Annotated in this window: 42 protein-coding genes and 1 pseudogene; 30 read left to right on the top strand and 13 right to left on the bottom strand. The window is 39.5% G+C overall.

What is annotated here, in order from left to right; genetic code table 11:
• From F6K18_RS27120 to F6K18_RS27110, 3 genes and pseudogenes are all read right to left on the bottom strand, one after another.
• Positions 1-246: pseudogene (locus tag F6K18_RS27120) on the bottom strand (bromoperoxidase); the annotation flags it as partial.
• A gap of 303 nt (positions 247-549) precedes the next feature.
• Complete coding sequence (locus tag F6K18_RS27115) at positions 550-1,617, bottom strand: RNA-guided endonuclease TnpB family protein (protein WP_287525418.1); 1,068 nt, start codon at positions 1,615-1,617, stop codon at positions 550-552.
• Positions 1,618-2,437: 820 nt separating this feature from the next.
• Positions 2,438-3,346 carry an AAA-like domain-containing protein gene (locus F6K18_RS27110; RefSeq protein ID WP_287525416.1) on the bottom strand — a complete coding sequence of 303 codons (909 nt, stop codon included), beginning with the start codon at positions 3,344-3,346 and terminating at the stop codon, positions 2,438-2,440.
• A gap of 485 nt (positions 3,347-3,831) precedes the next feature.
• Here F6K18_RS27110 and F6K18_RS27105 point away from each other — a divergent pair, with 485 nt between their 5' ends.
• From F6K18_RS27105 to F6K18_RS27085, 5 genes are all read left to right on the top strand, one after another.
• Complete coding sequence (locus F6K18_RS27105; RefSeq protein ID WP_287525414.1) at positions 3,832-4,254, top strand: hypothetical protein; 423 nt, start codon at positions 3,832-3,834, stop codon at positions 4,252-4,254.
• A gap of 66 nt (positions 4,255-4,320) precedes the next feature.
• Complete coding sequence (locus F6K18_RS27100; RefSeq protein ID WP_287525413.1) at positions 4,321-4,557, top strand: hypothetical protein; 237 nt, start codon at positions 4,321-4,323, stop codon at positions 4,555-4,557.
• 574 nt (positions 4,558-5,131) lie between these two features.
• Positions 5,132-5,356 (top strand): hypothetical protein, encoded by a 225-nt coding sequence (locus F6K18_RS27095; RefSeq protein ID WP_287525412.1) that lies wholly within the window; start codon positions 5,132-5,134, stop codon positions 5,354-5,356.
• A gap of 121 nt (positions 5,357-5,477) precedes the next feature.
• Positions 5,478-5,861: a PH domain-containing protein gene (locus tag F6K18_RS27090; protein WP_124145285.1), complete on the top strand. Its 384-nt coding sequence runs from the start codon at positions 5,478-5,480 to the stop codon at positions 5,859-5,861.
• A 350-nt stretch (positions 5,862-6,211) separates the two neighbouring features.
• Positions 6,212-6,370 carry a hypothetical protein gene (locus F6K18_RS27085; protein WP_287525410.1) on the top strand — a complete coding sequence of 53 codons (159 nt, stop codon included), beginning with the start codon at positions 6,212-6,214 and terminating at the stop codon, positions 6,368-6,370.
• A gap of 1,506 nt (positions 6,371-7,876) precedes the next feature.
• Here F6K18_RS27085 and F6K18_RS27080 read toward each other — a convergent pair.
• Both F6K18_RS27080 and F6K18_RS27075 read right to left on the bottom strand, forming a co-directional pair.
• Entirely contained in the window at positions 7,877-9,883 is a 2,007-nt protein-coding gene (locus F6K18_RS27080; protein ID WP_287525408.1) for an ATP-binding protein, read from the bottom strand.
• A gap of 1,206 nt (positions 9,884-11,089) precedes the next feature.
• Positions 11,090-12,145, bottom strand: a complete 1,056-nt coding sequence (locus F6K18_RS27075; protein ID WP_287525407.1) for a cyanophycinase — start codon at positions 12,143-12,145, stop codon at positions 11,090-11,092.
• A 175-nt stretch (positions 12,146-12,320) separates the two neighbouring features.
• Here F6K18_RS27075 and phnC point away from each other — a divergent pair, with 175 nt between their 5' ends.
• Both phnC and phnE read left to right on the top strand, forming a co-directional pair.
• Complete coding sequence (gene phnC / locus F6K18_RS27070) at positions 12,321-13,115, top strand: phosphonate ABC transporter ATP-binding protein (RefSeq protein WP_287525405.1); 795 nt, start codon at positions 12,321-12,323, stop codon at positions 13,113-13,115.
• A gap of 242 nt (positions 13,116-13,357) precedes the next feature.
• Entirely contained in the window at positions 13,358-14,200 is an 843-nt protein-coding gene (phnE, locus tag F6K18_RS27065; protein WP_287525404.1) for a phosphonate ABC transporter, permease protein PhnE, read from the top strand.
• 219 nt (positions 14,201-14,419) lie between these two features.
• Here phnE and F6K18_RS27060 read toward each other — a convergent pair whose 3' ends face one another.
• Together F6K18_RS27060 and F6K18_RS27055 are read right to left on the bottom strand one after the other, a co-directional pair.
• Positions 14,420-14,716 (bottom strand): hypothetical protein, encoded by a 297-nt coding sequence (locus F6K18_RS27060; protein ID WP_287525402.1) that lies wholly within the window; start codon positions 14,714-14,716, stop codon positions 14,420-14,422.
• A complete protein-coding gene (locus F6K18_RS27055; protein ID WP_287525400.1) occupies positions 14,716-15,165 on the bottom strand; it encodes a hypothetical protein in 450 nt (149 codons plus the stop codon). The genes F6K18_RS27060 and F6K18_RS27055 overlap by 1 nt, the downstream gene beginning before the upstream one ends.
• Positions 15,166-15,503: 338 nt before the next feature.
• On the opposite strand from F6K18_RS27055, the gene F6K18_RS27050 reads away from it, so the two are divergent.
• From F6K18_RS27050 to F6K18_RS27000, 12 genes are all read left to right on the top strand, one after another.
• A complete protein-coding gene (locus F6K18_RS27050) occupies positions 15,504-15,629 on the top strand; it encodes a hypothetical protein (RefSeq protein WP_275670383.1) in 126 nt (41 codons plus the stop codon).
• Between the two features lie 334 nt (positions 15,630-15,963).
• Positions 15,964-17,070 carry a phage tail sheath subtilisin-like domain-containing protein gene (locus tag F6K18_RS27045; protein ID WP_287525398.1) on the top strand — a complete coding sequence of 369 codons (1,107 nt, stop codon included), beginning with the start codon at positions 15,964-15,966 and terminating at the stop codon, positions 17,068-17,070.
• A gap of 36 nt (positions 17,071-17,106) precedes the next feature.
• A complete protein-coding gene (locus tag F6K18_RS27040) occupies positions 17,107-17,532 on the top strand; it encodes a phage tail protein (protein ID WP_287525396.1) in 426 nt (141 codons plus the stop codon).
• A gap of 296 nt (positions 17,533-17,828) precedes the next feature.
• Entirely contained in the window at positions 17,829-18,218 is a 390-nt protein-coding gene (locus tag F6K18_RS27035; protein WP_353735188.1) for a phage tail assembly protein, read from the top strand.
• On the top strand, positions 18,203-18,391 hold the full coding sequence (locus F6K18_RS36910) for a DUF6760 family protein (RefSeq protein ID WP_353735190.1): 189 nt from the start codon (positions 18,203-18,205) through the stop codon (positions 18,389-18,391). Before F6K18_RS27035 ends, F6K18_RS36910 begins: the two co-directional genes overlap by 16 nt.
• A 54-nt stretch (positions 18,392-18,445) precedes the next feature.
• The gene (locus tag F6K18_RS27030; RefSeq protein ID WP_287525394.1) at positions 18,446-20,320 is read left to right on the top strand and encodes a LysM peptidoglycan-binding domain-containing protein; all 1,875 of its coding nucleotides are present in this window, start codon (positions 18,446-18,448) and stop codon (positions 20,318-20,320) included.
• Between the two features lie 12 nt (positions 20,321-20,332).
• Entirely contained in the window at positions 20,333-21,406 is a 1,074-nt protein-coding gene (locus F6K18_RS27025; RefSeq protein WP_287525393.1) for a hypothetical protein, read from the top strand.
• The gene (locus F6K18_RS27020; RefSeq protein WP_287525392.1) at positions 21,403-22,050 is read left to right on the top strand and encodes a phage baseplate assembly protein V; all 648 of its coding nucleotides are present in this window, start codon (positions 21,403-21,405) and stop codon (positions 22,048-22,050) included. The genes F6K18_RS27025 and F6K18_RS27020 overlap by 4 nt, the downstream gene beginning before the upstream one ends.
• 126 nt (positions 22,051-22,176) lie before the next feature.
• Positions 22,177-22,575 (top strand): PAAR domain-containing protein, encoded by a 399-nt coding sequence (locus tag F6K18_RS27015; protein ID WP_124154259.1) that lies wholly within the window; start codon positions 22,177-22,179, stop codon positions 22,573-22,575.
• A gap of 10 nt (positions 22,576-22,585) precedes the next feature.
• Positions 22,586-22,987: a GPW/gp25 family protein gene (locus F6K18_RS27010; protein WP_287525390.1), complete on the top strand. Its 402-nt coding sequence runs from the start codon at positions 22,586-22,588 to the stop codon at positions 22,985-22,987.
• On the top strand, positions 22,987-26,046 hold the full coding sequence (locus F6K18_RS27005; protein WP_287525388.1) for a putative baseplate assembly protein: 3,060 nt from the start codon (positions 22,987-22,989) through the stop codon (positions 26,044-26,046). The genes F6K18_RS27010 and F6K18_RS27005 overlap by 1 nt, the downstream gene beginning before the upstream one ends.
• 15 nt (positions 26,047-26,061) lie before the next feature.
• A complete protein-coding gene (locus F6K18_RS27000) occupies positions 26,062-27,132 on the top strand; it encodes a baseplate J/gp47 family protein (protein WP_287525386.1) in 1,071 nt (356 codons plus the stop codon).
• Here the strand turns inward: F6K18_RS27000 and F6K18_RS26995 are convergent.
• Positions 27,122-27,277 (bottom strand): hypothetical protein, encoded by a 156-nt coding sequence (locus F6K18_RS26995; RefSeq protein WP_287525385.1) that lies wholly within the window; start codon positions 27,275-27,277, stop codon positions 27,122-27,124. The two genes, F6K18_RS27000 and F6K18_RS26995, sit on opposite strands and share 11 nt — an antisense overlap.
• A gap of 24 nt (positions 27,278-27,301) precedes the next feature.
• On the opposite strand from F6K18_RS26995, the gene F6K18_RS26990 reads away from it, so the two are divergent.
• The 8 genes from F6K18_RS26990 to F6K18_RS26960 all read left to right on the top strand — a co-directional run bounded on the left by F6K18_RS26990 (position 27,302) and on the right by F6K18_RS26960 (position 39,811).
• On the top strand, positions 27,302-28,024 hold the full coding sequence (locus F6K18_RS26990; protein WP_287277450.1) for a phage tail protein: 723 nt from the start codon (positions 27,302-27,304) through the stop codon (positions 28,022-28,024).
• Positions 28,025-28,124: 100 nt separating this feature from the next.
• On the top strand, positions 28,125-29,909 hold the full coding sequence (locus F6K18_RS26985; RefSeq protein ID WP_287525383.1) for a tail fiber domain-containing protein: 1,785 nt from the start codon (positions 28,125-28,127) through the stop codon (positions 29,907-29,909).
• A gap of 136 nt (positions 29,910-30,045) precedes the next feature.
• Positions 30,046-32,634 carry a hypothetical protein gene (locus F6K18_RS26980; RefSeq protein WP_287525382.1) on the top strand — a complete coding sequence of 863 codons (2,589 nt, stop codon included), beginning with the start codon at positions 30,046-30,048 and terminating at the stop codon, positions 32,632-32,634.
• Positions 32,635-32,826: 192 nt separating this feature from the next.
• Positions 32,827-33,066 carry a hypothetical protein gene (locus F6K18_RS26975; RefSeq protein WP_287525381.1) on the top strand — a complete coding sequence of 80 codons (240 nt, stop codon included), beginning with the start codon at positions 32,827-32,829 and terminating at the stop codon, positions 33,064-33,066.
• A 134-nt stretch (positions 33,067-33,200) separates the two neighbouring features.
• Positions 33,201-38,339, top strand: coding sequence for a DUF4157 domain-containing protein (locus F6K18_RS26970; RefSeq protein ID WP_287525379.1), 5,139 nt, complete (start codon positions 33,201-33,203; stop codon positions 38,337-38,339).
• An 86-nt stretch (positions 38,340-38,425) separates the two neighbouring features.
• Positions 38,426-38,920: a hypothetical protein gene (locus F6K18_RS26965; protein ID WP_287525378.1), complete on the top strand. Its 495-nt coding sequence runs from the start codon at positions 38,426-38,428 to the stop codon at positions 38,918-38,920.
• 217 nt (positions 38,921-39,137) lie between these two features.
• The gene (locus F6K18_RS36905) at positions 39,138-39,365 is read left to right on the top strand and encodes an element excision factor XisH family protein (RefSeq protein WP_353735189.1); all 228 of its coding nucleotides are present in this window, start codon (positions 39,138-39,140) and stop codon (positions 39,363-39,365) included.
• Positions 39,353-39,811 carry a XisI protein gene (locus F6K18_RS26960; RefSeq protein ID WP_353735187.1) on the top strand — a complete coding sequence of 153 codons (459 nt, stop codon included), beginning with the start codon at positions 39,353-39,355 and terminating at the stop codon, positions 39,809-39,811. Before F6K18_RS36905 ends, F6K18_RS26960 begins: the two co-directional genes overlap by 13 nt.
• Here the strand turns inward: F6K18_RS26960 and F6K18_RS26955 are convergent.
• Both F6K18_RS26955 and F6K18_RS26950 read right to left on the bottom strand, forming a co-directional pair.
• A complete protein-coding gene (locus F6K18_RS26955) occupies positions 39,711-40,058 on the bottom strand; it encodes a XisI protein (protein WP_287525377.1) in 348 nt (115 codons plus the stop codon). The genes F6K18_RS26960 and F6K18_RS26955 overlap by 101 nt on opposite strands.
• Complete coding sequence (locus F6K18_RS26950; protein ID WP_287525376.1) at positions 40,034-40,462, bottom strand: XisH family protein; 429 nt, start codon at positions 40,460-40,462, stop codon at positions 40,034-40,036. The genes F6K18_RS26955 and F6K18_RS26950 overlap by 25 nt, the downstream gene beginning before the upstream one ends.
• 538 nt (positions 40,463-41,000) lie before the next feature.
• Here F6K18_RS26950 and F6K18_RS26945 point away from each other — a divergent pair.
• Entirely contained in the window at positions 41,001-43,103 is a 2,103-nt protein-coding gene (locus F6K18_RS26945; RefSeq protein WP_287525374.1) for an ATP-binding protein, read from the top strand.
• 500 nt (positions 43,104-43,603) lie between these two features.
• Positions 43,604-45,274, top strand: a complete 1,671-nt coding sequence (locus F6K18_RS26940; protein WP_287525373.1) for a DUF3352 domain-containing protein — start codon at positions 43,604-43,606, stop codon at positions 45,272-45,274.
• A gap of 861 nt (positions 45,275-46,135) precedes the next feature.
• Here the strand turns inward: F6K18_RS26940 and F6K18_RS26935 are convergent.
• Positions 46,136-46,258: a hypothetical protein gene (locus F6K18_RS26935; RefSeq protein WP_275670435.1), complete on the bottom strand. Its 123-nt coding sequence runs from the start codon at positions 46,256-46,258 to the stop codon at positions 46,136-46,138.
• A 652-nt stretch (positions 46,259-46,910) separates the two neighbouring features.
• On the opposite strand from F6K18_RS26935, the gene F6K18_RS26930 reads away from it, so the two are divergent.
• Positions 46,911-47,612 (top strand): response regulator transcription factor, encoded by a 702-nt coding sequence (locus F6K18_RS26930; protein WP_287525372.1) that lies wholly within the window; start codon positions 46,911-46,913, stop codon positions 47,610-47,612.
• Between the two features lie 675 nt (positions 47,613-48,287).
• Here F6K18_RS26930 and ligA read toward each other — a convergent pair.
• Together ligA and F6K18_RS26920 are read right to left on the bottom strand one after the other, a co-directional pair.
• Positions 48,288-50,375: an NAD-dependent DNA ligase LigA gene (ligA, locus tag F6K18_RS26925; protein ID WP_287525370.1), complete on the bottom strand. Its 2,088-nt coding sequence runs from the start codon at positions 50,373-50,375 to the stop codon at positions 48,288-48,290.
• A 2,252-nt stretch (positions 50,376-52,627) separates the two neighbouring features.
• Positions 52,628-53,584, bottom strand: a complete 957-nt coding sequence (locus tag F6K18_RS26920; RefSeq protein WP_287525368.1) for an Npun_R2479 family HD domain-containing metalloprotein — start codon at positions 53,582-53,584, stop codon at positions 52,628-52,630.
• Between the last annotated feature and the right edge of the window lie 902 nt (positions 53,585-54,486).

Genomic DNA, 54,486 nt, shown 5'->3' with positions numbered 1-54,486 from the left:
TCTATCAGTAAAAGGATCGATGAAGCCATCATCGATCGCTCGGCGAAATTCTACAAAGTCTCTTGGATCTTGTAGCAATCCTGTGTTGGGGTTATGGATTAAACCTTTGGTAAAGGACATGAAATACTGATCACCTGCGTAGCGCTCTTCGTCCCCATTAGCTTGATGGGTTGGATGTTGGCGACTTCTTGCTAATTCAGCGGCCTCAACGCGAACGGAATAAGATTTTTGACGACGCTCGTTCATAAAATTCTCCTATTTTTGATTAATTTTAGGATTGTGTGCAAAACAGGGACGAGACTTGGTAAGTTATCATCATAATTAAGTGGTATACTCGTCTATTATGTAGACGATGGAAAGCAAAGATTTATGACTTTTTTGAGTTAGATACCGTTCTACTAAACTTACCCAAACTTACCCATGCGTGATTGCATAAGCTTTGGAGCTAGCTTCCTGTTTTCCTACGGAATGCTGCGCAAACACTGAAGACCACTGACCGCAGTCTGCAACTTATCTTCTCCACAGGCTTCAAATCGCTTGGAACTCAAGCTACTTATTCACATAGTTTTCTAGGTTAACTGCTGCATTCAAGTCTCTGTCTGCAGTCAAACCACAGTGGCTGCATTCATACGTCCTTGCACTCAATGGCATTTTCTGTTTTTCCCCGCACTCAGAGCATATTTGAGAACTTGGATAAAATCTATCTGCTATTACTAACTCGCTTCCATACCACTCACATTTGTATGTAAGTTGACGTCTGAACTCATAAAAACCACAGTCTGCTATCGCACTTGCTAGTTTGTGGTTTTTGAGCATTCCACTTACATTCAAATCTTCTATCACTATGGTGCTGTGATTTTTAGCTAACCATGTTGTTCGTTTATGTAGTGCATCTGCTCTGATATCAGCTACTTTTTTATGAGCTTCGGCTAGTCTTTTTACAGCTTTAGCTCTGTTTTTGGAGCCAATCTTCTTTTTGCTGACACGCCGTTGATAACGAGTTAGTCGTTTTTTGGCTTGCTTATACGCTTTAACATTAGAAAATTTTCTTCCATCGCTACAAGTTGCTAGAGCATTTATACCAACATCTACACCGATAATATCTCCTTGTTTTGGGTTAGGGTTTGGTTGATGATCATACTTAAAACTAATGTACCAATTACCTGCACGTTTGGAGATTCTCACGTTTTTTACTCTGCAATTCGGTAATATTTCGTATGTTTTTACTATTCCTATCCTTGGTAGCTTGATATAGTTGCCTTGAATAATTTTAAGACTTCCTTCTAAATATAAACTGTCTTTTTTCCCTTTTTTCTTAAACTTAGGGAATCCACATTTGGGAATAGTTAAAAACTTTTTAAATGCCCTCTCTAAATCTCTTAATGCTTGTTGAGGAGCGCACTTTGAAACTTCATAATACCAGGGATTTTGACTTTTGACTTCCCTGACCAAACGTTTATGTAAAGTGATAGCACTCAGTGGTTTCTTGGTTGATTGGTATTCAGTAATGCAAGTCGCTAATCCCCAGTTATAGGCATGACGAGCCACACCTGCGTGTTTGGCAAGTAGTGTTTTTTGCTTATTATTAACTTTTAATTTAGTCTTAATTGATTGCATTTCAATTGATTGGCCACCTCTTTTAATAGTTTAATAAGTTAGACATAAATCTAGTATATCACAGAGTATTTGTCTATTTATGTAAAACTTTGTCCAATTATTTTAATACTGTTGATAGCCCTTAATTTCTAGCTTGATCGAGTAAGGTAGTGATCGCTCCTCGTCTTACAATGGATGACTATTGCAATGCACCTGCACCTATTATATTTTACTCGATATAATTTTTTGGTACTTCTTTACAAAAAGAAACAAAAATTGCCCAACTTCTTACTTCTATTAAGTCGGCGTTGGCGGAGCAAGTGCGGCAGCTATATCGCTCCCCCACTAACCTTAGTTTTAAACATAAAGTAGGGATATTGCATACAACGTCCCTACTGTGAATGTCTGATTAATTTATGAATTGCATATCTATGATGCAATTGAGAAGTAAATAAATTATTTATGTTGGCTGCTCAAGAACTTTAAAATATTCTAGTTCAAACCCTTAAGTCGGCGTTGGCGGAGCAAGTGCGGCAGCTATATCGCTCTCCCACGAACCTTAGTATTAAACATAAAGTAGGGATATTACATACAACGTCCCTACTCTGAATGTCTTCTTAATTTATCAGGACTTACGCAAAGACACTATATATAATAGCGCATGGTAAATAGAACGATTGCTGACGCCAAGCTCCGCTAACGCTGAAAAAAAAATCAAGCGCGATCGCGTCAAGACAATTTCCATAGTTAAAACAAAGGTAAAAAACCTCTATCAAATCAAAATAGCCCTGAATTTTATTGTAGGCTTATTCAGCTCTTGGAGCAGGTAATCTGAGAGTAATTAATGTTTGACTTGAGCAATAGTTTTTCCTATTTTCACTGCTAATCTTTTGACAAAATTCCAGACTAACATTCCACAAGCAATATGATTTATTTGAATTTTTCTCAGATGCTCAAAAATCTGGTTCACTTCATCCAAAGCTAGAAGTATGGGCGAATCAATTGAATCTAGTAAATAGTCCTGGAAGTAGAGAGAGCAGTTAATTTTACACCCAATGTCTTCATCCCAATAATCATCTAACCTTGATTCTATGTTTAGTTGGCGACTGATATTAACACAAAACCAGCGTAAAAACCTATTAATATTACTAAAAATATCTTGGTCTACCTGTTGTAAGTCCAAGTTAACAACGTGATAATCTAAAAAATGTTTTGCATAGTCCATAACACGCAGCAGCAGGGAGGTTTTGCCCATTTCTTGTGGCGCTTTTATCCTTACCAAAGCCCCCGAATTCTCAATTTCTGCATATACTTGCTTCTCAATATCAGATCGTTGTATATAAAATGGGGAATCTAGAGATATGGCTCCACTAGGAAATCTTGGTGACATCACTTGCCTAATATTAGTACACAGTGTTGTAGCATTTTTGTTGGCAATGGTTTTTTTTGATGTTGCTTTTGAGGTAAAATATGTTTCAAGCTTTGCCCGACAATTTTTTTTGGTTACCTTCTGACCTACAACATCAGAAATTCGTCTCAATAGCTGAGGAGCTACAACATTGCTCAGATAACCTGGACTATAACCAGCCTCTTCAGCTACTAGATTATAGGTTTTATAATTCCAGATGCCTTGGATAATTATCCTTTCTATATTATTTAGAGGAGGACAATCAATTTCGAGTAGCTTGCGGTTTATAGCTTTGAGAACAAAATTTAAGTTGATAGGGTATGAATTTTCCTCTTTCTCCATATATTAGCTATTATTAAGTATAAATAGTATTTTATGCAATCATATCCTTTTTTTTTGGCAATAGAAAATAAATCATACCAATTTTATCAAATATTGCTACATTTATGGAAGAGTGGTGCGACCCCGCGTCGGCATCTGTAGAGGTATAGCGCTACGGGCAACTTAGAAGTTATATCATGTCCGGATAAGAGCGTGATCAAAAAAAAAATTCTCCTTCTCATCCTCTTCAGTCTGCAACTTAATCTTCTCCACAGGCTTAAATTCGCTTGAAACTCAAGCTACTGATACGGCTTTGTTGCATCGTGGTTATAACTAAATCTCAAACCGCTTCTAAATCTCAAACCGCTTCTGTTTCTCAGGAAGTTTTGAGCGTCTTCATAAAGACATCAGAAGTCTGATTTGAAGAGGTTGATGCTCCCACAGATGCAGAAGTTCGCATTGGTTTCCAACAAGGTGATGGGTCTTGGTCTTATCTGGGAACTGATGTGCTGAATATTCCTTTAAACCAAAGAACTATGAATTTTGGTTGGCCTTTAGCTGATGATGGCTATGGTAAGGAAACTGCACTTCACGAAGTGGGACATACACTAGCATTACCACACGAGCATCAAAATCCTAAAGCAGGTATTCAGTGGAAAGAAGATGCAGTCAGAGCTTCTTTAAGTAGACTTCCGAACAATTGGTCGTTAGAAACGATAGAATATAATATTTTGCGTAAAGTAGCAACAAATGAAGTTGCAGGGTCTGAGTGGGACCCAAACTCAATTATGCACTATCAGTTCCAAGCAGAATTGATCGATAGTCCTGGATCCTATAATCAACAAGGAATTTTTCCAGAACCTGGTTTGTCACAAAAGGATAAGGACTGGATGCAAAAGTTTTATCCTGTGCTGGAATCAAACGATTAAATTGAGCTTAAACCTTTTATTTCAGTGCCATTGGTTTTATCCCCTGGAGAACAGGTTAATTTTATTGTGAAGCCAAAAATTTCGCGAGATTACAAGTTTCAAACTTTTGGTGAAGCAGACACTGTAATGGTTTTGTTTGAGGAAGAGAATGGCGACCCAAGGTATTTGAATGGAGATGATGATAGTGGTACTGAATATAATGCTTTCATTACTCACAAATTGTTGAGAGGTCGTACTTATATTCTCAGAGTTCGTTTGTATTTTCCTGGTTTAAGTGGTGAAACTGCTGTAATGATGTGGTAGAAATGAAATAGTGTAGTATTGCGCGATCAATTTAACTTCTGTAGTAACTTAAGTTAGTTAGAAGCGATGGATCTACTTGAGTCAAAAAACTCTCATCAGAATAATGGCGATCGCTTCAGATCAAATCCGGTAGGATTGGTGTCATTAGACTCATAGTGTGGGAACCCACCCCTAATATCAAATTAATAAATATTTGCTACAAATAGCTAGGATATTTCGTAAGGAGTCAACCCACCCGCGCTCCCCTCCCAGGAGGGTAACTCAGGAGGACTGAGTCACACGGGAATAGCTTCAATACCATTTTTCAGGTCGCAAATCATTCTTTTGTCTTGGTGCGCTACCAGGTGCGACTAGCGTCGTCGCGGGGTCCCACCGCTCTCTTGGTCGATGGTCGGTCAGCTCCGAGACCCGAAGAGTGCAGATCCGCTCCGAACGGCGCCATCCCACCCTACGGGAAGCTCCGAAGATCGACCACTTTGTCAAAGGACATATCCTGCATTTGTCTTTTTATTCCTGTTACTATTCGAACACATTCTTTTTTCACCCTTGGTATAACCCCTCCCAGGAGGGGAAGATGGGGAGATGGGGAGATCAAGAAAGATTTGGCAATGGCGCTGTAATGGAACATTTTTTTAGACCGAAACCGAGGGGATTTGATATCACTCCAGATTTTGTTAAGATAGAAAAGAAAAATGATATTCTGCTAATAGATATCTCCGAAAAAGAATGTAGGGACATTCCATGTAACGCCCCGACAAGGATTTCAGAAAAGGTTGATGTAATTTATGGAGATTTCTAATGATTTGATAGTTAATTACAGTATTAATAAGCTATCAGCTTTCAGCCTTGAGTATCAATCCTATAACTTAAGTTTACTGGTTTAAAGATGACTACTGAAAATTATTTAAAAGGAGTAAAATATGGGTTTAATTAGTGGCCTACTCGGAAATGCTGCCGAAGTTAATATTGATTCCAAAAAACTAGATAAGTTATTCAACGATATTTTAGTAGATGGAGAACAAATTGAAAAAGCTTACCAAATTATTCGCGATATGTTTGTGTTTACTAATAAGCGTTTAATTTTGGTAGATAAACAAGGAGTAACAGGACATAAAATTGAGTTTCTTTCTATTCCCTATTCAAAAATTACCAAGTTTTCTAAAGAAAGTGCAGGACATTTTGACTTAGATGCAGAGTTAAAGATTTGGGTAGGTAGTGAATCAGAACCAATTAGTCATGAATTTAATCGTTCCGTGAATATTAACGAAGTCTATTCTGTATTAAGTAAGTATGTTTTGAAGTAAATTATTGAAGAAGGTGGTAGGTTTTTAGTTCAATTTTATAGCAGAAGGAAGAAGTAAGAAGGAAGAAGGCGTTTAGTGATCTAGGACAAAGGGTTGATTATTAATATTCTGTTGTTTTAGATATTCTATAGCAATCCTATTTTATTCGTGTCAAAAATCTTACTGCTTTTTAGGGAACACTTAACTGGGGACAGGGAACAGGTAAGAGTTTCAGTTTTTTTATTTACTTTTTGATTTGTCACGACCTATTTAGGATTGCTATATAATACCAATTTCATAAAATATTGCTACAGTCTCGACTTGAATACTTATACTTTGGTGGAAGTAAAGCAGAGGGCAGTTATGCTACTATGCTAAAGGATTTCTTTCAATTGAAACTTAATTCTATACACGCTCCGATGCTACCGGACATGATATCAAGAGCACTAATGGCAGTTACTATATTGGATATTCAAGCTCAATCAATTGTGGAAACCTCTCGTGATGGTAGAGTTTTCAAGCCAATTTAGGAGAATGGTGCTGGGAAAAATCGCCTTCTTACACCGCTCCACCCACTATCTTTGAAACATAGTGAAGATAATTAGTTTAGACAAGAGTCGCTCCACTTATGAACTACTCTTTTTTTCATACTATTTATCAAAAGTCACCATCAAAATAACAAAAGTTATTCAATACTTATACCATTTCAACAATTGCTATAAAAACTTTTATTGCTAAACTTTGAAGAAGATTATAACTATCAAAAAATATGAATAACGGTCCTGACCCTAACCTTAAATATCCAATACCTAATCAAACTCGATTAGTCTATTTAAAGAACATTATTAAAAATTCCAACATCATTGTCGGAGACTATACTTAAGACTGTTTGAGTTTTATTTTGTAGCTATTTAAAAAGCCAAATATGTGAATAACTAAAAATTTTGGCGTTGGTAAAGCGCGTGTATAATATTAATCTTAATTACTTAGGAGTCAAGAGTCAGGAGAGAATAAAGAAGAAGAAAAAGGATTAGAAGGAGTAGAAAGAGAAAGTTTTTTGGTGGCGTAAAGGGAACGGAATTCTATAAAGCTCTTATCCGGACATGATATCATACCTCAAATTACCAACGCCAAAATTTTATATGATCAGCTTTTTATCCTCAGCGTAATATTTTATAGGTACTAGCGATCGCTTTTACTTATATTTATACTTTTATTAGTAGCGATCGCTCATAAAATTGATTGTCACTATGCTCCGAAAGTGCTAAGTCATATCAAATCCGCTAGGACTTGGTCTAAAAAAATGTTCCATCACAGGGCCATTACCAAATCTTTCTTGATCTCCCCATCTCCCCATCTTCCCCCCCAGGAGGGGTTATACCAAGGGTGAAAAAAGAATGTGTTCGAATAGTAACAGGAATAAAAAGACAAATGCAGGATATGTCCTTTGACAAAGTGGTCGATCTTCGGAGCTTCCCGTAGGGTGGGATGGCGTACTTCGGAGCGGGTCTGTCACTCTTAGGGTCTCGGAGCTGGCCGACCATCGACCAAGAGAGCGGTGGGACCCCGCGACGACGCTAGTCGCACCTGGTAGCGCACCAAGACAAAAGAGTGATTTGCGACCTGAAAAATGGTATTGAAGCTATTCCCGTGTGACTCAGTCCTCCTGAGTTACCCTCCTGGGAGGGGCAGGGGTTGGTTGGGCACGCGGGTGGGTTGACTCCTCAGAAATATCCTAGCTATTTGTAGCAAATATTTATTATAGCGGTTTTCACAAAGGTAGACTACAAACAAAATATAAGTATGTTTAAAGTTTAATAATTACAGACCTAATAGCTGTATTCTATGTTAATGAAAACCGCTATAATTTGGTATTAGGGGTGGGTTCCCACACTATGAATCTAATTACAACAATGCTACCGGATTTGATATCATAGGTGGTATATGAAAAAAAGTTTACCTAATACCTAAAGACCTCAGAAATTGGATTTAAAACTCTACTTTGTTCAGGGGATCTAAAATCTTCTTTAATCAAGCTAGACTTCAAAAGTTCCGATCGCTTCTATGGCTATTTTTAATAACGAGTGATGTGAGTATCTTTTTAAAAGAATTAATAATGCTTCATCCAACTTAGCTTCCAAATCTTGATTTTGAATATCCACAATTATTTGATAGAGAAGTTCAAAAGTAATACGTTCATCTTTGATCAAAACAATATATTCGCCATTATCTGTATTTTTAAATTTATCTAATTCTGCGATACTTTTTTCACCACTAACTTGATACCCTCTAGCATCTCGATATAGATAAAACTTGAGGTGAGAATTTTTGGCTACTAATTCATTCCAGTTAGTCATCCGAGAAAAAAAGGCGTTACCTCCATCATATAAAAAACCTATAGCATAACCTTGAGTTTCTGTTTGAATAACCAGGTGGTCTGGAATTTTTTTAGGTCTATCAAAGGTCAGAAAATCTAACTTGAGAGATGGTTGAATTATTTTCAAAGATTCAAAAATTTTCTCCAATTTTCCCCGGTCATCACTACTTGTAATAACTTGAGACTCACTATATTCTTCTTCTATTTGCTGATATTTTTGATTCAGGTAATCTCCGATAATTTTATTTGTATCAGCTTGAGTCTCCTGATGAACAGATTTTTGATGATTTTCCTCAATTGTTGTTTCTAGATTCGATTCAATATTCAGTTTTTCAGCTATCTTCAGAACAAGTTCTTTAATTTGTTTAATATCTGAGACCAAATTTTGTAAACTGGAATTACTCTGTAGTGCTATTTGACTGTTTGTCTCAATTTTCAGATAATCAGGCAGGGGAATATTATGAATTTTATAATTATAGAAATCTGCAGCAGAATTAATAATTGAGCGTATAGAATTTTTACTTAATATCTTCTGAATTTCCTGTGGTGTGAAAAGTTGTTCAATCGTCAGATTAATAGACTTAGATTTTTCATTGAGAATTGTTATTAGCTGTTCTTCAGATGGCTTATTTAAGAATACTTGACACTGAGAAATTCTATCAACAATAGAATCATCAAATTCTTGTTTAAACTGCTCCCATCGGTCTGGGAATAAATTTAGGATAATCAAGCTATTAGGAATATGAGTAAAAATTTCTTTAATTGCTTCTCCAAAACAGTGCAAAAGATTCTGATTATATTCCCTACCTAAACCTTCTAATTGGTCAAATACAATAATCAAAGGTTCGTCTAAAAGTGATAAATAACCTAATACTTTTAACGCTTCTAAAGATACTTCTTCCCGATTGATGCTTTTATTCCAAGATGCTATTTTAACTTTATCTAATAATTTTTGAGGCACATCATTCATTGCCAACCATTCTCGAATGATGCGACGATAATCTATAGCTCTATATCCACAAAACTTGATAATTCCTTTGAATATTTCTGGTGCATATCCTGCCGTTGAATAATTTGTACTCCACCACATATAAGACCGATTTTCTATATGTTCCCAAAACTCTCGTTTAGCTTGAGTATCTGATGATAAAAAAGAGAGTAATTCCAGATTTCCATTTTTGACTAATTCTATAATTGTCTGGTCTTTTTTACTTTCTTTTTTTGGGTACAAATCTGGATTTTCTATAATAATTTCTTGAAAAATTTTGGCACAACTATTAGCAATCAAATATTCTAGTTGAGTATAGTTAATTTTTGGTATACATCTAATGAGCGATTCAAGTATACGACTATAAATATGATAAATAATAGCATCAGGATTATTCGGTTGACGGATAAATAAGAGTCGATTAGTTTTTAATCTGCTATTTGCCAGTCGCATCATCAGGTGAGTTTTGCCAAACCCTGGTTCCCCTACAACAACAACCCCTTTGCTTTGATGATTAATATCTTGTTTAATATCTTTGAGAGTAGATTGTATTCTGTGAAATTCTTTACTAAAAACATTATCCGCATCGCTATGTGTCTGAAAAGGATGATCGACTCGACTACTTCCAAATGGATTTTTTCTTTTTTGTAGTTGGACTTGAAGATGTAAATCGATCATAGGTACTTATAAGCAAAGTTTTAATAATATAGATTACTATACCTTATAATATTGATACCTAAAAGAAATTTTTTGGGCTAAACATAATGCGTCAGTTCTGATAATTTGACAATCAAAGAATGAATTAAGAACGGAAAATTTTGAGTTGCCTGAATTTTAGGCGTTGCTGAATTAGGGGATGAAATTTTTGGCAGAAGGTAAATCCCATTTTTTGTTTTTTATCAAAATAATTGGGTCCCATAACCCCGCCTTTTAAGGGGAAATATTTTTGTTTTTGCAGCGAAGCTCAAATCCTACTTCCCCTCCTGGGAGGGGGAGGGGCGAGGGGTGGGTTAACTTCTGACTTCTGTACGGGGGAATGGCTATTCGCCCCTACTGACTTCTGACTTCGTTAAACTTCCTGTGTTTGAGAGCCTAAAATTCATCCCGCACTCTATGCAACGCCATATATTTACTCATGTAGAAGCGATGTAGCTACCGCAGTTGCTCCGAATGGCGCTATATTCACAACCAAATTAAATCATCATCCTGTGAAGCTCCAAAAAACGGCAAGGTATTTCCCCCTTGCATCCCCAAAAAAATCGTGATAGTATTTTATTATTGGGGTTTACTCGCCCCTACACATGACTTTTTATTCAACCCAAAAACAGCATTTCGTCACTGAATACATATAGAAGGGATACTCACACCATCAAAGCACTAGAAAAGTTATCATCCTGTGCAGCACTCCAAAAAGAAGTAGTGACACCGAAAAATTTTCACCTCATCAACACATCCATATATTTACTCATGTAGAAGCGATGTAGCTACCGCAGTTGCTCCGAATGGCGCTATATTAACTTTTCAATCCAATTATCATCCTGTGAAGCTCAAAAAAAAACGACAAGGTATTTCCCCTTGCGTCCCCAAAAAAATCGTGGTAGTATTTTACTATTGGGAGTCACTCGCCCCTATGCATGACTTTTTATTCAACCAAAAAACAGCATTTCGCCACAGAATACATATAGAACCCTCGATCATATTTTTGTCGGCGATTCAGTTTTTTTGCCAGGAGTCAGGAGTCAGGAGTCAGGAGGTAGAGGGAAGGTATAAGGGAAAAAGGTTGAAAAATACTTCTCATCTCCCCATCTCTTCTCCAGAAATTATCAATTGTTCCTCCCTACTCCCTACTGCCTACTCCCTACTGCCTACTCCCTACTCCCTCTTCTAATAAGGACTAGAATCAAGTTCTCCATTCTCGACACTAACTTGATAATCAGCAATTGATGGTCTATGATTCAAATCAAAAGTTTCACCATTTCCTTTTTTCCAGATTTTGAACCCACTAAAAGTTAATGGAATTTGAGGGTTACATTCCTCTGGTAAATGGTCTCCCAAGACAAAATAAACAAACCCATTTCCAACTACTTCAGCTAAATCACTTTTATCCACAATTAACGAAGTATCTTCATCAATACCAATACCTAAAGCAGTATCAGATATTCCATCTCTGAGCAAACGAGCAACAAATGTCATTAACCGACCCATGCGATCGCGCTCATAGAAGTGAGTATCAATAACAGTTCCCTGAAAATTTTGGCTGTGAAACAAACCTTCGTCCAGAGAAATATCTTCATAAGGGTCATTTAGTGCAGTTTTACTGGTGACTGTCTCAGAACAAGCATTAAAAACAAAATCACTTTGAATCATTGCACCAGCACTGGTTCCGCCAACTGCCCCACCTTTGGCAATCACAGAATTAACAGCTCGATCCAGTTTCGTATTTCGATAATTCCGCAGGTATTGACACTGGTCACCACCTGCAAAAAAAATTACTTCGGCATTCTCAATTTGGTTTATTATCTTCTCTTTTTGAGCATCTTCTCGATGAGAAATTATTAGAGTTTCTACTGAGTCTACCCCATCCATATCTAGAATTGGTCGGTTATAGGCATCGCTACCTGAGTCACGAATTACAATCACATCTACTTTCTTGCGACAAGAATTGCATCCTCGGACTTGATTAATCATCCACTGAATTGCAGAGTCTATATCAAGACCACCACCACCAAAGTTATAAACTGGGCCACTGTACATTAAATTTAGATGACTGTACATTAAATTTAGATGAATAGAATTTTCTAAATAACTGTCGCTTTTTGCTTGGGTAGGAAAAATCAATGCAATGGTAATTATTAAGCAGAACATTACTATGACTTTAAGTAATTTTCTGGATAGGGAAGTTAGCAACAAAAACAAATAAGATAAAGAAATAAACTTCATAGATTTAGATAATTGTCTGACATAGTATTGTATAGCAATGCAAGCATTCAGCATTCAGCATTCAGCATTCAGCATTCAGCTGAATAGTTACAATAATTTTTTTTACTGAAAGATAACCTAAAATTAACCTACAACCTCTAATATATATTAGTTTTGCTCATAATTTATAGTAAAAATGTCTAAATATAGCGCTATAGAAGTTAAGAATCTTGATAAAAATTTTAAAGGAAAACCTGCTTTGCAGCAAGTTAATATCTGTGTTGAAGCAGGAGAAATGGTAGGTTTAGTTGGTGCTTCTGGTTCGGGAAAATCTACTTTACTACGACTTATAAATGGTTTAGAGCAAGGAGATAAAGGTACTGTTTATATATTTGGTACAGCTTTACAAACAGATGGAGTTTTCCACTCACATATTAGAAAATTACGTTGCCAAATAGGTTGTATTTTTCAGCAATTTAATTTGGTCAAACGACTAACAGTAATAGACAACGTTTTAGTAGGAAACTTGGGGCGAATGTCTCTTGCAAATTCGGCACTACGTCTATTTACAAAAGAGCAAAAAATACAGGCACTTGCTGCATTAGAAAGAGTAGGAATTTTAGAACAAGCTTATAAAAAAGCTGCTCAACTTTCTGGAGGACAACAACAACGGGTAGCGATCGCTCGTTGTTTAGTGCAGGGAGCTAAAATTATTTTAGCAGATGAACCCATAGCTTCCCTAGACCCGGAGTCTGCTCGGAAGATAATGGAATTATTATGCAAACTCAACCGAGAAAATAATATTACTATTGTTACTTCTCTACATCAAGTTCAAATGGTACGTCGGTATTTTAAACGTACTATTGCTCTGAGAAATGGAGAAGTTGTATTTGACGATCCAACAATTAATCTGAGCGATCGTAAACTAGACCAACTTTATGGTGCAGCGGCAGAAGAATTAATATTGAAAGGTCATGGAGAATTAGTTTAGTTAATTAGGAGTCAGGAGTCAGGAGTCAGGAGTCAGGAGGGAAGAAAGAAGAACAGGGGTTACACAAATTCACCTTGAAAACACCATCTGTAGGGGCGTTAGCGGAGCTTTGCGGAGCGCAAATGGCATTCGCCCTCTTCGCCTTAGATTGAGTGTCCGTGCGTAAGTCCTGAAGAAGAAAAAAGAAAAAAATAATTCTGAATTTATAATTTAATTTTATGTGTAGAAAGATATAAATAAAAATGAACAAAATAACTAATAATTTTAACCGTATTGATAAAACTATTATAGCTACTCCAGCAGTTATAGAAATGTTAGCCCAAGAAAAAAAACGAGTTACTAATACTCGCATAATGTTTGTATTGGGTGCTGCAATTATTCTGGTTTTTTCTGCTCTACAAAGTGAAATAAATTTTTTAACTTTATTCCAAAAAAGCGGTAATATGGTTGAGTATATTCAATCATATTTTCCCCCTGATTTTTCTGATTGGAAAATTTATTTAGAAGACACAATAATTACTATTTCAATGGGTCTTTGGGGAACTATTTTAGCAGCAATTTTCGCCGTTCCATTTTCCATTTTGGCATCAGAAAATATGAGTCCAATTTGGATTGTACAGCCTATTCGTCGAATTTTAGATGCCATGCGGGCAATTAATGAAGTAGTATTTGCTCTAATATTTGTAGTAGCTGTTGGTTTAGGTCCCTTTGCTGGTGTTTTAGCTTTATTTGTACATACAGCAGGTACTTTAGGAAAACTTTTTTCTGAAGCAGTCGAGTCAATTGAACCTGGTCCTGTTGAAGGTATTCGTGCTACGGGTGCTAGTAAAATTCAGGAAATTATCTTTGGAGTAATTCCTCAAGTAATGCCTTTATGGACTTCCTTCGTCTTGTATCGTTTTGAATCAAATGTTCGTTCTGCCTCCGTGTTAGGAATAGTAGGTGCAGGTGGTATAGGAGTTTCTCTTTATCAAAGTTTTGGTTCGTTTTTGTATCAAAAAGTTTGTGCAATTTTAATTATTTTAATCTTGGCAACTTCAATAATTGATTTATTATCAGCAAAATTAAGAAATTGGTTAGTGTAGATAACGAGGGAGGAGTCGGGCCGTAGGGGCGATTCGCGAATCGCCCCTACAGGATTTTGGTTATGACAATATGGTTCATCAATTGGAAAAGCGCTGTAATTTGTTGGGTTTCGGGTTCCTCAACCCAACCTACGACTAGCCTGTGTTTGCAATTTTCCTCTTAATCCGTATATCCGTGGCATAATCCGTGTGAGCAACCCAACCTACGACTAGCTTGTTTTATTTTGAACCGATACCTCCATGAATTGTGACTCCGCTGCTGCCAGAAAGATCGATATCTATTTTATCTCCCCTATCTATATCACGCTCGGCAGTATTAATATTAATATCACGCCCCGCTTGAATTTTCGCTTGTGTTTCTTGTTTAACTTCCTCCCATCCCCCTTCCGGTAAACCTTTACCCCCACGCAATAACGCTACGGGAAAATCTTCTGTCTGGGAAAAGTCGAATATGGGGGTTTGTTCTTTACCTAATTGTTGAGCGCTTTCGGGAACGGTTTTGCTGACATGATTCATTAAGGAGTTTCTCTTGTTTCCCCCCTTCTCAAGGGGGGACTAAGAGGGGATCTCAATTTTTCTGCTTCCTCCAACAGCGGAGTTTCTCTTATTTCCGTGCTTCCCAAGGGAAGACCAATAGAGGATCTTAATTTCTCCGCTTCCTCCAACAACAATCTGGCCAAAGCAGTAGATTTTCCCGAACCTGGTCTTCCCACCAACAAAACATGATTAGGAGCATATTTGCGCAAACCCTCCAAAACCGTCAACCGTTCAATTTTCTCTTCTGGAGGTTCCCTCTGTTTTTCCTCCGCAATAGTTTGTACCATCAAACCTAAATCCAACAGTGGGGAAATATTTTGCCGTTGCTCCAGAGGCTTTTTTCCTGCCACATCCGTCAGAGTATAAACCTCCCACCATTTGGCATAGTCCCGACAGACTGATTCTAGATAGGGTATCCAATTAATCATAAAAGTCAAAAGTTAGAAGTTAGAAGTCATACCAATGCTCTATGAAGCTGCACTTAATATAAGTTAATTAAGATATAATAGTGGCTTTGTTGCATGAAAGTGCTAGAAGCATTATAACACAAGGGTTTATCAAGAAAATCTATAAATGAGAAAGTGCTGCCCTGTAAGAGTTTCAGGATATTAGTGCAACAAAACCTATAATAGTCAAGAAAACTATAGAGCGATCGCGGTTTCTATTTATAGCTCGTCCCTTAAAAGTTAAAATTAATCAAACAGTTTCCCAACTTGAAAAGCATTTAGGTAAATCAATAACAGCTAGAGAACGAGAACGAATACAGATGATTTACTGGCTAAAAACCAGTCTAGTATCGACTCGCCCAGAACTGTCCAAGCTACTAGGTCGCCATGAATCAACTATTACACCTTGGATCACACTTGATCGGGGTTTGCACATTATGGAATGATTAGGCCAAAAATTAGTTTAGACTTTGAGTAAAAATCTCCAAAAAAGAGGCAGTAGGCAGCTTTGCTGTAGGCAGTAGGGAACCCACCCCTCGCCCCTCCCAGGAGGGGGAGGGGAAATAATTGATAATTTATGTGTGAGAATTGATTTTATTTTGGATTTTTACCAGATGTCTATTTTAGCAATTGATTAATCCAAAATCCTGTTCATCAAAAATCTAAAATCATTTGTCACTGTGCAACGCCCTTGATCGAGTGGGAAAACTAGAAAAGCTGTTAGAAGTAAAAAATACACCATGGGAGCACCCACATTTAAGTTAAGATCCTAATGTGACAATGCCACCTCAACCAGGACAGTTTAACGCCAACAACGAACCAATCCCGTATACTTTGGCTCCAGAAAAGGAACCGATATTAATTACCAGTTGGGAAGAGTTCAAAACTAAGTTTGGCGATTTTCAAGAGGGCAATAAAATCTTAGCCCATGCTGTATATGGCTTCTTCTTCAATGGAGGTACTCGTTGTCATGTGCTGCGGGTTGCTCCTTCACAAGCAGCTCCTCCTGTCCCTCCTCCCAACAACCCTAGTCCAACTCCTGCTGCCCCTCCTCTCAACGACCCTAGTGATGAGTTAGAGCAGTTTGAAGCAGTTGATGAAATTACAATTGTTGCTGTACCTGGAGCAATAGCTCAAGCTCAACACACGGCCATCATTGCTCACTGTGCTAAAATGGGAGACCGAGTGGCTATTTTAGATGGCGATCAAACCCAAGGGCCAGGTAGTGCAGGCGGTATTCGTCCTGTTGGACGGAGTAAGGAAGCTAGCTATGCAGCCATTTACTATCCTTGGATTAAAGTCTTCGATCCAGTTAGCGAAGCACCGGATATTATACCTCCTAGTGGTCATATTGCTGGAATATATGCTCGCAATGATGCAACGCGGGGGGTATTTAAAGCACCTGCGAATGAAGTTATTGTTAATGCTCTCGATGTCAGTCGTCCCATTAGTAAAGCACAGCAGGATGGTTTAAATCCACAAGGGATTAACGTGATTCGTTCTTTCAAAGGCACAATTAAAGTCTGGGGAGGGCGGACAATGGCAGATGATGCTAATGCGGATTTTCGCTATATCAGTACCCGTCGCTATTTCAATTACTTAGTGGAATCTATTAATGATGGGACGCAGTTTGCTGTCTTTGAACCTAACGATCTAGGACTGTGGCAACGGATTAAACGGACAGTAGGGGACTTTCTGTTAAATGAATGGCGCAGTGGGGCATTATTTGGAGAAACACCGGATAAAGCTTTCTTCGTTAAATGTGACGCAGAAACTAATCCCAAAGCAGTCAGGGAGTTAGGACAAGTTGTTACCTTGATTGGGGTAGCAATTGTCAAGCCAGCGGAATTTGTTATCTTCCGTATCCAGCAAACGGCTGGCGAGTAGTAATCTGTTGAACCAACAAAATAAGGAGATTTAGTCATGCCAAGAGTTGATCCGTATAAAAACTATCGTTTCCTCATGGAGATTGATGGCATTGTTCAGGCAGGATTTTCTGAATGTAGTGGTTTTGGTTCTGAAGTGGAAGTCGTTGAATATCGTGAAGGTGGAGACGATGCTACAGTGCGTAAACTGCGAGGAAAAGCAAGTTACCCTGACATTTCTCTTAAATGGGGAATAACAGATTCCCGTGAACTCTATGACTGGCACTTAGCTGCTGTCAATGGACAGATTGAACGTAAAAATGGTTCCATCATTCTGCTTGATGATACAGGAAAGGAAAAAGTACGCTGGAACTTCTTCCATGCCTGGGCGAGTAAGTATGAAGCACCAAGCCTGGATGCCAAGGGAAGTGATGTTGCTATTGATAGCCTAACCGTAACTTGTGAACGTCTGGAGCGAGCATAAAAAGAGTATGGGAAGGGTGGGGAGTGTGGGAGGTGTGGGGAGACTTGCTAATGGTTGAAAATAGAACATTTTTTTTTACCAAATTAAGCGGATTTGATATGATATGATAACAAGATTTTTAGGTAAGTGCTTATGCAAAATTAATTGCACATTACTATTATATATCTCCAATCTTATCCAGAGATTATCAATTCTTTCTTCCTGTTCCCTGTTCCCTGTTCCCTGTTCCCTCTTATGAGTCTATAAAATCTTAGTTTTGACTTTTGACTTTTGACTTTTGAATTCCGTGAAACGGTATGAGTATTTCTGAGCAAACAACCATGCTGCAAACTGAGTATGAGTTTACATTACCAGCAGGTTATGTAGACAAAGAGGGGAATCTACATCGGGAAGGAATAATGCGACTAGCAACTGCTGCCGATGAAATTGTGCCCCTGAAAGACCCTCGTGTACAATCTAACCCAGCCTATTTAATTATCATTCTGCTATCTCGGGTTGTAACCAGACTAGGTTCCGTAGAAGTGATTAATCCTAAAGTAATTGAAGGGTTATTTGCTTCTGACTTATCCTATCTACAGGATTTGTACAATCGCATTAATGGCAATGGAACGCGAACACTCCAAATTATCTGCCCTCACTGTGAAAAGGATTTTGCTGTGGAGCTGGATCTATCGGGGGAATCTTAGGCTACCCTCTGAACCAACTCTATCAGGAGGTAGCCTATCTAGCCTATCACTTCCATTGGCACTATGAATCAATAATGGTAATGGAACACAGGGAAAGGAGACGGTGGGTTGAGGAAGTTGCCCAGATCAATAGGCGTTTGAATGCCCAAACCGGGCAGATAGAGTTTACCTAAAGGCTAAGACAATTAGCGATCGCGATTCAACAGCTTACTATTGGTACTTTTAAGATGGAAGATTATCCTTTACACCCTTCTAATAATCCAAGTAGTTTAACCTTGGGCAAACGTATACAGCGACGAGTGGTTGAACCTGCTGGGGTAATTAATACCCAGCAGCTACATTGCCATTACCAAGCTACTCAAGGAATGACTGGACGACTTGTACAAAGGTTAGGGTTACCGGAACAGGTAAAATTTCGCTATGGATCTGGAGTTTTGCAACCAACAGCAATAATTCAACGTCTGCAGCGACAGCGCACGGAATCAGCGGAGGTTCTTAATGAGCAATTTCCAGCAACTCCTGACGCTCACTCAGCAATGGGAGAAATGGTTCAACGTTCTATACCGCCTCAATCAAGGCCGTTTCAGAATAGTAGGGATATTCAAGGGAGAAGCTCTAATAAATTAGGTAAAGCTGACACAAATCCCCTACAGCCATCTATAACCCAGAAAGCAACGGTAATGACAAAACCAGTGGAAAAAAAACCACAATCTGACACTTCTGTTGTGAAGACAAGTAGGGGAGAAACAAACCAACCATTTCGGATTAGTCGCAAAGCAACTGTTTCAGAAGTTAATGCCAGTAATCTAGGAGCGAAGGTTGAAGCTGAACCTCACTCCCAAAAGGAGCTGGATTTGCCTCTTCCCAAAGCTACTAACCAATTATCGGCAAGTACGGTTCAAACAAAAGCGGATACTTCTGTTAATCCCAACAGTTTAGCGACTGGAACCCAGCCAAAAACTAATCCACCTCTGGTTAAAGGGATTATTCAAACTAAACCAGAAGATTTTAACCTAACTTCAATCGTACCAAAGACTGATTCTGGAAAACGGCAAGTAGATACTCATTCAAATTCTCATCCTACAGTAACTGAAACTCAACTTCAAACCAGTAGAGCTTCCCTACCTGCCTCCCCTGAAACATCTGGGACTTTTCGGATTAGTCGCAAAGCAACTGTTTCAGAAGTTAATGCCAGTAATCTAGGAGCGAAGGTTGAAGCTGAACCTCACTCCCAAAAGGAGCTGGATTTGCCTCTTCCCAAAGCTACTAACCAATTATCGGCAAGTACGGTTCAAACAAAAGCGGATACTTCTGTTAATCCCAACAGTTTAGTAACTGCAACCCAACCAAAAACTAATCCACCTCTGGTTAAAGGGATTATTCAAACTAAAGCAAATGAAGAGCTATCCACTGATAATTTTCGGATTAGTCGCAAAGCAACTGTTTCAGAAGTTAATGCCAGTAATCTAGGAGCTAGGGTTGAAGCTGAACCTCACTTCCAAAAGGAGCCGGATTTGCCTCTTACCCAAGCTACTAACCAATTATCGGCAAGTACGGTTCAAACAAAAGCGGATACTTCTGTTAATCCCAACAGTTTAGCGACTGCAACCCAACCAAAAACTAATCCACCTCTAACTTTAGAACTATTTTTTGATGTCACTGAAAGCCTTATTTTTCAGGATGTACGACAAGAAACTAACAACATTGTTGCACTGACTCTCATTCCGCGAGATGAAGAGCATCCGTCAGTTTGCGAAATTTCTTGGGGTGATGCTCCTGTTGGTTCTGATTTCCCTTTTGTGGGTGTAATTACCAGTTTGACCCAAAAATTTACCCTTTTTAAAGGCAATGGTAAACCCCTCAGAGCCAATTTAAGCGTTACTGTCTTAGAATTTCTCGCTCCGTTAGTAGACAAACGCAAGACAGATCCGGAATTAACCACCCGTATTATCAAGGGTGGCGACACTTTAAGCGATATATCAGCCCAATTTTACAACAATCCAAAACTGTGGCGCATTATTGCTCAAGCTAATCAGCTTGACGATCCACGCAACTTAGAAATGCAGATTGGTCGCACCTTAATTATTCCAAAACTGCGTTGAGGGAAATAATTTATGCCAGTTGCTAATCGCGAAAGCCCTCTTGTTCCTGATTTTGAGATTATTATCAACGGCTCACCTTTGCCTGTTGAAGCGAAATTGCACGTCCAACGCCTTACCGTTGACCATGATGTTAACTTACCTGGAATGTTTACACTGGAACTTACAGGTTCAGATAGCCAGGAAGAAGAAACTATCTGGATTGATGACGAAGAACTTTTTGCCATTGGCAATGTCGTTGAAGTTAAACTTGGCTATGCTAATGATTTAGAAACCCTGATTATTGGTGAAATTACGGGTATAGAACCAGAATTCGCCTTCGATCGCCTACCTAGTTTAACTGTCCGCGGGTATGACCGTCGCCATCGTCTCCAGCGAGGCCGCAAGACCAAAACCTTTGTCCAGCAAAAAGATAGTGAGATTGCTACCCAAATTGCCCAGGAGGCAGGACTCACGGCTCAAGTTGAAGATAGCCAAGTGGTGCATGATTATCTTTTACAAAGGTCGCAAACGGACATTGAGTTTTTGCAAGAGAGAGCAAAGCGGATTAACTATGAGGTAGTCGTTGAAGATAAAACTCTATTTTTCCGACCTGTAGGCAATGCAGAGAGCGAAATTTTAACTCTTAGCTTTGATGATGATTTGATGGAATTTTATCCCCGTCTGTCTTCTATGGGTCAAGTCAGTGAGTTAACAGTACGAGGCTGGAATCCTAAAGAAAAGCAAGAAATTGTCGGACAGGCAAGAGTAGGGGATGAGGTTTCAACTATGGGGGGACAAAGTAGCGGTGCTGCTATTGTTGAAGATGCTTTCGGTACAGCAGTTGCTACAGTCAGCGATCGCCCAGTGTTAACTCAAGCAGAAGCAGATCAATTTGCCAAAGCTCGCTTTAATAATCTCGCACTAGGATTAATTACTGGTGAAGGAGTTTGTTGGGGACGTACAGATTTACGGCCAGGCAAAGTAATCAAAATTGACGGGGTAGGGAAACGCTTTAGCGGTCAGTATTATGTTACTGCTACTGTGAATCGTTATCAAGGTCAATCTGGATATCGTACCCATTTTACAGTTCGGAGGAACGGAACATGAGGTTATTTGACCTGTTGATGGATAATGAAGAAAGAGAAGCGATCGCCTCTCGTATTTACGGTGTTGTGGTTGGTGTAGTTACCAACAATGAAGACCCAGAAGGACTAGGGAGAGTCAAAGTGAAATTTCCCTGGTTGAGTGATGAAGATGAGAGCGACTGGGCACGAATAGCTGCACCAATGGCAGGAAATGAAAGAGGGATTTATTTTTTGCCTGAAGTAGATGAGGAAGTTTTAGTCGCTTTTGAACATGGGGATGTGCGTTTTCCTTATATTATCGGGTTTTTATGGAATGGTAAAGAACCACCACCGACAACTAATGAAGACGGCAAAAATAATATCCGGCTCATCAAATCTCGTAGCGGTCATGTCATCCGTCTCAATGATGAAGAGGGTAAAGAAACTATTGAAATTGTTGATAAAACTGAAAAAAATAGCATTGTTTTTGATACTGCTAGTAACACGATTGCTATTAGCTCCGATGGAGACATAACTTTATCAGCAGTACAGGGCAATATTAAGCTAGAAGCACAGAATATTGAAATTAAATCTACAGCAGACACCAAAGTTGAATCTGGCGCCGGAATGAATCTTGAAGCCAGCAGCACCATGAATCTTAAAGGTCAAACTATTAATCTCAATTAGTTATCTCTAGAAAATATGGAGTAGGGAGTAGGGAGTAGGGAACCCACCCCTAACCCCTCCCAGGAGGGGAATAATTGAGAATTTATGTAGGATAATTGATTTTAATTTTTATTTTTGGAGATGTCTATGGGACAACCAGCAGCAAAACAAGGCGACCAAATTATTGCAGTTGATACTCACATTGTCATGGTACCGTCGGCAGGACCACCAGTACCGACACCCTTACCTCATCCTTTTTCTGGTATGATCAACGACAACCTCAGCAGTGATGTCAATATTATGGGAATGCCAGCAGCAACTGTAGATAGCACTGCTGACAATACTCCATCTCATATTCCGACACCTCCGGGCACTAGCTTTCAAAATCCCCCGGCGAATAAAGGCACGGTCAAAATTGGTAGCCAAACTGTAAAGATCAACGGTAAATCAGCAGCCAGGAATGGAGATATTGCTGAAACTTGTAACGATCCGGTAGATGCACCAGTGGGTCAAGTGGTAGCAGTCAGTACAGTTTTTATTGGATGAAAGGGAGGGCATGATGTCTAAACCATTTTTAGGTGTAGGTGTAGGATTTCCAGTCAGTCTAGATACTGAGGGAGATTTCCAACTTGCTAAATATGAGGAGAGTGTACGCCAGTCAATCTTAATTATCCTGGGTACTGCCAAAGGTGAGCGAGTTATGCGTCCCGATTTTGGTTGCAGCATTTACGACTTAGTTTTTGAGCCTAACTCACCGTCCACTGCTGGCAAAGTATCCCAAGCTGTTCAGGAAGCGTTGCTGTTATTTGAACCTCGTATTGATGTCTTAGATGTGCGAGTCCAATCTCCATCTCAAGAGAGGGAGAAGATGCTGGTTACTATCGATTATCAAGTACGGGCAACTAATAACGTTTTTAACTTAGTTTATCCGTTTTATCTAGAAGGAGGAGGAGGTTAATGGGGAAACTAGCGCCCAAAATTGATCAAAGGACGGCAAAGGATATTGCCGAACAGGTACAGCAACTTATCAAAGAATATACAAAAAAAAACCAAGAGCTTAAAGGAACTAGTGCTGCTTTAGTTAATATTTTTGCCCGTTTTGCCGAGATTATTATTGAGCGACTTAATCAAGTTCCCGATAAGAATTTCTTAGCATTTTTGGATTTATTAGGTGCTTCTCGTTTACCCCCTCAACCGGCACGGGTACCTTTGACCTTTTCTCTGGCTGGGGGAAGTACAATTGATGCAGTAGTGCTAAAGGGAACCCAGGTTGCTGCACCTCCAGGGGAAGGAGAAAAAGACCCGGTTATTTTTGAAACGGAGCGAGAGTTAATCGTAACCGCTGCTAAGTTAGAGTCTATTTTTGTCCGAGATCCAGAGCAGGATTTATACAGTAATCATAGTGCAATTCTGACTCAACAAGGAGCGGAAGGTGTTTATGTCTTTCGGGGAAATCAGCCCATTGAACATATTTTTTATCTTGGACATAGTAAGCTTTTGGGGTTTGCTGACATTGGTACGTTTACAGTAAAGATTAATTTATCAGAAGCCCTGATGGGAACAGGAGAGATAACATGGCAAATTTGGCAGGAAACCGAAAATGGCGCTGATTGGCAAGACCTGACACCGAGCAATGATGGAACTCAAGGCTTGACTCAAAGTGGCGATCGCGAAATTGAATTTAGTAATCTTACCGCTTTACCTTTAACTACTGTTAATTTAGTAACTAGTCGTTGGCTTCGCTGTCGGTTAGTTACTCCCATTACTCTTGTCAATCAATTACCTAAGATTGCGGATATCAAACTTGAAGCTACTATCCATTCCACTGAACTATTAATCGAAACAGCTTTTCTTAATCAAGTACCCGTTGATTTAACTAAAGAGTTTTTCCCGTTTGGAGAAAAACCCAAGCTTGGAGATACCTTATATTTAGCTAATAGTCAAGTTTTTTCTCAAGAAAATGCTCAAATTACTCTTCAAGTTAACTTGATCAATCCCGCCGGTGAACCAGGTGCTCTTCCTATAGCAAGAATTAGCAGTGAGCCAGATGACCTTCCTGTTCCTACACAAGCTTCCAGAAATCTAAGACTGAGGTGGGAATTTTGGAATGGTAAAGTCTGGCAAGAATTAAGAACAACAGTTGCTGCTGGATTTCAAGGCAGTCCCCAGATTTTTACGGGAAATGGTCAGGTAGTGTTTACCTTAGTTGAAAAACCTGCTCCCACCACAGTTAATGGAGTAGAAAGTTTCTGGATTCGTGTGCGAATTAGTGCTGGAAACTATGGTAGAGAAGCATCCTATCAACAAGTAGGAGAAGGCTATCGATTGCAGCCAGCCACATTTGCCCCCCCCTTGATTGAATCAATTGTAGTGAGCCACACCTTAACCCTATCAGACGCAGAACCAGAAGAGGTGCTCACCTACAATGACTTCATTTATGCAACTAATCCTGTTCCACCTTTCATTCCTTTTCACAAAACCGACCTTAAGCAACCAGCTTGCTATCTCGGTTTTAGTTTACCATTAGCTATAACAGATTTTCCCAATCGTACTCTCAGCCTGTTTCCCAGGGTAACTGAGGTAAAATATGGAGACGATCATATCCCATTGTTACCTAATGCAACTAATGGGACACAATTGAATAAAACTGAGCAAGTTCAACTTTCCTGGCAATATTGGAATGGCAAAGGATGGGGACGGCTGACTATAAGAGATGAAACAGAAAACTTTACCCGTTCCGGTTTAATTGAATTTCTGCCACCAGCAGATTTTACACCCAAGGAAGACTTTAATCTACCTCCCCGTTATTGGCTGCGGGTTCAATGGTTACAGGGTGACTACGAAGTTGAACCAAGGCTGGAGCAAGTACTGCTAAACACCACGATGGCAGTCCAAACCTTAACCATCCAACAGGAAAACCTTGGTTCTAGTGATGGCAGCGAGAATCAAAAGTTTCAGACAACTCGCCAGCCAATTTTAGCAGGTCAGCAGTTGGAAGTCCGGGAACCAGAAGTGCCTTCGGCTTTAGAAAAGCAAAAAATTGTCCTGGAAGAAGGGGAAGATGCCATTACAACTATTGCTGATGCCACAGGAAGACCTCAAGCAATTTGGGTACGTTGGCATCAAGTCAAGGATTTTTATCAATCAGAACCACGCGATCGCCATTATGTCCTCGACAATCTTACCGGAAAGATTACCTTCGGCGATGGACGCAATGGGTTAATTCCTCCCCCTGGTAAAGGCAATCTCCGTATGAGTCGCTATCAAACCGGTGGTGGCACTGCTGGCAACAAACCCGCTGGAGCAATCGTACAACTCAAAACGACAATTCCTTATGTAGACAAAGTAATCAACCATCAAGCCGCAGCAGGGGGTGCCGCAGCGGAAAGCTTGGAATCCTTGATTGAGCGGGCCCCCAAGGAAGTTCGCCATCGTCAGCGTGCTGTAACTAAGGAAGATTACGAAGATTTAGCCAAACTTGCTTCTCCGCAGGTAAGTAGAGCTAGGTGTATACCCTTAGCCAATTTGAAAACTAATCCCCTAGATACCAAACCCAATTTAAGGGGAGCCGTGAGTGTAATTATTGTACCCCACTCCCAGGAAGCTAAACCCCTACCTAGTTTAGAGCTAACTAATCGTGTCCAAAGTTACTTACAAACCTACAGTGAACCAACAGTGACAATCTCGGTAGTAGGCACTCCCTATGTCCGTGTAGATATTACCACGGAAATTGCAGTTACTTCCCTAGAAGGAGCTGGTGAGGTGGCGCAAACAGTGGAGCAAACCTTAGCTAGTTTTCTCCATCCTCTCACGGGAGGTTTTGAAGGTAGAGGTTGGAATTTTGGTCGTCAGCCTTACAAATCTGACTTTTACCGACTATTAGAAAGAGTGCCGGGAGTAGATCATGTTTCTAGTTTGGAGGTGGCTGAAATTGAAGAATTAGCAGGTGCTAGCCAGACTGAACGCTTTTTGGTGTATTCGGGTAACCATAGCATCAGTTTAACTTTTTTGGAGTAAGGAGGAGAAACGACTATGGCCATAGAATTACCTAATTTAGACGATCGCACCTATGATGATTTGGTGCAAGAAGCCCTGGGTATGATTCCCACCGATGCACCGCAATGGACTAATCATAATCCTTCTGATCCTGGGATTACCCTGATTGAATTGTTTGCCTACCTTACCGAGATGCTCCTTTATCGGCAAAATCGGGTAACAGAAGCGAATAAGTGGATGTTTTTACAACTTCTCAATGGACCCGATTGGCAGCCAAATCAGGATTTACAGACAGAGATTAAAGAAGCAATTACCAAAGTACGCGATCGCTATCGAGCTATTACCTGTAATGATTTTGTGGAGTTAGCTCTAGAAGCAGATCCTACCATTGCCAGAGCACACTGTATCCCTCGACGTAACCTCAACTCAGAAAATCCCTTAGTGGAACCTGTGGATCAACCAGGTCATGTGAGTATTATTATTATTCCCGGTGGTAAACAAGTAGTGATTTTTGCTTTATTGCTCCTGATACAGAGCAATTTATATCAACTAGCATCACTACTGATACAGTATTACCTTGTTAACTACGGTAACCATAGCAACAATAGTCCCCCTCAACCAAGCTCATTCCTGATTAATCAGGTAAAAAAACACTTAGAAAAACGGCGATTGATTGGTACAGCAATCCATGTAGTTGTGCCAAGCTACATCACCATTAGCATCAGATTAACTATATACCTCAATCGCGAAGCAGAGGTAGAAACCAGCGGGGAACAAATAAATAACGCCCTAGAAAACTTTTTCGATCCCCTACCAAATCCTGACAATCCCCAAGGTTGGCAATTTGGTCGCAATGTTTATGTTTCCGAACTTTATCAACTACTTGATGAACTAGAATTTGTGGATTATGTAACCAAAACCCACCAGCAAGATGAAGTATTTCTTCCTGCTCCTGATGCCATTGCCAACGAGCAACGCCTAGTTTACACCAATACAAAAGAGCTAAGTGCTATCCAGCTTAAACCAGAAGAATTAGTTAATTTAGATATTGTAAACAGCGAGCTATATATTATTTCTCCCATAGAAAATGTTGATTTCACCGAATAAAGACTACAATAAAACTAATGACCAATTCAGAATAAGTAGGTTGGGTAGAGCGATAGCGAAACCCAACGCTAGAGGCGGCGGTGTTGGGTCTCGTTGCCTCGACCCAACCTACATTTTTAGCTTCCATGGAAAATGTTAATTTCACCGGTTCAAGACTATAATAAAACTAATGACCAATTTAGACAGTTCCCCCAGTAAACTTTTAGACTATCTGCCAGAGATTTATCAAAGCGATCCTTTCATCGGTCAATTTTTACTACCCTTTGAAGAAATTATTTTCGGTAGTTTAGAAGCGCCAATTGCCGATATTCATACCTACTTTGATTCTCAACAAACACCTCCAGACTTCCTACCTTGGTTATCTAGCTGGGTAGGGTTAAGTCTCAGGGCAGATTTAGATATTCCCAAACAACGGGAGTTCATTGCCAATACTGTAGAAAGATATCGCTATCGAGGAACTAAAGCCAATTTACAAGCACTGCTGGAATTATTTCTAGATAAAGAATACAAAGTCACTATTACTGATACTTCCAATGCCGAATTTCAAATTGGTGACTCCCAACTGCTCAACCAAGTTGACAATCCCGAAGAACTTCCCCCGCGATCGCTCTTGGGTAGAGGGACTTACCTTGGTGGTGGCATACCCCACTTTTTTATCGTCAGAATTACTCCAGCAAAAGGCTTAACCCAAGAGCAACTTAACCGACAAATAGATATTGCCATTGCTATCATTGAACAGGAAAAACCTGCCCATACCAACTACAGACTAGAAATTATTTACAGTATGCAGATTGGTACTTATGATCCTAATTCTAGAAAAGGTACTGGTTCCCAGATTGGCATTGATACTGTTTTTGGCAATATTCCTGAAAATTACAACAATCTAACTTAGGAGAATAACGATTATGACCGATATACAACGCCCCAATTACTTTACTTCCCAGTTTTTAATCGAAGAAGACTTTAACGATGAGCAAACCTACCATCGTGACATGCGCCTGCGTCACAATCGCTTACTCCATAGCTGGGGTGTGGTGACAGGATTAGAAGTAACCAAAGACGGGGATAAAAAAGTTGCCGTTAGCGAGGGTATGGCTATTGATCAGGATGGTCGAGAAATTATTCTTTTACCCGATTCTGAAAGAAATACCCTTAACTTAGATGGATTAGAACTCAATACAACTATTGAAATTGCCATTATCTATCACGAAATTAAGGATAAGCCTTACCGAATAGGTGACAAAACTAAATACACTCGCATTACTGAACGTCCCAAATTTATCATTTACCGTGGTAAAAAAAGGGAAAACTGTGATGACGATCACTTAGAGGTAAGAACTGGTAGTGCCCCTACCGATGGTAATGTGATGCTCTTGGCACGGGTGAACCTAGACAACAATGGTAACGTCAGTACAGTTGAGGATTCACGGAAACTTGCTGGTGGTAAAACCAAGTGGTCTGATGGGGAGAATAACAGTATTTACTACAATGATGGCAATGTAGGGATTGGAACAACATCTATTCATAATCCTCAGAGTTGGGACAAAGCTTTAGACATCTTAGGTTCACGACATGCTCGGTTCAATGTCAGGTCGGGTGGTGGGGTAGTAACCAGTGTTTTTAGTCATAATAATTGGAATGGAGCCAGAGGGATAATTGGAACGGAATCGAACCACCCATTGACTTTGGCTACTGGCTATCGACATCGTATGACGATTGACACTAGTGGCAGGGTGGGCATTGGCACAACTAATCCTAGTGAAAAATTAGAGGTAAATGGAACTGTTAAAGCCACTAAGTTTGAAGGGGATGGTTCTGGTTTAACTGGAATTAGTGGCGGCGGAAAGTGGAAGACATTAGAGGATAATTTTATCCGCTACCAAGGCGGAGTTTTCGTTGGGAATCGCCTTCCTAGCCCTAAAAATAATAACTACGAAGCAACAGGATTATGTGGTGCTATCTTCGCCATAACGGAAAGAGTAAATAAGGTCACTAAATCCTACGGTGTTAGGGGTCATTTTGATGGTTTTTTAACAGTACAAGGTGACGATGAAACAAATCAGGAAGAAATTATCGTTAAAGAGGAGCTTGATAACACCAGAGATGATGCCCTTGAAGATAAGATTTCCCCCCCGGAAGGCATTACTCTAGCAAATAGTCCTGAGTCTGTGAAACCTGGGGGTTTTGTTGAAGGGCTAACTGAGAATTCTGTAGAGGCAGTTGATAAAATTGAAGGTGCTACGACAGATCAATCTATTCTTTCTGGATATGGTGGCTATTTCACCGCTGTCAATCGTGGGACATCTTTTGTCTACGGGGTTTACGGTGAAGCACAAAATTCAAACATCACAGTTAGAGGACTCCGGGCCTATGGTGTTTACGGTAAGGCTACAGGTGCTGGCGATAATTATGCTGGCTACTTCGATGGTAGAGTCCATGTAACAGGTAATTTAACAGCTAACAATGTACAACAAAACTCCTCACGACAGTTAAAAGAGAATATAAATACCCTGACAATAGAAGACGCCCTAGAAACCTTGGAAGGACTCAATCCCGTCCAATTTCGCTACAAAGAAGATCATCAACAAGAAACCCACATTGGATTTATTGCCGAAGATGTGCCGGATTTAGTAGCAAGTCGCGATCACAAAACCCTCAGTCCAATGGATATTGTGGCGGTTTTAACCAAAGTGGTGAAGGAGCAAAATAACACGATTTCATTGCTAATGCAGAAGGTACAAACTTTGGAAAATAAAAGTCAATCTAGCGCTTTTTAGCCTAATCACCTAAACATAATTTTTTACTTCTTCCCTGCTCCCTGCTCCCTGTTCCCTATTCCCTATTCCCTATTCCCTGCTCCCTAAAACCAATAATTTTTACCAGACTCAATTTAAAACTACTATAATAACCATAATGACAGATATACAACGTCCCAATTACTTTACTTCCCAGTTTTTAGTAGAAGAAGACTTCAACGATGAGCAATCCTACCATCGTGATATGCGCCTGCGTCACAATCGCTTACTCCATAGCTGGGGTGTGGTGACAGGATTAGAAGTAACCAAAGACGGGGATAAAAAAGTTGCCGTTAGTGAGGGTATGGCTATTGATAATGATGGTCGAGAAATTATTCTTTTACCCGATTTTGAAAGAAATACCCTTAACTTAGATGGATTAGAACTCAATACCAATATTGAAATTGCCATTATCTATCACGAAATTAAGGATAAGCCTTACCGAATAGGTGACAAAACTAAATACACTCGCATTACTGAACGTCCCAAATTTATCATTTACCGTGGTAAAAAAAGGGAAAACTGTGATGACGATCACTTAGAGGTAAGAACTGGTAGTGCTCCTACCGATGGTAATGTGATTCTCTTGGCACGGGTGAACCTAGACAACAATGGTAACGTTAGTACGGTGGATAATTCTGTACGGAAACTTGCTGGTACTCAGTCATCTAGCACTGGAAAGTGGTCTGATGGTGATGATAAGAGTATTTACTACAATGATGGCAATGTCGGGATTGGTACAGAAAATCCTAGTGAAAAACTAGAAGTAGATGGCACTGTTAAGGCAAAGTCCCTGACTACTACTGGCATGATTAGGGGGTCATCAATGCCGCCTAATCTAATCAGAAATTCCTACATGAATATACTTGATGGCAACAAGCCTGCTGGGTACACCACCCTTGGGAATGTTACTTTAGAAGCAGCCCACCCTTTCACGAAAGGGTTTGAAGGACCCTATGTAGGCGAAAAACCAGCCAATGCTGCCGATAGTGTAGATGATGCAACCGAAGAAAATCCCTATTGGTTTGGCAGATTTAACAAAGGTGCGCGCATCAAAAGAGGTGGTTTAGCTGATGGTTGGGCTAGTTTTCGTGACGGTAAGATTTTGAAAATTACTGGGGATAATTCAGCACAACATACCGTGGTACTTTTTCCCTTTGAGTCCCAAGGGAATTTTTTCACCAAAAAGGTACATTTGAAAGCTTGGCTCAAGATTTCTTCCGGTAAACAAGTGGGATTTGGCGAAGTTGCTGGGTGGTATGGTAATCGTGGGAGACTCTTTCTTACTAAAGAACAAAGTGATCAGGCTCCAGATGGTTGGTATCGAGTAGATGGCGTAATTCCCACATCTGAGGTAACGAGTTTGGGTGGTCAGAGTTTTTCTATGGGTATAGAGGGTGACGGGGATGACGGAGCTTTTGAAGTATATCTAGCCTTACCATACCTAGCCAATTTAGATAATGATAGCTGGCTTCCTAGTGTTTCTGATATGCTTTCGCGGGATGGGTTAACAGTTCATCCTACTTCTGGTAATGTTGGCATTGGGACAAATAATCCTAGTCAAAAATTAGAGGTAGATGGAATTGTTAAGGCAACTAGGTTTGTAGGAGATGGTTCTGGTTTAACTGGGATTCGTGCTGGCGGTAGTACAAAGTGGTCTGATGGGGAGAATAACACTATTCACTACAATGATGGCAATGTCGGCATTGGGACAAATAATCCTAGTCAAAAATTAGAGGTGGCTGGAACTGTTAAGGCCACTAAATTTGAGGGGGTAGGAGACTCAACCATCGATGGTTCCCTAACCATTGCTGGAAACCTGGAAGTACAGGGAGATGTGATTGCCCGTGATACAGAACATATTGAGGGGAATGTTTCCTTGGGTGATGCTGATAACGATGAAGTTAGTATTCATGGGGTGTTGCGCTCCACCCACTCCTCTGGAACACTACAAATAGATGATGCTTTAAACGTTACAGGTCCGCTGACTGTAAGTGGCAATGTTGGTATCGGAACAGCTATTCCACAAAGACCATTGGATGTGGAGTCTGAGAAAGGAAACTACGGTTTGAAGATTGGTGCTAAGGACAAAAAGACGAAAATCTATCTCCATATCGCTGCCGGAGACTATGGGTATCTTGATTTAGGAGGAGAAACTCGACTTAGGGGTAATGGTCAATTATCAACTTTTTCTGGTAAGTTACAAATTGCTGGTTCTTTGGATGTTAATGGCAATGTTGGTATCGGTACAAAGAACCCAAGTGCTAAATTAGTTGTTACCGGAGGTGAAACTACCTTACAGCAAGAAAGCTGGAAAACTCCAACACTCCAAAATGGTTGGGTTAATTATGGCCGTGGGTACAATAGTGCTGGCTACTTTAAAGATAGCCTGGGTATAGTTCACCTGAAGGGTTTAGTCAAAAATGGCACAGCTAACACAATTTTTACATTGCCAGTAGGATATAGACCCGCTGCTCAAGAACTTCATAGTGTTGCAACATCACCCAATGCTATGGCTAGGGTTGATATCTTGTCTAATGGAACAGTACAAAGAATAAGTGGAAGTAGCACTTGGATTTCTTTAGATGGAATTACTTTTAGAGCAGGTTCATCGACTCGTGGCGATGGTATTATCAGAGATGTCATAGTTGGCGATACTATAAGAGATGTCATAGTTGGCGATACTATAAGAGATGTCATACAGTAGCTTAATATCATGTCCGGTTGAATAGTTATAAATAAGGAGGGAGGGGTCAACCCACCCCTCGCCCCTCCGGTGGAGGGGAACAGGAGGAGCAAGTTTTTTGATCACTAATTATCCGGACAGTTGTGAGATCCGATTGCCTGCCTAACTCAGTTATAGCCTCAAGTTGTCTCATAAATCATTCCTGATTGCTATATGAAAGATCAAATAGAAAAACGCATTGCTAGTCTAAAAGCTGAATTTGAATCTGGAAAAAAAACGCTGTCTGATTTGGAGGCCAAACAGACAAATATCAGAGAAACTTTATTGCGAATAAGTGGTGCAATTCAAATATTGGAAGAATTGCTAGCTGAATCTCAAACACCAGAGGAAAACAACGCTCAAAATCTTGAGGAAAATGCCACAAGTCCCCTAATATCATCTCGGGTTGAATAGTTTAAATAACGAGGGAGTCAACCCACCCCTCGCCCCTCCCCCGACCGTGGAGGGGAAAAGGAGGAGCAAGTTTTTTGATCACTAATTATCCGGACATGATGTAACTAATTGATTAAAAGGAGAAGGTTAACCTTATGGGTAATCAACTAACAACCAAAAGTAAAACAACAGAAGCAAGCCATCAGGGAAGAGTTTCAACGGTTACTCAACCACCGTTGTCAATTTATAGCCCAGTTCACCCTATTCTGCAACTCCAACAACAACTGGGCAATCAGGCAGTTAATCGTCTGATTCAGACTAAAATGACGGTTGGTCCCCCTGGGGATATTTATGAACAAGAAGCTGACCAAGTTGCTGCTACTGTAATGCGTACCCCAGCACCACAAGTGCAGCGTCAAACGGAAGAGGAGGAGGTTCAGGCCAAGCCCATTACTCCCTTGGTTCAACGACAGTCTGAGGACGAGGACGAGAAAGTTCAAATGCTTCAACGACAGTCTGAGGAGGAAGACGAGAAAGTTCAAATGCTTCAACGACAGGCTGAGGAGGACGAGAAAGTCCAAATGCTCCAAAGACAGTCTGAGGACGAGGACGAGAAAGTTCAAATGCTCCAACGACAGTCTGAGGACGAGGACGAGAAAGTTCAAGCTAAAGCCGTTTCTAGTCAAACTCCAGCACTATCCCCCCATTTAGAAAGCAAAATCCAGTCTCGGCGGGGTACTGGTCAACCTTTACCTAAGTCTACCCGTGCCTTTATGGAACCTCGCTTCGGCTATGACTTTAGCAGTGTAAGACTACATACTGATTCCCATGCGGCTAGTGCTGCTAGTGAATTGAATGCCCAAGCCTTCACTACGGGTCAGGACATCTTCTTTGGTTCGGGCCACTATGAACCCCATACCACTAAAGGTAAGTCCTTATTAGCTCATGAACTAACCCATACAATTCAGCAACAGCCTAGCACCGCCCGGATGCTGGTTCAGCGTCGTGATGGTATGAATGGGAACGAACCTGTAACTAGTTCACCAACATCGTTAGTCCAAGCACCTCCATCTCGTACACCAGCTACATCCTTACCAGTCCAAGAACCTCCGTCTCCCACACCAGCTACATCTTTACCAGTCCCAGCACCTCCATCTCCTACACCAGGATCGCCCCCAGCCACTGCGACTCAAGCCCCCGAAGGTACTATTCCAGCTACATCTCCAGAGGCATCAGTTGCTCCGCCAGTAGAAATGATGGAGGAGACTACGGAATCTGTGAGTGCAGAAGCTCCTCAAGAATCTACGACCCCCCAACCGATGGGCGAGACAAGTGCTGTTGGTGTTGAACTGCTCATGCCTGAGCCACCCTCAGAACTTTCACAAGAGGCTCAAAGTCGTCTTGAGCAAGTTCAGAGTAATGCTGCTGGAGCTGCTGTCGCCGAATCTGAACTTCCTGACGCTGAAGCGAATGTTGCCAGCGCTCGTGGTGCAGTGACGGAACCGGAAGCAGAAACCAGTGCTCGTGCAGGGGAAGCTTTGGTAGAAGCTCTAGGAGAACGTCCCCAACCCAGTCCTGAAATTGAGGCACTGTGTCAGCGAATTTATCAAGCAATTCGCAGTAAGCGTCCCCCCGATGAAGAATCCCTCGTGGATGCTGACCCCACAGAAGCTGCCCAGGAAGCAGGGGGTGAACTGAATCAATCCATTCAAAGTAACATAGAACAAGTCGAAAGTAGTTATGACCAACTAGACCAGCAACCTGAAGGTACTCCCCAACAGCAACCCCAAGAACTGGAAGTTCCCCCTGAAACTGTAGAAACTCCAGAAATAGGTGCTGAAGCTGCTGTTCCTGACCCTGTAGCTCCAGAAGCAGTTTCCCTCGATGCAGATGTAGCTGCTAGTGGAACTCGCATGGAAGAGGCAGGGATGAATACGGAAGCTGCCCAGTTAGTGGAAACAGGTCCCATTGCAGAAGCGAGGGCAGCTCAGGGAGAACTTCAGGAAACAGCCCAGCGAGATCCAGCAGAGGTTCTTGCCGAGCAACAAGAAGCTTTAGCCAATGCCAGTTCTGATATGGCAGCTTTGCAGGAAGCAGCACTTAATGCCCTAGCTACCTCCCGTGCATCCACCGTCGGCGGAGTACATAGCCAACAGACAGAAATGGTGGGTTCCGAAGAGCAAATGCGCACCCAAATAAGTGCCCAAGCTCAAGGAATTTTTGCCCATGCCCAAAACCAAGTTAATACCCTCCTCACGCCCTTATCTCAAACAGCAATGAATCGCTGGGAAACAGGTGTAGCTGTTCTTTCTGGGCAGTTTCGGCAACGTCTATCTCGGGTAAAACGCTGGGTGGATGAGCGCCACGAAAGTACGCTGCTGGCAGTGGTGGATTATCTTACTGGTTTACCTGACTGGGTAACGGAGGAATACGACGAAGCGGAACAGGCTTTTGGTGATGGAGTTTGTAACCTGATCCGGGAAATTTCGGCAGAGGTAAATGGGGTAATTGCCACCTGCGAAGCGCTGATAGATCAAGCCCGTCAGGAGATTAATAACCTCTTTACCAATCTGCCAGCAGAACTACAAGAATGGGCAGCATCGGAACAGGAAAGGTTTAATGCTCAACTCGACGGCTTGCATCAGCAAGTAATGTCAACCCGCGATAACTTTAACAGTGATCTGGCTAACCGTGCAGCTCAATCTGTACAGGAGGTACGTCAAGAAATTCACCAGTTGCGTGAAGCTGCTGGAGGGTTAATTGGGCGCGTTGTTAATGCGGTTAACCAATTCCTGGAAGATCCCGCTAAGTTTATTATTGAAGGATTGTTAGCACTGGTGGGTATTGCAGCTTCTGCTTTCTGGGCAGTGGTAAACCGCATTGGAGATGTTATTGGCGATATTGCCGACAATCCCTTGGGATTTGCCGAGAATCTATTGGCAGCCATTGGTCAGGGATTTGCCCAGTTTTTCGACAACATTGGTAGCTACCTACTGGATGGCTTACTAGAATGGCTATTTTCTGGTATGGGAGCTGTGGGAGTACAAATTCCCTCTGATTTTTCCCTATCGAGTGTTATTACCTTCTTCTTGGAATTAATGGGTATCACCTGGGAGCGAATTCGGGGCTTGCTGGCTCGACATATTGGGGAGGAAAATATTGCCTTAATTGAACAAGCTTATGAACTGATCGCTGACTTAATTACCATGGGTCCCCAGGGAATTTTTGAGATGATTAAAGAACAGTTAGATCCCCAGAATATCCTGGACATGGTGATGCAATCGGCAATTGATTTCTTGACCGAAACCCTGATTGCTCAGGTAAGTGTGCGGGTGCTGGCTATGTTTAACCCCGTGGGAGCGATCGCCCAAGCAATAGAAGTCATTTATAAGGTACTAAAGTGGATTTTTGAGAATGCAGCTCGCATCTTTAGCCTGGTGGAAACTGTGGTTAATGGTATGGCGGATATTATTGCTGGTAATGTTAGCGGTATGGCAAATGCGGTTGAACAGTCACTGGCAAGATTATTGGTTCCTGTAATTGATTTCTTTGCCGGTTTAATTGGTTTAGGTAATTTGCCAGATCGTGTTGCGGATACGATTCGCGGTTTCCAAGAATGGGTTGAGAGTATTCTGGAACGGGTTATTGCTTGGTTGGTGGAAAGGGCGAGGGCATTGTTGCGATCGCTGGGTTTAAGCGGAGACGCAGAAATAGAACAAGAGGGCGAGAGTCAATCAGGTGATGGAGAGGTTGGTAAAACAATTAATTTTGCTGCTGGTGGCGAAAGTCATAGACTGTGGCTCAATGTTCAAGGTACTGATGTTATTGTCATGGTGGCTAGTGAAGCAGAAGATGTTGCAGCTAAGCTCAACGAGTGGCAGGGACAGATTGATGAACTTTCAGATAATCAAAAATCAAATGCTAGATCTTTGCTGAGTTCTGCTCGTCAGCGCTTGGGTATTGCAGAGGAAGAGGGGCAAGAAGCTGTCGAGGAAAAACGAGAAGCAGAGCAAAACCCAGAAAATCAGTCTGCTGTTGCCGAATTTACACAAGCAGATGATCAGGCTGAGCAAGCAGAGCAAAGTCTTGCAGAAATACTCAAGAGTTTATTTGAACTATTTGGAGGAGATCCGACAGAAAAACTTGCTGAAATTGCAGAGGCACTTCCCAGTCATGCAGAACAATATACAGAGAAAGTGCATCGAAGCTGGTATGATAAACAAATCACTAAAGTTAAGCTAGGTGCAGAAGAAAATTCACCAGCGCTTTGGAATTCTAATGTATTAAACAATACTGAAACTGAAGCATTTGCGTTCACGAGAAATAGTGCTGTTCATCAGCAGTTATTGCCATACTTTATTACAAGTCCAGGTGAGCGAAGAGCTAATACTACAGCTTTCTACAGTTACGCTTTTGTCAATGGAGATGTTGAGCATAGTGTGAGAGGAGATTTTCTTAATAAGTTGGGATATCCCACTATCAATAGTCTTAAAAGCACTGGAATAAGTAGAGTTGATTATAACAACGAAGTTGGAGAAGATTATAAGCAAAAGCTAAAAGGTAAGATTGAAAAAATTGACTATGATGTTAGCATAAATCCTTATGGGCGATTTGATTTACCCACAGAAAGAATTCCAGATCACAGTCGATTTAAGCCACTAGATATTAAACCCACACCCAATGGCATTAAATACCGCACTGAAGCGGGGCAAGACTTTGAGGTATCTATTAATCCTGGTGAGTTCAAACATACTATTGAAGGGCTAGGACTACAGATGATGTCAGGTCGTGGTGTCACTCAGGATTCACCATGGTTCAGTAAGAATAATGGTTTTAATCGTGCCCATCTAATTGCTAATGAATTTGGTGGTAGTGGCTTTGCTAATGGACAAAACCTTGCAACCACAAGCGACTACTACAATAAAGTAGAAATGAGGAATGCAGAGGTCACGATTGGGCAGTCTATTCGAGATTTTGCAGAGAAGAATGGTGTTAGTGTTAATGATGTTCGTTTCGATTTAAGGGTTGATATAACGTTTGGCAATCTTGCAGATCCGGATATTCTGCAAGAGATAGAAAAACAGGACTGGTTTCCCAAGGATTCGTCAATCCAAACCCTAGAAAAGGAAATTAAACAGAAGATTAAGAATGGCGAAGTTAGCAAAAATTTAATGCGTGTGCTAGAGGTAATGTATAGCTGGAAAGCCTATATTCCTGGTGGTCTAGAAGATAGTGAACAGACTACCCTTCTTGGACCTGACTATCGAATTTTGACAGAGAAAGCTAAAGTATAGTTTTTTATCTGTACTTAATCATACGAGAAATAAGAAACGGTTACATAATAATGATGAAACAAGCCATTGAATTAATGCAGGGATTTATGAGAGCCGAATATGAGGCTTTAGTAGCAACGTATACTGAATTTGAAGACTGTGTAGTTGAAGAAAAAAACAAGAAAGCCAGAGAGTATTTTCAAATTCTTCCTGATCGAACCATGAGTCTTGGTTTCGGGCGACGTCCTGGGAAATCCCAAACTGAGATTGAACGTACAGCACGCATGGCTTCACAGCTTCGACCTCGAATACTATTTCAAGCAAAGCATTACAAACATCCAACTTTTGGAGATCTCTATGGCTTTTATATGAGTGATTACCAGAACACCTCACTTCTGTCTTACAACTGCTGCTTTTATATTGCTCCAATTGACGACAGTCTTAAAATCATTTCTAAGTATGTTGCCGATCCAGCATCAGAAAATGTGAGTTGGGAGTACCTTTGTGGGATTGAGTTAGAAACATTAGGAGAGTTGGTTGAACTACTTAAGTTTACTGCACCAGAACGCTGTGCAGATTTAGCTGACTATGATGCGGAGTAAATAGGGCTTGCTGCATGAATGTAGAAGGCATACCCGACAAGGTTTTCAAGCCTTTTTTCACCAAACAAGTGCAAGGTTTTGGCATCTTGTCGCTCAAAAACCTTGCACTTTTGTGGGAAATCCCTGGGTTTTCTTGGGGAACCAAACGGTGAAAATGAGATTTGTAAAGCTGTGTAGCCTCTCAAGTCGCTTTGTAGACTTATTCAGCAAGCCCTAAATAGTTTTCAAAATAGATAACTTATACAATGCTCTGGGGCAATTTTTAAATTATCAAGTTGCTTTAGAACAAGAGAAACCTGACTTCAAACTGTTTTTGGCAATACCTGTTGGGGCATTTAGGACTTTCTTTAGTCTACCATTTGTGCAAACAGTAGTTAAGCGTTTTCAGCTCAGTCTCTTGGTTTATGATCCATCTGAAGAGGTGATTTTAGAATGGAAAAAATAATCCAGTATCGCCAATACATTAAACAACTTATGAGTGATTATGCCAGTAAAAGTCCATCTGATGAAGATGTTGAAGCTGCCTTAATTTTTGACTCAGACCACGACCATTACCAAGTTGTCTATACCGATTGGAAGAATCGCCAACCAATGTATGGTTGTGTTCTACATTTCAGCATCAAAAATGCTAAAATTTGGATACATCATGATGGAACTGAAATTGGTTTTGCCAACGAACTCGTCAAATTGGGAGTACCAAAGACTGATATTGTACTAGCATTTCAAGAACCTGCTGTACGTCAATATACTGACTTTGCAGTGAGTGAGATTCAGATAACGATGTTAAACTTTATGCAACCCCATACCCAGTATGTTCGCGAATATCGGGCGGATGAAAAGCCAGAACAATCCTATCCTTCGGTACTCCTGAAGCAACCAATTCCTCCGTGATACTATCTTCGATACCGTCGTAGTGAATCCAGATTTTACCATCGCGGACTTCACCATGGAAAATAGTACCATAGACACGGCGATGATTTTCCCAACCTTCATGTACCAGCAAAAAATGATTGCGATCGCCACTAATAATGACAGAAGTTGTCACATCACCATAACGGTAAGGAAGATTGGCGTAATACTTTAAAATATTTTCTAGGGTTTCACGCCATTGATCTAAACACTTATCTGTGGTTTCCATTGAATAATTTCCTCAATTTTTACGTCAAAAACAAGTAAACGAAAACCAGGTTCTTCTAACAAAATTTGTCCAGCTTCCTCCTTAAACACAGTTTCAAAGATATTGCGCTCAACTGCAAGATATATTTGACGATTAGGATCTCGTTTCTTGAGGATTCTACTATATAAAAAGAATTGTCCCCATGCTTTTTCAAGATCGTTAATAGGAGAAGGACTAATAAAAGTTTTTACTTCCACAGCTATTTTTGTAGCACCTCTTTCAGCAGCAATAAGTTTTTCAGCACCCAAATCAACAAAGGCATTGCGAGTACCAATTTTGAGAATCAGTGGATCATCAGTAATAATCCAACCATCCTTGATTAAGGCAGTTTTGACAGTATCATGATGAAAATCTTTAGCAGGCATCGAGAATTTATTAGACCTCTTACAAAAGTTAAACAGCAATCATTTTCTGTACTTTTCTTGGTGCGCTACCAGGTGCGTCTTTCGGCGACGTAGGGTCGCATCCGCTTTTTGTAAATTTTCTTACTCATGGCTCCACTTCTGCAAGAATTCCAGGCGTTGCTGACTGGTGGGTATGATTTGATAATTTTGTATTTGGGATTTTTTATTTTGGATGGTTTGAACTACTTGTTAATATGGCGTTGCTGACTGGTGGGTATGATTTGATAATTTTGTATTTGGGATTTTTTATTTTGGATGGTTTGAACTACTTGTTAATATTAACTGTTCCCTGTTCCCAGTTAAGTGTTCCCTGTTCCCTATAAACCTACTTTCATACCTTAATTCAGCAATGCCGTTAATATTAACTGTTCCCTGTTCCCAGTTAAGTGTTCCCTGTTCCCTATAAACCTACTTTCATACCTTAATTCAGCAATGCCGAATTCCATAGTATTTATTATAAGTCCCATAGCAACCACCTTAGACTTTTATAGTATTCCCCATGTTTAAAGATATATTCTCCGCCTTAGAAAAACTAGATAAACTACTAGAAACAGCAGTTATCAAAGCAGAAACTATCTACGGTTCCCAAGCAGCTAACGACCCTTATCGAGGTCTTCGTATCGATCCCGATGAGGTCAACCAACTCCTAGATCGTCAACCAGGAATACCTTTATTTGCAGTAGATACTGAATCTACTAAAATTAATAGTATACCATTAAACTGGTTAAAACAAACTTTCAATTTGTCTGAATTTGACTTGGACTTGATGCTCATTGCCCTAGCTCCAGAAATTGATTTGCGTTACGATCGCCTGTACGCTTATCTTCAAGATGATGTGACTCGCAAGCGACCTAGTGTTGATTTAGCCTTAAATTTACTATGTCCCTCTCCTGAAGCAAAACTGCTGCAACGAGTCCATTTGGCTCCTGATGCACCCTTAATCAAACACGGCTTACTTCACTTAATTCCTGACCCCCATCAGGTTAAGCCACCAATATTATCGTATTATCTAAAACTGGACGACCAAGTTATCCATTTTCTCTTAAACCAAAAGGGACTTGAACCGCGTTTAGGATTATGGTGTCAATTATTAACTCATCCTGCTGTTGAGGAAAAATTCCCCATTCGGGATGAAATCAAGCGGATACTTCCTAAGCTAATCGTACAAGCTCAAAATATACATCAACCTTTACTTATCTATTTCTCTGGTTTGCACCCTGCTGAAAAACGTCGTGGAGCGATCGCTCTGGCAGCTCAACTTAACAGGCAGTTATTGATTGCCGACTTAGCTCAAGCTTTAGCAATTAAGGAAAACTTTGACCAACTGCTCAAATTATTGTTTCGTGAAGCTTGTTTTCACAATGCTATCCTCTATCTGGAAAATTTAGATGCGCTACAAACCAAAGAGCAGCATCTATCATATAAAAACTTACTTGATAGACTAGCTGAGGTAAAAGATGTGGTCATCTTATCGGGAGTAGAGTCGTGGGTAGTAACTTTCGAGACTAAAGGTGTGATTACTGTGCCTTTTCCTAACCCTGATTTTTCCCAACGTCGTATCCACTGGCAAGCGAATTTGGAATCCAAAGGAATTGTACTTAGCGATCGCCAACTGGATACCCTTGCTAATCGTTTTCGTTTGAGTTCAGATCAAATAGCTAGTGCAGTTAAAAATGCTTCTAATCAAGCTTTGTGGGTTGCTGTTTCAGAATTTGAGGAGTTGCCATTAAACAGTACAATTAAGCCTACTCTAAATGACCTATTAGTAGCAGCTCGCGAGCAATCTGGTAATAATTTAACTGAGTTAGCGCGCAAAGTTAGCTCTAAGTATAATTGGCAAGACATTATTTTACCAACCGATGCAGTTGCTCAACTCAAAGAAATTTGCAATCAAGCGAAATATCGTCATATCGTTTATGATAAGTGGGGTTTTCACCGCAAGCTATCCATTGGTAAAGGTTTAAATGTACTATTTTCTGGTCCACCGGGTACAGGCAAAACAATGGCTGCGGAAGTTATCGCCAATGAACTACAGCTTGAGTTATACAAGATTGATTTATCCCAGGTTGTCAGTAAATACATTGGGGAGACAGAGAAAAATCTGAACCGCATTTTTCTAGCTGCGGAAACAGCTAACGCCATCCTGCTGTTTGACGAAGCAGATGCTTTATTTGGCAAGCGTTCTGAAGTTCGAGATTCCCATGACCGCTACGCCAATATTGAAATTGGCTATCTATTGCAGAAGATGGAGGAATATGAAGGTATATCAATTCTGACAACAAATCTGCGTCAAAATTTAGATGAAGCATTCGTGCGTAGGTTAGCATTTACCGTTCACTTTCCCTCACCAGATGAAGCAAGTCGTCGGCAGATTTGGGAAGGAATTTGGACTGAGGAAATCCCCTTGTCACCAGATATAGATTTTGATTTTTTGGCAAGGCAGTTTAAATTGAGTGGTGGGAATATTAAAAATATTGCCTTAGCTGCTGCTTTCCTCGCTGCTGAAGCTGACAGTGCAGTAATGATGGAACATCTTTTACAAGGAATTAGGCGTGAGTATCAGAAAATGGGTAAGGTATGGGACAATGTCCTCACAGGGTGATAAGCGTTAAATTACAATAAACAATATCATAGAAGTCAAAAGTCATAATTCAAAAGTCATAAGTCAGGAGGTTCAGTTAGAGAATAGGGAAAAAGGTTGAAATTTGCTCCCATCTCCTCTACTCCCTATCTTGAATAATTATATCGGGACTTACGCACTGACAATAGATATAGGGTTTTGTGCGTTACACTACCGCTTTTTCCTATGGTCATACTCCGCAAACATGTCGTGGAGCGTTAACGGAGTTATGCGACAGCAAAGCACACCCTACTGGGCCTATATCGGAACTTACGCGCTGACAATAGATATAGGGTTTTGCTCAGTTAAGATACCGCTAACACACCCTACCAATAGCGTTTATGGATAAGTCTTGATATAATTTTGAATTTATAGCAAATTATTTTTGTATATATCTATAAATACCATTTGAATAAATATTTTGATACAAATATTATTACCTCTTGCCAACTCCTATTCCTTACTTCCTATTTTAATTAAAAATGAAAAAACAAGATAAAACCTTACCCTTAACCTTACTAGGGGCAACCGTATTAATGATTATTGGTAGTGTCGCTGGCTACATTATAGTAGCTTCCAAAGAAACAGCAGATAATTTGCCAGTAGGTGCTGAAGTTGTGGCCAAAGATGCAATGATGACTATTTCTGTCTCTAGTAACCCCAGTCAATGGGAAAAACTGCAACAGTTTGGCACACCAGAATCTCAAACTGCTTTTAAAAATCTATTGGGGCAACTGCGCGATCGCTTTCTCACGACTTATGGTTATAACTATCAACGAGATATTCAACCTTGGGTAGGAGAGGAAATAATGATTGCTTTATTGCGCAAGCAAACTCTAGAACCCGCTAACTCTACTTCTCCCGACTCTCCTCCTCCACCTCCAGCTCAACAAGCAACTGTGGTGGTCTTGCCGATCGCCGATCCAGTTAAGGCCAAACAAGTTTTAGACCGACCACGCTCTCTTCAAAAAGGTCAATTAGTTAAACGTACTTATAGAGGTATTGAAATCACAGAAACGGAAGGAGTGCCCAAGCAAGATATTTCTGCTGCAGCATTGGGGAATCAGTATTTAGTAATTACTGACTCCCAGACTTCAATAAATCAGGCGATCGATATTTATAAAGGAGACGAGTCTCTGGCAAAAGTTCCTGGTTATACAGAAGCGATCAAGAAACTGGAAACTCCTTCACCCTTTGGTTTGGTATATGTGAATATTCCTGTTGCTGCTGCTTATAGTTCTAGTAAATCTATTACTCCTGTTTCTGAGGAAAATCTCAAACAACTTGAGGATAACCAAGGAGTGGCAGCTAGCATCAATTTAGTTCCTGAAGGTATAAATTTAAAAGCTATTTCTTGGCTAAAACCTAATAGTCAGAAAAAGTTTACCGTAGAAAACAAAGCTATGGAAATGTTAAATCGAATTCCGGGAAATGCTTTGATGATGATATCTGGCAGTAATTTACAGAAAATGTGGTCTGATTATGTCAAAAATGCAGCAGCTAACCCAGTAGCTCCGATTAACCCAGAAACATTGCGTCAAGCTGTTAAGAATACAACTGGTATGAATTTAGAAGAAGATTTTCTCAACTGGATGGCAGGAGAATATTCTTTGTCTTTGCTGCCTATCCCTAAAAGTAAGGATGAGTTAAATAAATTTGCTGCGGGGTTTGTCTTTATGGTCAAAACAAGCGATCGCCGTGCTGCGGAGGAGTCACTGAAAAAGTTGGATGAGGCCATGAAAAACCAAGAATTTGAGGTAGGTGAAGCTGTTGCCAGTGGAGAAGCTGTTGTTAAGTGGACTTCACCATTTGGTGGTTTTACCGTAATTCGTGGTTGGTTGAATGGGAATGTGGCATTTTTTACATTAGGAGGTTCTGTAGAGAATCAAATTTTACCCGCGCCAACAACTTCTATGGCTGAAAGTGCGGTATTACAAAAAAGTTTACCACCAGAGTCAGAATCTTTTAACGGTAATTTTTTCCTTGATATTAGTAAAAGTTTCAATCCTCAAAATCTTTCTATTCCGCAACTACCTCCAAATCAAAAAGTTTGGATAGATGGTATGGAATCTATTGGAGTGACGTCTATTGTAAGTAATAATCGTACAACTAATTATGATATTTTTGTCAAATTGAAAAAACAGGAGTTTTAGAAGTCAAGAGTCAAAAGTAATCTGTGACATAGAATCTTGCTACAGGCGTAGGTTGGGTTGAAGAATGAAACCCAACATACAGCAGATTCCAGCTATAGTTGAGCCTTTTTCCAATTGCTAGAGAACTTAGTTTTATGTCGGTTTAAATATTGCAACTGAGAGAGTTTAGCTTCTAACTTTCTATAAGATTTAGCACCAGGAAATACCTCACCAGTTGAGAGTGAAGAAGCGTGATTTTATATCATGTCCGGTTAAACAGTGATAAATAAATAACTACGGAGGAGTCAGGATTCAGGAGTCAGGAGTCAGGAGGAAAGAGGTAATAAAGAAGAACAACAGGAGAAGAAGGAGAAAGTTTTTTTATAACTAATTATCCGGACATGATATGATATTATCTGGTAAAACTTCATAAGTTTTAATCCATCCAAATTCGGGGCAGTTTTATATGATTAAAACCTACCGATATTGACACATCTAGAGTGTTTGCGTAGCATTCGGTAGGAAAACCATCATCCCTACCTTTTTTCTTAAATATAGGCACTCCCGACACTTTGTTAAAGCAACGTTTCCAAGCTGATGATAAATACCTTAAAGCATATTGAGGTGCTGTTTTAGATACTTAATTCTAGGTACAGTTGTTAGGTTTAACCATTGCTACTAATAGTTTATGCAAATCGATAGCAGTAGGAAATTTCAGCTTACTCTCAGGATTATTGGAATTGTGATTAAGGATGTTTCTAGTCAACCATAATCCCCAATTCCAAGCGTGACGTTAGCGTTTGCGGTAGCATTCCGATAGGAAAGCTTTGCGCCAGCAAACTACACAGCGCGTGTTTAGCTAGTTAGGTTTTTTGCCGATTATCATTTTCTTTGTGGGTTTAATACCCCACCGTCAACGGGGGTGTTCAAAATTACTTGGGGGAGCGAATCCCCATGTAATTTTCCTCCTGTCTCCTGTCTCCTGTCTCCTGTCTCCTTCTTCAATTGGGCACAGTTCAGTTTTTAATCCTAGTAGCATGATTATCAATGTTTCTGACAATATGTTATGATATGAAGCACCAAGGAGATTGTTGGTCATTGGAGCTATATTTTTCCGTTTACTTTCTCCAAGTAGTACTGCTAAGTAATAACGAAACCCTTTTTTTTGACCCTGAATTTTCCATAAATCCTCGAATTTTTGACACCACTTTTCAAACCATGGTGGTCAGGCAGACAAGGTTGTTTCTTTGATCAGCTAGCCTTTTGAGGTAAAAACAAGATTATATAATAACTTGAGACTATTTTACTTCATTTTTTTTCAAAAGTCCAGGTACTAGATAATCATAGATTATGTCAAGCTGTTATTTACCCCAAGGAGGGGGTTGCTGCGATCGCGACTTTCATCCAACAAAGTTCTAACATAATATAAATGATGTGCCATATTATAAATCTGAAAAATTACATTTTTTAGACTTATTAGACATCTCCAGAAAAGAGGCAGTAGGCAGTAGGCAGTAGAGGGAAAGAATTGATAATTTCTGTGTGATAATTGATTTTATTTTTTATGATAGGAGATGTCTATTAGGTTAGTTTGCGATAATTGTCGTAGGAGTTAAACTGGTAATGTACCTGTGGAAAAATTAGGAGCGTTGTTAATATGGCATCTGATAAAATTCTTGTAGTTGATGATGACCAGGCAATCAGAATTTTAGTTCATCGTTTTTTAACTAACCAAGAATATCAAGTAGAGTCCGCAGAAGATGGTAAAACAGCTTTTGTTTTATTTAAAGAATTTCAACCAAACTTAGTTGTTTTGGATATAAATCTACCAGATACTACTGGGTTTGAACTTTGTCAGGAAATGCAGAGTTACAATGATGTGTTGGTACTGATGTTGAGCAGTCTATGTGATGAAGTAGCTAAAGTCCGAGCTTTTCAGTTAGGTGCTGATGATTATCTCACAAAACCATTTAGTTTAGTAGAACTGAATGCTCGTCTTAAAGCAATATTGAAACGTCAAAGGTTACTTTCTCCGAGAAAATTAGAACGGCTTGTATTTGGGGATTTAGTAATAAATAATGTTGAAAAAGAAGTAAGATTTCAGCATAAAATTGTTTCTCTAACTAATCTACAATTTAATTTATTATTTTGTATGGCTAATCAACCAGGATATGTTTGGAGTCGCTCTGAATTGTGCGATCAAGTATTTAAGGGTGAAGATAGTCATTGGTTTGGCACCGCAAAAGTTTGTGATGTGCATATTAGTCAGATTCGCAAGAAAATAAAAAGTTGTGGTTGTGATTTTGAGTATATAAAAACTATTATTAAAGTTGGCTATAAGTTTGAAGCACCAGTATAAAGATGATTTTATACAGGAGTAACTAAATTCTTTCTATTCTGCTTCCTTGGTAATATTCTATATCATAATTCTTAATGATTTTCATTAAAAAGGACTTTAATTATAAAAAGCTGTTTTGCATCTCAACCATACATCCAATTTTTGTCAAAGGAAACAGGGAACAGCGGTGCGACCCCGCGGGGTGCGATAGACGCAAGCAGTCGGAACCCGGCGAGGTCTCCTCGCCATGGGAATGCCGACCAAGAGAGGGAATGCGCACTCCTGTGAGGGAATATAAAATCTATAATGATTTTTCGCTTACCTAACTTACAACCTACCGCTGCTTCATAAAACTGATACAAAGCGTCACATCGATGCGACAAATTGATGTTGACTTCCTGCTTTCCTACGGAATGCTACGCAAACTGCTGAGGCCGTCGGCGGTTACTCATCCACAGGCATTAACGGTCAAGCCAACCGCATCTCTACACTCTATACTTACATTTAAGTCTTTGTCAATTAACATAACTAAAAAAGTCCTCAAACCCTTACTACGCCGTTTTAGCGTAGGAAGCGGGATTTCAGGATAGGTCTACGTCTATACTATATAGACACCCCAGAAATGCTGAAGCAGGGATTAGTGCAGAAGATACAAAGCGTCACCCTCGTTACTACTTGCCTGTGAGAACTATCGTATTATGTCGATAAATTGCGCAAATTGTTAACTAAGTCGAAACTCTCCAAAATTCCCAATAACTGTGCTTCACTCAACTGGTCGATCCCCAACTTTTCGGCCTTCTGTAACTTAGAACCTGGATCTTTTCCTACCACAACAAAATCAGTCTTAGAACTCACCGTACTTGTCACCTTACCACCAGCAGTTTCAATCAAACTCTTTGCCTCATCCCGCTTCAAGGTTGGTAAAGTTCCCGTTAACACAAAAGTTTTGCCTGCTAAAAATGCACTTTGCTCTTTTGCCACATTGCCCGTATCTGTTCTTACATCCATCACCACTCCAGCATTACTCAGACGTTCTACCAACTTCTGATTAGCTGAAACCTGAAACCACTGTTCAACTGATTGAGCAATTTCTGGACCAATTCCATAGACTGCTTCAATATCTGTCGCCTTTGCCTGTGCCAACTGTCCTACATTGGAAAACTTCTGAGTTAATAACTCTGCATTTACGCTACCCACATGACGAATACCCAAACCATAAAGCACCCGTGGCCAAGATTTGCTTTTGGAACTAGCGATCGCATCCACCAATTTACTTGCCGACTTTTGTCCCATTCGTTCGAGGGAAGTCAAACTTTTGACAGTTAAATCATATAGATCGGCCACCGACTCAACTAAACCACTATTGACCATCTGCTGTACTAATTTTTCCCCCAAACCATGAATATCCAGAGCACCTCTAGATGCCCAATGTACCAAAGAACCCCGAAGAATAGCAGGACATGAAGAGTTGATACATCTCATTATTGCCTCATCAGTAGGTTTGACCGCAGGTTGACCGCATTCTGGACAGTGAGTAGGCATTTGAAATAGTTGAGCATTTGTGGGACGTAGTTCTGGCAAAACTCGTACTACTTCTGGAATAATTTCTCCTGCTTTGCGGACTATTGCAGTATCTCCAATATGTAGATTTAGTTCCGCGAGGCGATCGCTATTATGTAGAGACGCTCTTTGTACTGTTGTACCTGCTAACTGGACAGATTTTAATTCTGCCACAGGGGTAAGTGCCCCAGTACGGCCCACTTTAATTGTGACTGCTTCGACAATGGTCGGGACTTCTTCAGCAGGATATTTAAGAGCGATCGCCCACCGAGGAAATTTTTGAGTAAATCCTAATTTTTTTTGTAGTGGCAAGGAATTAAGTTTAACTACAACTCCATCGGTTAAATAGGGCAAATTTTTCCGTTCAGTATCCCAATATTGATAGTATTTTTGAACATCATTTAAAGATGAGCAAATTTGGCGATGAGGATTAACTTTAAAACCTAGTTTTTGTAGTAATTCTAAATATTGCCATTGGGTAGAAAATTTAGATAATTCTGAGTTAATTTCAGATTTTATATAAAGTGTATAAGCGAAAAAATCTAGTCGGCGTTGAGCAACTATTTTTGAATCTAATTGTCGCAAAGTACCTGCTGCTGAATTACGAGGATTAGCAAATGGTGGTTCTCCTATTTTTTCTCTTTCTATGTTGATACTTTCAAATACATTAATTGATAAAAAAGCCTCACCTCGAACTTCTATTATTGAGGGTGGATTATCTATTTTCAGTTTCAAGGGAATACTTTTAATTGTTTTGACATTTTGAGTAATATCTTCTCCTGTAATTCCATCTCCACGAGTAGCACCTCTGACTAATAAACCATTTTCATAAGTTAGAGCTAAAGCAGAACCGTCAATTTTTAGTTCACAAACATAATCTACCGTATCAGGATGGGGATCGATTTCTATTTGACGTTGCCAACGTTCTTGCCAATTTTTTAATTCCTCAATATTAAAAGCATTTTCCAGACTATAAAGAGGAATATTATGTTCAATTGATATAAATTTAGTTGCTGGTTTTTCTCCCACTCTTTGGGTAGGACTATCTGGAACAATTAATTGAGGATATTGGGTTTCTAATTCTTGTAATTCTCGAATTAGGCGGTCGTAAACAGTATCTTCCATAATAGGGTTATCAAGCACATAGTAAGCATAGCCAGCTTCTTGAAGTTTCTGCCTCAATTGTTGAGCATGCTGCTCTAATTCTGGTGTTAACTTTGCCATGTTTTTTCTCCTTAGACCCAATATTTTGATCGTATTCTCAATACCAATATTTATTTGATTTTTTTTTGTTATAGCAGAAGGAAAAAAGAAAAATCTTACGTTGTCTGAGTTTTAAGCTTTTGATATGTCCGCGCCCTTTCCTTTGACTGCTATATACCAAGAGGAATAAACGAGTGCGTAGAAGTGTTGCGGAAGTTCTCCCCCTACAATTAGTTGATACAAAAATTGATGTATAGTATTAATCCACAAGAAATGGTTTTACTCCTGAAAATCAAATAAGTAGAAGAACCTATATTGAGTTAAAAATTTATCTAACTTTGACGATATAATTCCTCTTTAGACATAAAGTAAAAGTGCTTTTTTACATCTTTAAATAAATCTCATCAATAAATTTAAAGTGTTTTAGCTCTTCAGTTTTGCTGCTTTAAAATAGCTATCAGATACAAGCTAAAAAGCATAATTAGGGTTTGCGCTCAAAAGTATTTTAGTAGGGGTAGGAGACAGGAGACAGGAGACAGGAGACAGGAGAAATGGATCGGGAGCGAGGAAGTAGGAGTAAGAATTGTAAGAATGATTTTTCTGCCCAACTATGCGCCTAAAATACTAACTTTTTGAGCGTTTTAGACTGAAACAGGCGCACTTTTTTCGTTCCCAAAAAGGCACTTGTCTTTATATGTCAATGCTTTTATATTTAATCAGCAAGCCCTAATTATCCAGTATTTTTACTATACAGCGCTTTTCATATTAATCAACCACATCGTCACAATCATGCGCCCTATAGGGACGTTTATGGAACCTCCCGACTCTACTCCCTACTGTGGTCTACCGAAATTAAAACCGCTGTAAATGAGATATATTATAGGTTCTCAGTTTGTTTAGTTATAGCTGTATTCTTGATAGTAAAACGATATTAAATAGGTATATAAACTATTACTAGAAAATCCCCAAATCTACTAATAATTATTTGTTTACTGTCAAACTTATAGCATTTTTCAAATAGATAGGCCACAGTTAGCAAAGTATTATCCTGCTCCGTGCTCCCTACTCCCTAAACCAAAATAATTTTGTAGTCTAGTTAAATAGAAAAGCGCTGTAATTGCAGTCTTGAGATGATTAACTCTAGTAAAAATTAGTGATTTTCATTTATCTGACTTTTTAAATGTTGGTCTACCAAAAAATTTACTTTTTTTGTTATACCATTTCTCCATGAAGTTGTACTTAAAAAAATATGATCAAATCAGTTTGATAAAGTATCAGCAACAATTATTAAGTGCATTATTACAAATAAATGGTATGAGAAATTAACTAACATCGCCAATACTTATCTAATCTTATGAGAGGATTTTATTGTACTTTAAAATAAAATTATTTGTATTTAATAAATAGTTTCTTATTCTGTTTTAATTCTACTGATTGGAAATGAATGTCTGGTTGACTGTAAATTTAACCTATATATAGAACATTAAATGAATGAGCAAAGGTCAATTTGAGCGAAAAAAAAGTTCTCAACCCTCCCCTTTTAAGCTATCCATTACCCACATTTTTATCAACATAAAACTTGATAAAATAGACAAGTTATGTGTAAGTCTTTTAGAGTCTTTTTCCAGAGAAAAGTATATTGAAAAATACATTTTTTTGAGAACTGTAGACAAGATTCTTATATCATATTCGGTTGAATACTTATAAATAAATGTTGTGAGTCCTCAGGAGTCAAGAGTCAGGATTCAGGAGGAAAAAAAGGAGAAAAAGAGGAAATATTGGAGAATAGTATTGATAATTTCAGTATTTCTTTGGTACCGTCAGTACTCTCAGTCCTTAAATTTTATTTATAACTGATTATCCAAACATAATATTACTCCCCACTCTCCCCACACTCCCCACAAAGTTTTCAGGAGTTTCGTATAAGGGATAGGATTTTAAGAGGGGATAAAAGCATTTTAAGAGGGGATAAAAAAGAAAATTATGCATCTTCTAGCTTCCCTATTGCAGCAGGTACTGTTAACTGTTAACTAATAACTCAATTAACATCTGGTTCTATTTAACAAATCTAATCTTTGACCTAAAGCTTAATTCCAATGTCTTTTCAAAAGCTATAACTAAATTATGTATTGTGGTTATTTATCAAATCTTAGATTGGATTCTATACCAGTGACTTACCATCGTGCAAACTAACTAAAATCACATCTAAATTAAATTACATAAATTAATTATATTGATTGATAGTTTTTTTGTGAAAATCCTATTTTTTATAGTTATAAATTCAAGCCTAAAAATTCACTAAATTTTTTTTTATTCACTGGTGTTGTTTTGGGAATATCTCCATTCGTGTAACTTTTATTCTTGGCATCTAGTAATTTTGTACCATTAGTTTTTTCCTTTGGTTCATGTTCTACCTGAAACACATTTGCGTAGAGATTAGCAATAATTTGTTTACCACTTTGAGTCAATTCTAAATAATTAATAGCTGCCGGAATATAAGGATAAACCCCATCCCAATAAAATTTTGCATAGCTACGTCTTAGATCCGCTGGAGATTTATAACCCAAAACCTTATTAGTGCCAACTTCTTCAAATTCATAGAATAAAGCACCAATTTTCAGCAAATAATTAGGGTCGCTTAATTGACCGATTAAATCTGCTGCTCTTGATAATCCAGAAAAATTATTTCTATCTTGATGAGTTTCTGCCTTAGGAATAGGAAAACGAGTTAGTTCAATATTACGTTTAATTTGATCTGCATCAATTAGTCGATGACCACCAAAACGTTCATCTATTACCAATTTACCTCGATCCACATGATAAGGAGTAAGACTAGCTGAAGTAGCACCATCTGCCAAAGAAACCATTCCATCATTGATTCCTGTAGCATATAAACTTAATAATTCTTGGTCCTTTCGGCAAACTCCTTTAACATAACCAATATCGTGGCACAATAATGAAATAATATAATGTAACCAATCTTCGGGAGACACCCCACCTTCACGAATGTGCTTACCCCGCAAAATTTCTTGCCCAACAAGAGTAACTAACATTGTATGTTCAACGTTGTGATATAAAGCATCACAATTAGCAATATTTTCCAGAGCCATATTTCCTGCCCAGGCAATAATTTCTGGATAGTTTGGCTTAAAACCACCATAAGTACGATGGTAACCTGCTTGTAACTCTTTTACGAAAGCATTTATTAATATTTCTGTTGCATTTAACATTATATTTATTTGCACTCCAGTATTAAGTATTATTCTAATAGCTTGATCTATGTCATTAGCTATTAATTTGTCAATTCATAAATTCATGATTCACTAGCTTTTCTCATTACTTGTAAGTCTGAATACCAAAAAATAATTTTTTTAGCTTTGATTATTATTATCGACTTAGTTTAAAATTAGCAGAAATCTATGGCTTCGCCAAAATAATTTCTCAAATAAGGACATTGAGATTCATCAGAAATAGGAATAGACCTTTAGAAGAGTCCTTTAATCTTATAAAATAGGCAAACTTAATTGATTCAATAAGGGAGTAACTATTAGACATCTCCAGAAAAGAGGCAACAGGCAACAGCTCCGGAAAGCAACAGGGAACCCACCCCGAACCCCTCCCAGGAGGGGAATAATTGATAATTTATGGATAAGAATTGATTTTATTTTTGATTTTTACCAGATGTCTATTAACAACACCTCAGACTGCTATATAATACTAAATTCAGTTTATAGAGTATCCTTTTATATAAATGGGGAGACAGGGTATAGGGAAGATGAGGAGAGGGTTAAATCTGATCATCTTTAATAATCGGATTTGGTATAAACTAGAATGAATCAGAAGACACAAGACAGGAGTAAGAATAAATTAGTGGGCAATCAAACTTAAGACCAGCAAATATGATGACTTATTTGCTAAAGGTCTTAGATCCATAGGAATTAAAAATCACGACTCCTGACTAGTAAATCTCGCCAATCTGAAAGTACCCCAATATCCTCTTTAAAAAATATAGTCGTTTAACTTAAGGATGAGACAAAAACAGAGTAAAATTTTCAAATAGAATTGAGAGTAGTTTAAAGTAATGACTTATAGTTTAGATATAAGACAAAAGGTAATAGATTACATAGAAAGT

It is taken from the genome of Okeania sp. SIO2C2 (assembly GCF_010692625.1).
Taxonomy (GTDB): Bacteria; Cyanobacteriota; Cyanobacteriia; order Cyanobacteriales; family Microcoleaceae; genus Okeania; species Okeania hirsuta.
Note: the sequence above shows the minus strand (reverse complement) of the source record. Positions and strands in the feature narration are given on the sequence as shown.

Excerpts from the sequence above, each read along its gene's own strand:
- F6K18_RS27115 (WP_287525418.1), bottom strand. The coding sequence starts at position 1,617 with ATGCAATCAATTAAGACTAAATTAAAAGTTAATAATAAGCAAAAAACA.
- F6K18_RS27110 (WP_287525416.1), bottom strand. The coding sequence starts at position 3,346 with ATGGAGAAAGAGGAAAATTCATACCCTATCAACTTAAATTTTGTTCTC.
- F6K18_RS27095 (WP_287525412.1), top strand. The coding sequence starts at position 5,132 with ATGGGGAGATGGGGAGATCAAGAAAGATTTGGCAATGGCGCTGTAATG.
- F6K18_RS27090 (WP_124145285.1), top strand. The coding sequence starts at position 5,478 with ATGGGTTTAATTAGTGGCCTACTCGGAAATGCTGCCGAAGTTAATATT.
- F6K18_RS27085 (WP_287525410.1), top strand. The coding sequence starts at position 6,212 with ATGCTAAAGGATTTCTTTCAATTGAAACTTAATTCTATACACGCTCCG.
- F6K18_RS27080 (WP_287525408.1), bottom strand. The coding sequence starts at position 9,883 with ATGATCGATTTACATCTTCAAGTCCAACTACAAAAAAGAAAAAATCCA.
- F6K18_RS27075 (WP_287525407.1), bottom strand. The coding sequence starts at position 12,145 with ATGAAGTTTATTTCTTTATCTTATTTGTTTTTGTTGCTAACTTCCCTA.
- phnC (WP_287525405.1), top strand. The coding sequence starts at position 12,321 with ATGTCTAAATATAGCGCTATAGAAGTTAAGAATCTTGATAAAAATTTT.
- phnE (WP_287525404.1), top strand. The coding sequence starts at position 13,358 with ATGAACAAAATAACTAATAATTTTAACCGTATTGATAAAACTATTATA.
- F6K18_RS27060 (WP_287525402.1), bottom strand. The coding sequence starts at position 14,716 with ATGAATCATGTCAGCAAAACCGTTCCCGAAAGCGCTCAACAATTAGGT.
- F6K18_RS27055 (WP_287525400.1), bottom strand. The coding sequence starts at position 15,165 with ATGATTAATTGGATACCCTATCTAGAATCAGTCTGTCGGGACTATGCC.
- F6K18_RS27050 (WP_275670383.1), top strand. The coding sequence starts at position 15,504 with ATGATTTACTGGCTAAAAACCAGTCTAGTATCGACTCGCCCAGAACTG.
- F6K18_RS27045 (WP_287525398.1), top strand. The coding sequence starts at position 15,964 with ATGCCACCTCAACCAGGACAGTTTAACGCCAACAACGAACCAATCCCG.
- F6K18_RS27040 (WP_287525396.1), top strand. The coding sequence starts at position 17,107 with ATGCCAAGAGTTGATCCGTATAAAAACTATCGTTTCCTCATGGAGATT.
- F6K18_RS27035 (WP_353735188.1), top strand. The coding sequence starts at position 17,829 with ATGAGTATTTCTGAGCAAACAACCATGCTGCAAACTGAGTATGAGTTT.
- F6K18_RS27030 (WP_287525394.1), top strand. The coding sequence starts at position 18,446 with ATGGAAGATTATCCTTTACACCCTTCTAATAATCCAAGTAGTTTAACC.
- F6K18_RS27025 (WP_287525393.1), top strand. The coding sequence starts at position 20,333 with ATGCCAGTTGCTAATCGCGAAAGCCCTCTTGTTCCTGATTTTGAGATT.
- F6K18_RS27020 (WP_287525392.1), top strand. The coding sequence starts at position 21,403 with ATGAGGTTATTTGACCTGTTGATGGATAATGAAGAAAGAGAAGCGATC.
- F6K18_RS27015 (WP_124154259.1), top strand. The coding sequence starts at position 22,177 with ATGGGACAACCAGCAGCAAAACAAGGCGACCAAATTATTGCAGTTGAT.
- F6K18_RS27010 (WP_287525390.1), top strand. The coding sequence starts at position 22,586 with ATGATGTCTAAACCATTTTTAGGTGTAGGTGTAGGATTTCCAGTCAGT.
- F6K18_RS27005 (WP_287525388.1), top strand. The coding sequence starts at position 22,987 with ATGGGGAAACTAGCGCCCAAAATTGATCAAAGGACGGCAAAGGATATT.
- F6K18_RS27000 (WP_287525386.1), top strand. The coding sequence starts at position 26,062 with ATGGCCATAGAATTACCTAATTTAGACGATCGCACCTATGATGATTTG.
- F6K18_RS26990 (WP_287277450.1), top strand. The coding sequence starts at position 27,302 with ATGACCAATTTAGACAGTTCCCCCAGTAAACTTTTAGACTATCTGCCA.
- F6K18_RS26985 (WP_287525383.1), top strand. The coding sequence starts at position 28,125 with ATGCGCCTGCGTCACAATCGCTTACTCCATAGCTGGGGTGTGGTGACA.
- F6K18_RS26980 (WP_287525382.1), top strand. The coding sequence starts at position 30,046 with ATGACAGATATACAACGTCCCAATTACTTTACTTCCCAGTTTTTAGTA.
- F6K18_RS26975 (WP_287525381.1), top strand. The coding sequence starts at position 32,827 with ATGAAAGATCAAATAGAAAAACGCATTGCTAGTCTAAAAGCTGAATTT.
- F6K18_RS26970 (WP_287525379.1), top strand. The coding sequence starts at position 33,201 with ATGGGTAATCAACTAACAACCAAAAGTAAAACAACAGAAGCAAGCCAT.
- F6K18_RS26965 (WP_287525378.1), top strand. The coding sequence starts at position 38,426 with ATGAGAGCCGAATATGAGGCTTTAGTAGCAACGTATACTGAATTTGAA.
- F6K18_RS26960 (WP_353735187.1), top strand. The coding sequence starts at position 39,353 with ATGGAAAAAATAATCCAGTATCGCCAATACATTAAACAACTTATGAGT.
- F6K18_RS26955 (WP_287525377.1), bottom strand. The coding sequence starts at position 40,058 with ATGGAAACCACAGATAAGTGTTTAGATCAATGGCGTGAAACCCTAGAA.
- F6K18_RS26950 (WP_287525376.1), bottom strand. The coding sequence starts at position 40,462 with ATGCCTGCTAAAGATTTTCATCATGATACTGTCAAAACTGCCTTAATC.
- F6K18_RS26945 (WP_287525374.1), top strand. The coding sequence starts at position 41,001 with ATGTTTAAAGATATATTCTCCGCCTTAGAAAAACTAGATAAACTACTA.
- F6K18_RS26940 (WP_287525373.1), top strand. The coding sequence starts at position 43,604 with ATGAAAAAACAAGATAAAACCTTACCCTTAACCTTACTAGGGGCAACC.
- F6K18_RS26930 (WP_287525372.1), top strand. The coding sequence starts at position 46,911 with ATGGCATCTGATAAAATTCTTGTAGTTGATGATGACCAGGCAATCAGA.
- ligA (WP_287525370.1), bottom strand. The coding sequence starts at position 50,375 with ATGGCAAAGTTAACACCAGAATTAGAGCAGCATGCTCAACAATTGAGG.
- F6K18_RS26920 (WP_287525368.1), bottom strand. The coding sequence starts at position 53,584 with ATGTTAAATGCAACAGAAATATTAATAAATGCTTTCGTAAAAGAGTTA.